The 55,701-nt window shown below is 63.6% G+C and carries 54 protein-coding genes (2 of these 54 cut by a window edge); 32 read left to right on the top strand and 22 right to left on the bottom strand.

The annotated features are described in order from the left end of the window. The 4 genes from AC0KW6_RS08140 to AC0KW6_RS08125 all read left to right on the top strand — a co-directional run. Positions 1–998, top strand: the 3' portion of a protein-coding gene (locus AC0KW6_RS08140; protein WP_323776247.1) for a TRAP transporter substrate-binding protein. Its footprint begins 37 nt before the window's first position; only the last 998 of its 1,035 coding nucleotides appear in the window; its start codon lies off the left edge, out of view; its stop codon occupies positions 996–998. Between the two features lie 116 nt (positions 999–1,114). Beyond that, positions 1,115–2,467 (top strand): glutamine synthetase family protein, encoded by a 1,353-nt coding sequence (locus AC0KW6_RS08135; protein WP_474034640.1) that lies wholly within the window; start codon positions 1,115–1,117, stop codon positions 2,465–2,467. Positions 2,468–2,552: 85 nt separating this feature from the next. Continuing rightward, a complete protein-coding gene (locus tag AC0KW6_RS08130; protein ID WP_474034639.1) occupies positions 2,553–3,935 on the top strand; it encodes an aldehyde dehydrogenase family protein in 1,383 nt (460 codons plus the stop codon). A gap of 63 nt (positions 3,936–3,998) precedes the next feature. Next, positions 3,999–5,144 (top strand): iron-containing alcohol dehydrogenase, encoded by a 1,146-nt coding sequence (locus AC0KW6_RS08125; RefSeq protein ID WP_323776253.1) that lies wholly within the window; start codon positions 3,999–4,001, stop codon positions 5,142–5,144. A 72-nt stretch (positions 5,145–5,216) separates the two neighbouring features. Here AC0KW6_RS08125 and AC0KW6_RS08120 read toward each other — a convergent pair whose 3' ends face one another. Next, on the bottom strand, positions 5,217–5,432 hold the full coding sequence (locus AC0KW6_RS08120; protein WP_323776255.1) for a hypothetical protein: 216 nt from the start codon (positions 5,430–5,432) through the stop codon (positions 5,217–5,219). Positions 5,433–5,565: 133 nt separating this feature from the next. Then, on the bottom strand, positions 5,566–6,570 hold the full coding sequence (locus AC0KW6_RS08115; protein ID WP_323776257.1) for a LacI family DNA-binding transcriptional regulator: 1,005 nt from the start codon (positions 6,568–6,570) through the stop codon (positions 5,566–5,568). A gap of 142 nt (positions 6,571–6,712) precedes the next feature. On the opposite strand from AC0KW6_RS08115, the gene gap reads away from it, so the two are divergent. Further along, positions 6,713–7,741: a type I glyceraldehyde-3-phosphate dehydrogenase gene (gene gap, locus AC0KW6_RS08110; protein WP_474034638.1), complete on the top strand. Its 1,029-nt coding sequence runs from the start codon at positions 6,713–6,715 to the stop codon at positions 7,739–7,741. A gap of 251 nt (positions 7,742–7,992) precedes the next feature. Further along, positions 7,993–9,066: an Mrp/NBP35 family ATP-binding protein gene (locus AC0KW6_RS08105; RefSeq protein WP_474034656.1), complete on the top strand. Its 1,074-nt coding sequence runs from the start codon at positions 7,993–7,995 to the stop codon at positions 9,064–9,066. 88 nt (positions 9,067–9,154) lie between these two features. Here AC0KW6_RS08105 and phnE (AC0KW6_RS08100) read toward each other — a convergent pair whose 3' ends face one another. From phnE (AC0KW6_RS08100) to phnC, 4 genes are all read right to left on the bottom strand, one after another. Continuing rightward, complete coding sequence (phnE, locus tag AC0KW6_RS08100; protein WP_474034637.1) at positions 9,155–10,471, bottom strand: phosphonate ABC transporter, permease protein PhnE; 1,317 nt, start codon at positions 10,469–10,471, stop codon at positions 9,155–9,157. Next, on the bottom strand, positions 10,468–11,337 hold the full coding sequence (gene phnE, locus AC0KW6_RS08095) for a phosphonate ABC transporter, permease protein PhnE (protein WP_474034636.1): 870 nt from the start codon (positions 11,335–11,337) through the stop codon (positions 10,468–10,470). Before phnE (AC0KW6_RS08095) ends, phnE (AC0KW6_RS08100) begins: the two co-directional genes overlap by 4 nt. 100 nt (positions 11,338–11,437) lie before the next feature. After that, positions 11,438–12,340, bottom strand: coding sequence for a phosphonate ABC transporter substrate-binding protein (gene phnD, locus AC0KW6_RS08090; RefSeq protein WP_323776267.1), 903 nt, complete (start codon positions 12,338–12,340; stop codon positions 11,438–11,440). Between the two features lie 68 nt (positions 12,341–12,408). Beyond that, positions 12,409–13,227 (bottom strand): phosphonate ABC transporter ATP-binding protein, encoded by an 819-nt coding sequence (phnC, locus tag AC0KW6_RS08085; protein WP_323776269.1) that lies wholly within the window; start codon positions 13,225–13,227, stop codon positions 12,409–12,411. A 215-nt stretch (positions 13,228–13,442) separates the two neighbouring features. On the opposite strand from phnC, the gene rpe reads away from it, so the two are divergent. Further along, positions 13,443–14,132 carry a ribulose-phosphate 3-epimerase gene (gene rpe, locus AC0KW6_RS08080; RefSeq protein ID WP_323776271.1) on the top strand — a complete coding sequence of 230 codons (690 nt, stop codon included), beginning with the start codon at positions 13,443–13,445 and terminating at the stop codon, positions 14,130–14,132. A gap of 173 nt (positions 14,133–14,305) precedes the next feature. Here the strand turns inward: rpe and AC0KW6_RS08075 are convergent, their stop codons facing one another. The 6 genes from AC0KW6_RS08075 to AC0KW6_RS08050 form a co-directional block, all read right to left on the bottom strand. Next, positions 14,306–16,396: a 3-hydroxyacyl-CoA dehydrogenase NAD-binding domain-containing protein gene (locus AC0KW6_RS08075; RefSeq protein ID WP_474034635.1), complete on the bottom strand. Its 2,091-nt coding sequence runs from the start codon at positions 16,394–16,396 to the stop codon at positions 14,306–14,308. A gap of 243 nt (positions 16,397–16,639) precedes the next feature. After that, on the bottom strand, positions 16,640–17,899 hold the full coding sequence (locus AC0KW6_RS08070) for a Tm-1-like ATP-binding domain-containing protein (protein ID WP_323776275.1): 1,260 nt from the start codon (positions 17,897–17,899) through the stop codon (positions 16,640–16,642). A gap of 92 nt (positions 17,900–17,991) precedes the next feature. Next, entirely contained in the window at positions 17,992–19,434 is a 1,443-nt protein-coding gene (locus AC0KW6_RS08065) for an aldehyde dehydrogenase family protein (protein WP_474034655.1), read from the bottom strand. Continuing rightward, positions 19,341–20,960, bottom strand: coding sequence for a tripartite tricarboxylate transporter permease (locus tag AC0KW6_RS08060; protein ID WP_474034634.1), 1,620 nt, complete (start codon positions 20,958–20,960; stop codon positions 19,341–19,343). The genes AC0KW6_RS08065 and AC0KW6_RS08060 overlap by 94 nt, the downstream gene beginning before the upstream one ends. A 9-nt stretch (positions 20,961–20,969) precedes the next feature. Continuing rightward, positions 20,970–21,500 carry a tripartite tricarboxylate transporter TctB family protein gene (locus AC0KW6_RS08055; protein WP_474034633.1) on the bottom strand — a complete coding sequence of 177 codons (531 nt, stop codon included), beginning with the start codon at positions 21,498–21,500 and terminating at the stop codon, positions 20,970–20,972. Positions 21,501–21,571: 71 nt separating this feature from the next. Continuing rightward, the gene (locus AC0KW6_RS08050; RefSeq protein WP_323778099.1) at positions 21,572–22,519 is read right to left on the bottom strand and encodes a tripartite tricarboxylate transporter substrate-binding protein; all 948 of its coding nucleotides are present in this window, start codon (positions 22,517–22,519) and stop codon (positions 21,572–21,574) included. A 174-nt stretch (positions 22,520–22,693) separates the two neighbouring features. Between AC0KW6_RS08050 and AC0KW6_RS08045 the strand changes: the two genes are divergently transcribed. Continuing rightward, positions 22,694–23,473, top strand: coding sequence for an IclR family transcriptional regulator (locus AC0KW6_RS08045; protein WP_474034632.1), 780 nt, complete (start codon positions 22,694–22,696; stop codon positions 23,471–23,473). Positions 23,474–23,521: 48 nt separating this feature from the next. Further along, positions 23,522–24,877, top strand: coding sequence for an aminotransferase class III-fold pyridoxal phosphate-dependent enzyme (locus tag AC0KW6_RS08040; RefSeq protein WP_474034631.1), 1,356 nt, complete (start codon positions 23,522–23,524; stop codon positions 24,875–24,877). A gap of 138 nt (positions 24,878–25,015) precedes the next feature. On the opposite strand, the gene AC0KW6_RS08035 is transcribed toward AC0KW6_RS08040, so the two are convergent. Together AC0KW6_RS08035 and AC0KW6_RS08030 are read right to left on the bottom strand one after the other, a co-directional pair. Then, complete coding sequence (locus AC0KW6_RS08035) at positions 25,016–26,305, bottom strand: glutamine synthetase family protein (RefSeq protein ID WP_323778095.1); 1,290 nt, start codon at positions 26,303–26,305, stop codon at positions 25,016–25,018. 110 nt (positions 26,306–26,415) lie between these two features. Beyond that, positions 26,416–27,675 (bottom strand): cytochrome P450, encoded by a 1,260-nt coding sequence (locus tag AC0KW6_RS08030; protein ID WP_474034630.1) that lies wholly within the window; start codon positions 27,673–27,675, stop codon positions 26,416–26,418. 81 nt (positions 27,676–27,756) lie between these two features. Between AC0KW6_RS08030 and AC0KW6_RS08025 the strand changes: the two genes are divergently transcribed. Beyond that, the gene (locus AC0KW6_RS08025) at positions 27,757–28,467 is read left to right on the top strand and encodes a type 1 glutamine amidotransferase (protein ID WP_474034629.1); all 711 of its coding nucleotides are present in this window, start codon (positions 27,757–27,759) and stop codon (positions 28,465–28,467) included. A 61-nt stretch (positions 28,468–28,528) separates the two neighbouring features. Here the strand turns inward: AC0KW6_RS08025 and AC0KW6_RS08020 are convergent, their stop codons facing one another. Together AC0KW6_RS08020 and AC0KW6_RS08015 are read right to left on the bottom strand one after the other, a co-directional pair. Then, positions 28,529–29,179: a GntR family transcriptional regulator gene (locus AC0KW6_RS08020; RefSeq protein WP_474034628.1), complete on the bottom strand. Its 651-nt coding sequence runs from the start codon at positions 29,177–29,179 to the stop codon at positions 28,529–28,531. 125 nt (positions 29,180–29,304) lie between these two features. Further along, positions 29,305–30,933 carry a sulfatase-like hydrolase/transferase gene (locus tag AC0KW6_RS08015; RefSeq protein WP_474034627.1) on the bottom strand — a complete coding sequence of 543 codons (1,629 nt, stop codon included), beginning with the start codon at positions 30,931–30,933 and terminating at the stop codon, positions 29,305–29,307. Positions 30,934–31,064: 131 nt separating this feature from the next. On the opposite strand from AC0KW6_RS08015, the gene AC0KW6_RS08010 reads away from it, so the two are divergent. From AC0KW6_RS08010 to AC0KW6_RS07905, 22 genes are all read left to right on the top strand, one after another. Beyond that, positions 31,065–31,637 (top strand): GNAT family N-acetyltransferase, encoded by a 573-nt coding sequence (locus tag AC0KW6_RS08010; protein ID WP_474034626.1) that lies wholly within the window; start codon positions 31,065–31,067, stop codon positions 31,635–31,637. A 102-nt stretch (positions 31,638–31,739) separates the two neighbouring features. Beyond that, entirely contained in the window at positions 31,740–32,942 is a 1,203-nt protein-coding gene (gene pcaF, locus AC0KW6_RS08005; protein ID WP_474034625.1) for a 3-oxoadipyl-CoA thiolase, read from the top strand. Between the two features lie 24 nt (positions 32,943–32,966). Then, positions 32,967–33,944 (top strand): 1,2-phenylacetyl-CoA epoxidase subunit PaaA, encoded by a 978-nt coding sequence (gene paaA / locus AC0KW6_RS08000; protein WP_323778083.1) that lies wholly within the window; start codon positions 32,967–32,969, stop codon positions 33,942–33,944. A 64-nt stretch (positions 33,945–34,008) separates the two neighbouring features. Further along, positions 34,009–34,293: a 1,2-phenylacetyl-CoA epoxidase subunit PaaB gene (gene paaB / locus AC0KW6_RS07995; RefSeq protein ID WP_024089017.1), complete on the top strand. Its 285-nt coding sequence runs from the start codon at positions 34,009–34,011 to the stop codon at positions 34,291–34,293. Next, positions 34,293–35,066: a 1,2-phenylacetyl-CoA epoxidase subunit PaaC gene (paaC, locus tag AC0KW6_RS07990; protein ID WP_474034624.1), complete on the top strand. Its 774-nt coding sequence runs from the start codon at positions 34,293–34,295 to the stop codon at positions 35,064–35,066. The genes paaB and paaC overlap by 1 nt, the downstream gene beginning before the upstream one ends. A 133-nt stretch (positions 35,067–35,199) precedes the next feature. Continuing rightward, positions 35,200–35,673: a 1,2-phenylacetyl-CoA epoxidase subunit PaaD gene (gene paaD / locus AC0KW6_RS07985; protein ID WP_323778079.1), complete on the top strand. Its 474-nt coding sequence runs from the start codon at positions 35,200–35,202 to the stop codon at positions 35,671–35,673. A gap of 10 nt (positions 35,674–35,683) precedes the next feature. Then, a complete protein-coding gene (gene paaE, locus AC0KW6_RS07980) occupies positions 35,684–36,757 on the top strand; it encodes a 1,2-phenylacetyl-CoA epoxidase subunit PaaE (protein WP_323778077.1) in 1,074 nt (357 codons plus the stop codon). Between the two features lie 24 nt (positions 36,758–36,781). Then, the gene (locus AC0KW6_RS07975) at positions 36,782–37,543 is read left to right on the top strand and encodes a Phenylacetic acid catabolic protein (RefSeq protein WP_323778075.1); all 762 of its coding nucleotides are present in this window, start codon (positions 36,782–36,784) and stop codon (positions 37,541–37,543) included. A gap of 354 nt (positions 37,544–37,897) precedes the next feature. Then, positions 37,898–38,761: a branched-chain amino acid aminotransferase gene (locus AC0KW6_RS07970; protein WP_323778073.1), complete on the top strand. Its 864-nt coding sequence runs from the start codon at positions 37,898–37,900 to the stop codon at positions 38,759–38,761. A 233-nt stretch (positions 38,762–38,994) separates the two neighbouring features. Next, positions 38,995–39,450 carry a universal stress protein gene (locus tag AC0KW6_RS07965; protein ID WP_323778071.1) on the top strand — a complete coding sequence of 152 codons (456 nt, stop codon included), beginning with the start codon at positions 38,995–38,997 and terminating at the stop codon, positions 39,448–39,450. Positions 39,451–39,469: 19 nt separating this feature from the next. Beyond that, positions 39,470–40,069: a 2-hydroxychromene-2-carboxylate isomerase gene (locus AC0KW6_RS07960; RefSeq protein ID WP_323778069.1), complete on the top strand. Its 600-nt coding sequence runs from the start codon at positions 39,470–39,472 to the stop codon at positions 40,067–40,069. A 69-nt stretch (positions 40,070–40,138) separates the two neighbouring features. Further along, on the top strand, positions 40,139–40,705 hold the full coding sequence (locus AC0KW6_RS07955; RefSeq protein ID WP_323778068.1) for a NifU family protein: 567 nt from the start codon (positions 40,139–40,141) through the stop codon (positions 40,703–40,705). Positions 40,706–40,726: 21 nt separating this feature from the next. Further along, complete coding sequence (gene tsaB, locus AC0KW6_RS07950) at positions 40,727–41,323, top strand: tRNA (adenosine(37)-N6)-threonylcarbamoyltransferase complex dimerization subunit type 1 TsaB (protein ID WP_474034623.1); 597 nt, start codon at positions 40,727–40,729, stop codon at positions 41,321–41,323. Next, positions 41,316–41,741, top strand: coding sequence for a GNAT family N-acetyltransferase (locus AC0KW6_RS07945; protein ID WP_474034622.1), 426 nt, complete (start codon positions 41,316–41,318; stop codon positions 41,739–41,741). Before tsaB ends, AC0KW6_RS07945 begins: the two co-directional genes overlap by 8 nt. 154 nt (positions 41,742–41,895) lie before the next feature. Further along, positions 41,896–42,891 (top strand): BMP family lipoprotein, encoded by a 996-nt coding sequence (locus tag AC0KW6_RS07940; RefSeq protein WP_323778100.1) that lies wholly within the window; start codon positions 41,896–41,898, stop codon positions 42,889–42,891. A gap of 17 nt (positions 42,892–42,908) precedes the next feature. Then, positions 42,909–43,262 (top strand): nuclear transport factor 2 family protein, encoded by a 354-nt coding sequence (locus tag AC0KW6_RS07935; protein ID WP_323778062.1) that lies wholly within the window; start codon positions 42,909–42,911, stop codon positions 43,260–43,262. Continuing rightward, positions 43,259–44,788, top strand: a complete 1,530-nt coding sequence (locus tag AC0KW6_RS07930; protein ID WP_323778061.1) for an ABC transporter ATP-binding protein — start codon at positions 43,259–43,261, stop codon at positions 44,786–44,788. The genes AC0KW6_RS07935 and AC0KW6_RS07930 overlap by 4 nt, the downstream gene beginning before the upstream one ends. After that, positions 44,788–45,882 carry an ABC transporter permease gene (locus AC0KW6_RS07925; RefSeq protein ID WP_474034621.1) on the top strand — a complete coding sequence of 365 codons (1,095 nt, stop codon included), beginning with the start codon at positions 44,788–44,790 and terminating at the stop codon, positions 45,880–45,882. Before AC0KW6_RS07930 ends, AC0KW6_RS07925 begins: the two co-directional genes overlap by 1 nt. Next, positions 45,882–46,847: an ABC transporter permease gene (locus AC0KW6_RS07920; protein WP_474034620.1), complete on the top strand. Its 966-nt coding sequence runs from the start codon at positions 45,882–45,884 to the stop codon at positions 46,845–46,847. Before AC0KW6_RS07925 ends, AC0KW6_RS07920 begins: the two co-directional genes overlap by 1 nt. Positions 46,848–47,014: 167 nt before the next feature. Continuing rightward, positions 47,015–47,974: a sulfite exporter TauE/SafE family protein gene (locus AC0KW6_RS07915; protein ID WP_474034619.1), complete on the top strand. Its 960-nt coding sequence runs from the start codon at positions 47,015–47,017 to the stop codon at positions 47,972–47,974. Between the two features lie 94 nt (positions 47,975–48,068). Then, complete coding sequence (locus tag AC0KW6_RS07910) at positions 48,069–48,992, top strand: sulfite exporter TauE/SafE family protein (protein ID WP_323784166.1); 924 nt, start codon at positions 48,069–48,071, stop codon at positions 48,990–48,992. 2 nt (positions 48,993–48,994) lie between these two features. Continuing rightward, positions 48,995–49,780 (top strand): TIGR02186 family protein, encoded by a 786-nt coding sequence (locus AC0KW6_RS07905; RefSeq protein WP_474034654.1) that lies wholly within the window; start codon positions 48,995–48,997, stop codon positions 49,778–49,780. Between the two features lie 179 nt (positions 49,781–49,959). Here the strand turns inward: AC0KW6_RS07905 and AC0KW6_RS07900 are convergent, their stop codons facing one another. The 6 genes from AC0KW6_RS07900 to AC0KW6_RS07875 form a co-directional block, all read right to left on the bottom strand. After that, positions 49,960–50,697 carry an SDR family oxidoreductase gene (locus AC0KW6_RS07900; protein ID WP_474034618.1) on the bottom strand — a complete coding sequence of 246 codons (738 nt, stop codon included), beginning with the start codon at positions 50,695–50,697 and terminating at the stop codon, positions 49,960–49,962. Then, positions 50,694–52,232: an ATP-dependent DNA helicase gene (locus AC0KW6_RS07895; protein ID WP_474034617.1), complete on the bottom strand. Its 1,539-nt coding sequence runs from the start codon at positions 52,230–52,232 to the stop codon at positions 50,694–50,696. Before AC0KW6_RS07895 ends, AC0KW6_RS07900 begins: the two co-directional genes overlap by 4 nt. 63 nt (positions 52,233–52,295) lie before the next feature. Continuing rightward, positions 52,296–52,937 carry an acyl-homoserine-lactone synthase gene (locus AC0KW6_RS07890; protein ID WP_474034616.1) on the bottom strand — a complete coding sequence of 214 codons (642 nt, stop codon included), beginning with the start codon at positions 52,935–52,937 and terminating at the stop codon, positions 52,296–52,298. Positions 52,938–53,029: 92 nt separating this feature from the next. Beyond that, entirely contained in the window at positions 53,030–53,749 is a 720-nt protein-coding gene (locus AC0KW6_RS07885; protein ID WP_323782836.1) for a helix-turn-helix transcriptional regulator, read from the bottom strand. A 341-nt stretch (positions 53,750–54,090) separates the two neighbouring features. Further along, positions 54,091–55,377 (bottom strand): crotonyl-CoA carboxylase/reductase, encoded by a 1,287-nt coding sequence (ccrA, locus tag AC0KW6_RS07880; protein ID WP_323782834.1) that lies wholly within the window; start codon positions 55,375–55,377, stop codon positions 54,091–54,093. 112 nt (positions 55,378–55,489) lie between these two features. Then, positions 55,490–55,701: the end of a 1-acyl-sn-glycerol-3-phosphate acyltransferase gene (locus AC0KW6_RS07875; protein ID WP_474034615.1), read on the bottom strand. It continues 1,219 nt past the right edge of the window; 212 of the gene's 1,431 nt are visible here — the last part of the coding sequence; the start codon falls outside the window, past its right edge — the gene reads right to left on this strand; its stop codon occupies positions 55,490–55,492.

The following is a 55,701-nucleotide window of genomic DNA, read 5'->3' as shown; positions in this document are numbered from 1 at the left end:
TTGGCGCCATGGCGGCACCGCTGGCCACCCCGGCGCTGGCCCAGTCCACCATCAAATGGCGGATGCAGACCTATGCCGGCGCCGCCCTGGGTGAACATGTGATCAAACCCGCCATCGACATGTTCAACAAGATCGCCGGCGACCGGATGCAGATTGAGCTGTACTATGCCGATCAGCTGGTCCCCACCGGCGAGCTGTTCCGCGCCATGCAGCGCGGCACCATCGATGCGGTGCAGTCGGATGACGACTCGATGGCGTCGCCCACCGAAGTCACTGTGTTCGGCGGCTACTTCCCCTTCGCCTCGCGCTATTCGCTGGACGTGCCGGTGCTGTTCAACCAGTACGGCCTGAACGAGATCTGGGACGCGGAATATTCCAAGGTCGGCGTCAAGCACATCTCGGCCGGCGCCTGGGATCCCTGCCACTTTGCCACCAAAGACCCGATCAATTCGCTGGCCGATCTGAAAGGCAAGCGGGTGTTCACCTTCCCGACTGCGGGCCGTTTCCTGACCCAGTTCGGCGTGGTGCCGGTCACCCTGCCCTGGGAAGACATCGAGGTCGCGGTGCAGACCGGCGAACTGGACGGCATCGCCTGGTCCGGCATCACCGAGGATTACACCGTCGGCTGGTCCAAGGTGACCGACTACTTCCTGACCAACAACATCTCCGGCGCCTGGGCCGGGTCGTTCTTTGCCAACCAGGGCCGCTGGGAAGAGCTGCCCGAAGACCTGCAGACCCTGTTCCGTGTCTGCTGCGACCAGTCGCACTACTACCGTCAGTGGTGGTATTGGGGCGGAGAGGCCGACCTGCGCGTCAACGGCAGCGACATGAAGCTGACCACCATCCCCGATGACGAATGGGCACAGGTCGAAGACGCCGCAGTGAAGTTCTGGGACGAGATCGCTGCAGAATCCGAAACCAAGGCAAAGGTTGTCGAGATCTTCAAGAAGTACAACGCCGACATGCAGAAGGCAGGCCGCCCCTACCGCTACGGCTAAGGGGCCGGTTAAGCCACGGAATTTGGCCTGCCGCGCAGCGGGCCAAATTCCTTACCCAAGGAATTTGTCGAAACTTTTGAGGAAAAGTTTTGGCCCAAGCATGCAAAGGGCTGCTCATGCTCTCCTTCGATGATTTGAAATCCCAGGTCTCTTCGGGTCTGGTTGACACGGTTCTGGTGTGCCTTGTGGACATGCAGGGGCGGCTGATGGGCAAACGCTTCCACGCCAAGCATTTTGTCGCCGGCGCCTGGGAAGAGACCCATTGCTGCAACTACCTGCTGGCAACGGATCTGGAGATGGCAACGCCGGATGGCTATGCCTCGACCAGCTGGGAAAACGGCTATGGCGATTACGTGATGAAGCCGGATCTGGCGACCCTGCGCCCGGTGCCGTGGCTGGAGGGCACCGTGATGGTGCTGTGCGACGTGCTCGACCACCATACCCAAGAGGAGGTTCCGCACTCCCCCCGCGCGATCCTGAAACGCCAGGTGAACCGGCTTAAGGAAATGGGCTATGATGCCATGTGCGCCACCGAGCTGGAGTTTTTCCTGTTCGAGAAAAGCTTTGATGAAATCCGCCGCGCAGGCTTCCGCGATCTGGCGCCGATCTCGGGCTACAACGAGGATTACAGCATCCTGCAGACCTCCCGCGAGGAGCATGTGATGCGCCCGATCCGCAATCATCTGTGGGACGCGGGGCTGCCGATCGAGAATTCCAAAGGCGAGGCGGAGACCGGCCAGGAAGAACTGAACATCAAATACGCCGCCGCGATGGACACCGCTGAGTACCACACCATCGCGAAACACGCGGTGAAGGAAATCGCCCAGCAGCAGGGCCATGCGGTGACTTTCCTGCCGAAATGGAGCCACGACAAGGTCGGCTCTTCCTCGCATGTGCATCAGTCGCTGTGGCAGGACGGCAAGCCCGCGTTCCATGACCCGTCGGATAAGCTGGGCATGTCGCCGCTGATGAAGGCCTATATGGCCGGCCTGCTGAAATACGCGCCCGACTACACCGCCTTCATGGCGCCCTATATCAACAGCTACAAGCGGTTCATGAAGGGCACCTTTGCGCCGACGCGGATCATCTGGTCGGTGGACAACCGCACCGCCGGCTACCGCCTGTGCGGTGACGGAACCAAGGCGATCCGGGTGGAGTGCCGGATTCCGGGCTCTGACATGAACCCCTATCTGGCAATGGCGGGCATGCTGGCGGCGGGCATTGCCGGGATCGAAGAAGGGCTGGAACTGCAGCCGCCGGCCAAAGGGGATGTCTACCAGGGCGACAGCGGCCTGATCCCGGGCACGCTGCGCGAGGCAGCGGCGGCGCTGAAGGGGTCGGGAATGCTGCGGTCCGCCCTTGGCGACGATGTGGTCGACCATTATGTGCGTGCCGCCGAAGTGGAGATCGAGGAGTTCGAACGCGTGGTCACCGACTATGAAATCGCGCGCGGCTTCGAGCGGGCCTGATCCGGCCCCGGCGGGCCGGGGGCCGGAGTATTTGTTGACCAGAAAGAAGCAGGGGCCCAGTGCCCCTTGGAATGGAGTTGTTGGCATGGGCCAGACACTGAAGTGCATCTCGCCGATCGACGGATCGGTTTTTGCCGAACGCGAAACCCTGTCGCGCGAGGCGGCTTTTGACGCGGTGGCGCGCGCCCGCGCGGCCCAGGCCGCCTGGGCCGCACGGCCCCTGCAGGAGCGGATCGGCCTGGTGATGGCAGGCGTCGCTGCCGTTGGCGCGATGAACGATGAAATCGTGCCCGAGCTCGCCCATATGATGGGCCGCCCGGTGCGCTATGGCGGTGAATTCGGCGGTTTCAACGAGCGTGCCTCGCATATGGCGAAGATCGCAGTGGAGTCGCTGGCCGATATCGAGGTTGGCGAGGACGCCGGCTTCAAACGTTATATCAAACGTGTCCCGCATGGGGTCGTGCTGGTCGTGGCGCCCTGGAACTACCCCTATATGACCGCAATCAACACTGTTGCCCCTGCGCTGATCGCAGGCAACGCGGTGGTGCTGAAACACGCCACACAGACCCTCCTCGTGGGTGAGCGCATGGCGCAGGCCTTTGCCTCTGCCGGGGTTCCCGCGGATGTGTTTCAGAATGTCTTTTTAGACCATGATACCACCTCGGCGCTGATTGCCGGCAAGGCCTTCGACTTCGTGAACTTCACCGGCTCGGTCGGCGGCGGCAAGGCGATGGAACGGGCGGCGGCCGGCACCTTTACCGGTGTTGGCACCGAGCTGGGCGGCAAGGATCCGGGCTATGTCATGGAAGACGCGGATCTGGATGCTGCCGTGGACACGCTGATCGACGGCGCCATGTTCAACTCCGGTCAATGCTGCTGCGGGATTGAGCGGATCTACGTGCATGAAAGCCTGTTCGACGCGTTCCTGGAGAAGGCGATTGCCATCATAAAAGGCTACAAGCTGGGAAATCCTCTGGATGCGGAAACCACCATCGGACCAATGGCCAATGTGCGCTTTGCCGGTGAGGTGCGCAGCCAGATCGCCGAAGCGGTCGAGGCCGGTGCCGTGGCCCACATCGAAGCCATGCCGGAGGATGACGGCGGCGCCTATCTGACGCCGCAGATCCTGACCAACGTGACCCACGACATGCGGGTGATGCGCGAGGAAAGCTTTGGTCCGGTGGTGGGCATCATGAAAGTCTCCTCCGACGCGGAAGCGATCGAACTGATGAACGACAGCGACTTCGGCCTGACCGCGTCGCTCTGGACCCGAGACCTGGAGCGGGCGCAGGCCGTCGGCGACCGGATCGAGACCGGCACCGTGTTCATGAACCGCGCCGATTACCTGGATCCGGGCCTGTGCTGGACCGGCTGCAAGGACACCGGCCGCGGCGGCGGACTGTCCGTCATCGGCTATCACAACCTGACCCGTCCGAAGTCCTACCACCTGAAGAAAGTGGCAGGCTGAGGACACCCCGCCCGCTCCGAAACCTCCTCCCGGAGCGGGCTGTTTGCATCAAAGGAAAACGACATGAGCCTCGTTGGAAACTGGTCCTACCCGACCGCAATCAAATTCGGCGCCGGCCGGATCAAGGAACTGGGCGATGCCTGCGCCGCCGCCGGTATCAAGAAACCCTTGCTGGTCACCGACAAGGGGCTGGCCGATCTGCCGGTCACCCGATCCACGCTCGACATCATGGAGGCCGCAGGCCTGGGGCGCGGCATGTTCTCGGATGTGGACCCCAACCCGAATGAAAAGAACCTCGAAGCGGGCGTGGAAGCCTACAAGGCAGGCGGCCATGATGGCGTGATTGCTTTTGGCGGCGGTTCCGGGCTGGATCTGGGCAAGATGGTAGCCTTCATGGCCGGCCAGACCCGGCCGGTCTGGGAATTTGAGGATATCGGCGACTGGTGGACCCGCGCGGATGCCGATGCCATCGCACCGATCATCGCGGTGCCGACCACCGCAGGCACCGGATCCGAGGTGGGCCGCGCATCCGTGATCACCGACAGTGTCAGCCATCAGAAGAAGATCATCTTCCACCCCAAGGTGCTGCCCGCGGTGGTGATCTGCGATCCCGAGCTGACGGTGGGCATGCCCAAGTTCATCACTGCAGGCACCGGCCTGGATGCCTTTGCCCATTGCGTCGAAGCGTTTTCCAGCCCGCATTACCACCCGATGTCCCAGGGGATCGCGCTGGAAGGCATGCGGCTGGTCAAAGACTTCCTGCCGCGGGCCTATGCCGATGGCACCGATATCGAGGCCCGCGCCCAGATGATGTCTGCCGCGGCGATGGGCGCCACCGCCTTCATGAAGGGCCTCGGCGCGATCCACGCCATGAGCCACCCGATCGGGGCGCATTTCAACACCCATCACGGCACCACCAATGCCGTCTGCATGCCTGCCGTGCTGGAGTTCAACGCGCCGGTGATTGCTGACCGTTTCAACATGGCGGCGGCCTATTTGGGAATCGAGGGCGGCTTTGACGGCTTCCGCGCCTTTGTGCAGGCGCTGAACGATTCCCTGGGCATCCCGCGCAAGCTGGCGGATCTGGGCGTCACCGAGGCTGCGATCCCCGATCTGGTCAAAGGCGCGATTATCGACCCCAGCTGCGGCGGCAACCCGGTTGAACTGACCGAGGCAAACCTGACCCAGCTGTTCAAGGCCGCGATCTAGCAACGGCTTTTATCAGTCAGAACTCAGCGCTCCCCGCCCGGCGGGGGGCGCTTTTGGAGGCTGAACGCCCCGTTAGCCGCTGAGATAGACCTTGTCTTTGGGGTGGTAGAAGATTTTCTGATTGTGCAGCCGTCCGAGAAGCTCGTGAATACGGCGCAACGTAATCTCGTCGCCACTGCCGGAAGCGGGCTTGGCTTCAGACAGCGCGTCCCTGGTGCGCTGCAAGGCTGTCTCGATCAGATCCATATCCTCTACGGACAGCGCAAACATCTCGTTGTACTGGGGCATCGGCATTCCTCCACCGGGTTGTGCTGAACTGGAACCATGGTTTCAGGGTGCACCGGCGCGCGCCGCAAAGCTACAAGAATCCGCTGCCTGCCCCCTGACCGGGCCTGCCGCTCTTTCAAGTTCATGGTGAAGGCTACAGTGTGTCGCCAAGGCTGATCGCCGGGCACAGCCGGTCGAAGACCAGGCTGTCCATGCCGCCGGCCTCGCGCGATTGCAGAATGACCCGTGCTGCACGCTCGCCAATCTCGCGGCGGCAGGCGTCCGTCGTGGCCAGCTGCTGCGGCATGCCCTGCAGGATCTGCAGATTGTTGAAGCCGGCAAGTGCAATGTCGCCCGGCACCGACAAGCCTGCGGCCAGGCAATGCATCAAGCCGCCAACACTCATCACGTCACTGGAATAGTAGATGCAATCAAGATCCGGATTGCGCGCCAGCATCTGCGCAGTCAGCTGGCGGCCGGTCTGGATCGCGCTTTCGCCGGCATAATGCTCAATGTCGCCAAGGGCGACACCCTGGGCAGCCAGACCGTCGGTGAAGCCGTCAAACCGTTTGCGGGCGCGGAAATCCTGCGGCATCTTGGTGCCGATAAAGCCGATCTTGCGGTAACCGCAGGCCAGAATTTGCTCTGCCATGTCGCGGCCTGCCTGCAGATGCGAAATACCGACGCAATGGCGGACGGGGTCACCGTCCACATCCATCACCTCAACCACCGGGCAGTCGGCCTGCTGCAGCATGCGCCGCGTCGTCCCGGTATGTTCCAGCCCTGCGACGATCAACCCGGAGGGGCGCCAGCTGAGCATTTCGCGGATAACCCCTTCTTCTTCCTCAAGATCATAACCCGACACCCCGACCACCGGCTTCAGCTGGCTGTCCTTCAGAACAGCGGAGATGCCCGAAAGCACCTCGGGAAAGACAAAGCTGTTCAGCGACGGTACCACCACCGCCACCAGATTAACCGATTGCGACGACAGCGAGCCGGCAATCCGATTGGGCACATAGCCATGGACGCGGGCGATTTCCTCGACCTTGGCCTTGGTTTTGGCGGACACGTCCGGGGCACCGCGCAGGGCGCGCGAAGCGGTCATCTCGCTGACGCCGGCCAGATGGGCCACGTCTTTCAGCAACAGTTTCTTGGTCATGCCCCATGCTCCAGCACTTTGCTGGCAGCCGCAAGGGCTGCTCTGCCGGCTCAGGGGTTGATTTTCGCTAACGTTAGCGATATCGGTATCGCAACCGTTATCGGTACCGGAATCATCCCGGTCCAGCAGCCAGAGGTGAGGCATGACACTGAAAATCGCAATCAACGGATTTGGACGGATTGGCCGCGGGGTGCTGCGGGCGCTTCTGGAAGGCGGCGGAAATGACATCGAAGTCGTTGCCATCAACGACCTGTCGCCGCCCGAGACCCTGGTGCATCTGCTGAAATACGACAGCGTGCATGGCCGCCTGAAGACGCCGGTGTTCCTGGCCGATGACCTGATCCGGGTGGGCCGCCACAGCATCCGGCTGAGCGCGATCCGCAATCCGGAAGAGCTGCCTTGGCAGGATGTGGATATCGCCTATGAATGCACCGGGCTGTTCACTGCCCGCGATGATGCAGCACGGCATCTTGAGAACGGCTCCAGGCGGGTGCTGATCTCCGCCCCTGGCAAGGATGCCGACCGCACCGTGGTATACGGTGTCAACCATATGGACCTGACGGCGGAGGACGTGATTGTCTCCAACGCCTCCTGCACCACCAACTGCCTGGCGCCGCTGGCGCAAGTGCTGGACGGCGCTTTTGGCATCAAGACCGGCTACATGACCACGGTCCACGCCTATACTGGCGACCAGCCGACCCATGACACCAGCCACAAGGATCTGTACCGCGCCCGTGCGGCCTCGCTGTCGATGATCCCCACCTCCACCGGGGCCGCACGGGCGATCTCCGAGGTGCTGCCGCATCTGAAAGGGCGGCTGGAAGGTTCGGCAATCCGGGTGCCCACCGCGAATGTGTCGGTGGTGGACCTCAGCTTTATGCCGGAACGCAGCACCACCGTGGAGGCCGTGAATGCCGCGGTGAAAGCAGCGGCCGAGAGCGGGCTGGCAGGCATTCTGTCCTACGAAGAAGACCCGCTGGTCTCGGTCGATTTCAACCATGACCCCCATTCCAGCTGTTTTGCTGCGGCGCAGACTGCTGTCACGGCCGAAGGCCTGGTGCGGGTGGTCAGCTGGTATGACAACGAATGGGGGTTTTCCAACCGCATGGTGGACACCGGCCGCCGCATCGGCGAGGTGATGAACTCCGTTCAGGTCGCCTTGGCAAGCTGACGGCGGCCTCCCGCCCGTCGTCCGGCACCCATGGGTGCCCTCCTCCCGTTGGGCCCGGCGCCGCGCTGACGCGCGGCGCTGCTGCGTTCTGCCGCCCGCCCGGTGCGCCGGCAGCCTGGCGAGGCCGGTCTGCACATAAGCTGACTCCAGGATGCGCCAAATCATCCTCCGGGCAGCGAACCGCTGGCATACCGTGCTGAATTGCGCCAGAACAGGCGCACGACATGACCAGCTACAGGAGCAAGACCGGCGTGACCATCTCCCGTGAAACCGTCCTTGAGGCGCTCAAATCCATCGCCGACCCCGTCAGCGGCAGTGATATCGTCAGCGCAGGCATCGCCCGCGCAGTGACCGTCGAGGGCAGCACCGTCCGTTTTGTGCTGGAGATCGACCCCGGCAAATCCGAGGCCTATGGCCCGGTTCGCGACAGGGCTGACGCTGCGGTGGCGGCGCTGCCGGGCGTGGAAAAGGTCTCGGCCATGCTGACCGCCCATTCGCAGAAGGCACCGCCGGATCTGAAGCCCAAGCAGCCCGCCCAGGCGCAACAGCAGGCAGCACCGCAGAAGGTTCCGGGTGTGGCGCGGATCCTCGCGGTGGCCTCCGGCAAGGGCGGGGTCGGAAAGTCCACCGTCTCGGCCAATATTGCCTGCGCGCTGGCGATGCAGGGGCGCAAAGTGGGGCTGCTGGATGCTGACGTCTACGGTCCCTCGCAGCCGAAAATGCTGGGGGTGAGCGGCCGGCCGGCCAGCCCGGATGGCAAGACCATCCTGCCGCTGCGCAACCATGGCGTCACCATGATGTCGATGGGCCTGATGACCGGCGAGGACCAGGCGGTGATCTGGCGCGGCCCGATGCTGATGGGCGCACTGCAGCAAATGCTGCTGCAGGTGCAATGGGGTGAGCTGGACGTGCTGATCGTCGACCTGCCGCCCGGCACCGGCGATGTGCAGATGACCCTGGCGCAGAAAACCCATGTGGACGGCTCCATCGTGGTCTCCACTCCGCAGGATGTGGCGCTGATCGATGCCCGCAAGGCTATCGACATGTTCCGCAAGATGAACGTGCCAGTGCTGGGCATGATCGAGAATATGTCGACCCACATCTGCTCGAACTGCGGCCACGAGGAGCATGTCTTCGGCCACGGCGGCGTGGCGCAGGAGGCGAAGAATCTGAATGTCCCGCTGCTGGGAGAGGTGCCGCTGCATCTGGATGTACGCCTGGCCGGCGACAACGGCACGCCGATTGTGGCAGCACAGCCCGACAGCGCCCAGGCCAGGGTTTTCCTGGATATCGCCACGCAGCTGGTGGACGCAGGCGCTGCCTAATCCTGCACCCCCCGGGTCAAGGGCCGCACAGCGGCGGCGCGCAGCGCCGTTTGCCCTTGAGGCCGGGGCGGCCCGCTGCCGCCTGTGATTACCTGCCGCCTGTGATCAGCTTCCGCCGCAGCCAGCCCGAGAACCAGTCCATCAGCATCACCATCAGTATGATCAGGCTAATGTAATAAGCCACCTCCTCCCAGTCCTTCTGGGTGATGATCGCCTGGGTCAGCAGCAGGCCGATGCCGCCGCCCGTGATTGCACCGATGATAGTGGCCGAGCGGGTGTTGGCTTCAAAGAAGTACAGCAACTGGCTCAGCAGCACCGGGGTGATCTGCGGGATCACTCCGAACCGGTAGCGCTGCAGCGGTGTTGCGCCGGTGGAGGCGACGCCCTCGATCTGCTTACGGTCGACATTTTCCAGCGCTTCCGAGAAGATCTTGCCGAATGTTCCGGTATCCGTCACCAGGATCGCCAGCGCACCGGTCAACGGACCGGGACCAAAAGCGCGGGCCAGAACCACGGTCCAGATCAGCGAGTCCACCCCGCGGAAGAAATCGAACAGACGGCGCATGGCAAAACGCAAGGCACGCAGGGGCATGAAATTGCGGGTGGCGGCAAAGGCCAGCGGCAGCGCGATGACAGCTGCGCCAATGGTGCCCAGAAACGCCATCAGCAGAGTTTCGGCAATCGCCCAGGCCACGTCCTGGTGGCGCCACATCTTGTTGGTCCAGAAATCCTGAAAGATCGCCCCGGCCTCGCCTGTGGCCGCGCGCTGCAGCAGCTCCCCTGCCGCCATGCCGGAATAGGGGCTGTCGAGGGTAAAAAAGAACAGCTCCCATCCCGCGAAATAGCGGAACACTTCAGCCCGGTTCCGGGTGACCGTCAGGCGCCCGGCCCCGGTTTCGACGGCCAGCCGGTTTTTGGAAACGCTGATCCACTCCGGCACATCGCCCGCCGGCAGTTCTGCCTGAACGCCTGCGCTGCGGCTGGGGGTGGCGCGGACGGTGCCATAGCCGGGGATCGCATATTCGATGGTTTCCGGGCCAAAGGTGACGGTATGGCCATCCTCCAAGTCAATCACAGTGGTCTTACCCAGGGCAACCCAATCCGGCGCTGTGCCATCGGGGTAGGTGCCCTTGCGTTCCCCTTCGATCGAAACCGAAACCGCGCCGTTGCGGTTGTCGCGGGTCACATGCGTCTTATAGCTGTAACTGTCGCTGACCAGGGTTCTGGCGTTCTCCAGATTCGCTTTCGCCCACAGCCCAGGGACGTCGAAGGCCAGAAAGACATAGGTCAGATAGGCCAGCACCGCGGCGGGCAGTGCGAACGCCAGCAACCGCTTCTTCAGAAACAGCCTTGAGATATCCAGCTTCAGCTCTGCCGGGGTGAGAGTGGTATCGAAAGTGGTCATGCTTTCGCTCCATGGGTCAGACGGTCGCGCACGATGCCGGACAGCTGGTCGACGGCAACAATGGAGACAAAGAGAAGGAGGAAAATCGCGGCAGCCTCGTCGTAACGCCCCTGCCCCCAGGACATCGCGTTTTTCAGCTCGTAGCCGATGCCGCCGGCACCGACAAAACCAAGGATGGCTGAGGCACGGATATTGATCTCAAACCGCAACAGCGCATAGCTGACGTAGTTCGGCCCGACCTGCGGGATCACCCCCAGCGTCATCCGCTGCGCCCAGGTGGCGCCGACCGATGTCAGGCCTTCCACAGGTTTCAGCGACGCATTTTCGTTCACCTCGGAAAACAGCTTGGCCAAGGCGCCGGCGGTGTGGATGGCGATGGCGATCATCGCAGGCACCGGGCCGCCGCCAAGAACAAAAATCAGCACCAGCGCGATGACAATCTCCGGAACCGCCCGGCAGATGTCACTGATGCGCCGGAACAACGGGATCAGCACAGGCCAGGGCGCCATGCCGCGGGTTGCCAGGAGTGACAGGAGGGTTCCGAACATCGCGCCGGCAAGGGTCGCTGCAGCGGCAATATTCAGCGTCTCAACCAGTGCTGGAAAAAAATATGCGATATGGCCCGGCAGCTGAGCTGCCTTTTCGGCGGCCTCGCCTAGCACCTCGGCTGGGTAGTCGAGGATCCGGGTGAACCCATCAGCGAAAGAGCCCGCATTGCGCGCATCCGCGGTGCGCAAACCTGCAGTCATCAGCGCCGCAAAAATGGCCAGCAGTATGCCGCCGTACAGCCGCTTGCGCTGGGTATGGGCGGTGTATTGCTGCCGGATGTCATCGATGCCCGGCCGGGCGGCTGTCAGATCTGCCATCTAGGGGTCCTGGACTTAAGGTGATCGCCGGTGCTGCGGCCATCAGGGAAATTGCGGGGCTTGGGGCAAGCCCGAAACCCCGCTGAGCACAGTATTGAAATTACTGGGATTTCAATTTGCGGGCTTCGATGATCAGCTCATAGGCGTCATGGGTGATCGGCATCAGCCCGTTCGACTCGCCGCCCAGCACATTGTACATGCAATCCGGATCGATTGAGTTCATCGAAGCCAGCAGGCCGGTCACCTTGACCTTCACGTCGGCCGGCAGTGCGGTGCGCAGTACAAACGGGCCTTCGGGGATCGGCGCCGATTTCCAGATCTCAACCATGTCGTTCATGTCGACAAGACCAGCGTCAACCGCACGGCGCAGCGCGCCCGACTGATAGCCGTCTTCCCATTCACCCAGACCATCAGCCCAGGTTACGCCGCCATCGACGTCGCCATTGGCAACCGCGACGATGGTCTGCTCGTGGCCGCCGGTGAATTTGACCTCGCCGAAGTAGTCACCGGATTTCATGGTGGCGCCGATCTTGGCCGGAATCTCGATCGAAGGGATCAGGTAGCCGGAGGTGGAGTTCGGATCACCGAAGCCGAAGATCTTGCCCTTCATCTCTTCCAGCGAGCCGATGCCGCTGTCCTTGCGGGCAAAGCCAACCGAGTAGTAGCCATAGCCGCCATCGGTGTTCACCTTGACCAGAACCGGCTCAACCGCATCCGGGTCGGACAGGTAGGTCTTGGCATAGCCCGATGCGCCCAACCAGGCCATGTCGATAGTGCCGCCCAAAAGGCCTTGTATTACAGCGTTATAATCAGCCGGGGCGAACAGCTTGGTTTCGACACCCAGCAGCGCTTCGGTTTGCTCGCGCAGGCATTCCTGCATGCTGAGACGGTCCTGAGCATTCTCGCCGCCCACGATGCCGATGCGGAACTCTTTGATGTCCTCTGCCGCAACTGGGGCGGTCAGCGCGGTGGTTGCCAGAACGGCAGCAATCAGTTTCTTCATTTCATGTCTCTCCGGTTGGTCAATCCCCAAGGACCGCGGCCCCAGGGAAGATGGAAAAAGGTCAGGGGTTATTCGGCCGGAATGGCAGCGCGCCGCGCATCCGTCTTTGCCAGCGTTTCGATCTCGGTTGAGGTGGCCGCCTCGGAGAATTCCTCCCCGGCGCCGTAAATCTCGCGGGCAACCCCGGTGGTCAGCTGTTCGGGCAGCCCGTCAAAGACGATGCGGCCGTCGCGCATGCCGACCACGCGGTCGCAATAGCGCCGTGCGGTGTCCAGCGTGTGCAGGTTGGCAATCACCGTGCGGCCGTCTTCCTCATGGATGCGGCGCAGCGCCTCCATCACGGTCTGGGCGTTCATCGGGTCCAGCGAGGCGATCGGTTCATCCGCCAGGATGATCTTCGGGTCCTGCATCAGCGCCCGGGCAATCGCCACCCGCTGCTGCTGGCCGCCCGACAGCGCCTCGGCCCGTTTGGCAGCATGTTCGGCAATGCCGAGGCGCTCAAGGATGCCGATCGCCTTGTGAATGTCCGCCATCGGGTACAGGTTGAACAGCGACGCCATCACGTTGCGCCGGTTCAGTGTGCCGTGCAGCACGTTGGAAACCACATCCATCCGCGGCACCAGATTGAACTGCTGAAAGATCATCGCGCAGTCCGATTGCCAGGCGCGCTTGTCCTTGCCTTTCAGGCCAGTGATTTCGCGGTCTCCAAACAGGATACGGCCTTCGCTGGCGTCTTCCAGCCGGTTCAGCATCCGCAATAGGGTGGATTTGCCCGCACCGGAACGGCCGATGATGCCGATCATGCAGGGTTTGTCGATGTCCAGCGTCGCGGTATCCACCGCAATCTTTCCGCTGAACCGTTTCGTCAGTTTGTCAATGCGCAGCACAGGGGCGCTCCCTCTTCGTTCGGGGCCTGCCTAGCCCGCCCGCTCAAACTTCATGTGTCACTGCCGTGAAAGTTTTGTAACGCCGCCGCGCGCAACCCGCGGGCGTGCGGCACAGGCTAACGGGCCTGCTGCGCATTCTGCCCCTGTCCACAGGGGCTGGGACGGTCTATACGGCCTTCGACTCCTCATTTCCCTCTGCAAAAGGAAGCTGCCAGATGTCCTTTGACCGCAAGATCAAGATCGCGCCCTCCATCCTCTCCGCCGATTTCGCCAACTTCGGCCAGGAGATCCGGGCCATCGAAGCCCAGGGCGCCGACTGGGTGCATGTGGATGTGATGGACGGGCATTTCGTGCCCAATCTCACCTTCGGCCCGCAGGCGGTGAAGGCGTTCCGCCCGCATGTGAAGACGGTGATGGACGTGCATCTGATGATCGCCCCGGTCGATCCCTATATCGACGCCTATGCCGATGCCGGCGCCGACGTGCTGACCGCCCATATCGAGGCCGGCCCGCACATCCACCGCACCCTGCAGGCGATCCGCGCGGCCGGCATGAAGGCAGGCGTGGCGTTGAACCCCGGCACCCCGGCGGAAGCGGTGGCGCACCTGCTGGACCTGACCGATCTGGTCTGCGTGATGACCGTGAATCCTGGCTTCGGAGGCCAGAAGTTCATCGACATGACCGCCAAGATCCGCAGCCTGCGTTCGATGATCGGCGACCGCCCGGTGCATATCGAAATCGACGGCGGCGTTGATCCCACCACCGCGCCGCTGGTGGCCGAGGCAGGCGCCGACGTGCTGGTTGCCGGGTCAGCCGTGTTCAAGGGCGGTTCGGTCAACGCCCCCGAAGTTTACGGTGAGAACATCCGCAAGATCCGTGCAGCCACCGAAGGCACCTGGACCTAAAGCGCGGGCAACTCCCGTCAATCGCCGGGCGCATGCAAGAATGCGCCGCTCTTGTTGGGCCAGGCGCCGCGCGTTCCGCGCGGCGCTTTTGCGTGTTACGGCCTGCGTTTGCGCGTCCAGCCCGGCCGCGCCCCGACGGCCCTCGACGGGCCGGAAGGGATCCCGCCCCCGATTCAGCCGCCTTTGTTCAGTTCATCGAAGGGTTTTCCATCCGCCACCAACTGTTCAAGCAACGGTGCCGGCTGCCAGAAGAAATCATCTTCTGCCGCATAGGCCCGGATGTCGGCCAGGATCCCGTCCAGCCCCTGCAGATCAGCCCATTTCAAAGGTCCGCCCCAGAACCGCGGAAAACCGTAGCCGAACAGCATCACCATATCGACGTCCAGCGGCCGCCGCGCGATGCCTTCGCCCACCACCTTGGCGGCCTCATTGACCATGGCGCACATGTAACGGCGCAGGACTTCCGCGTCACTGAACTCACGCGGGGTGACGCCCTGCTGCGCCTGATCTTTCGCAATCAGCCCGGCCACCTGCGGGTTCGGCACGCCGCCGCGCCGGCCTTGCTCGTAGATATAGAATCCCTTGCCGGTCTTCTGGCCGAAATCGCCGCCCTCGCACAGCATCTCGTAGAAGCGCGGCACCCGCTCGCGCGGGTCGCGGGTGGGCGCGCGGCGCTTGCGGGCGGCCCAATTGATATCCAGCCCCGCCAGATCCCCCATCGCAAACGGCCCCATCGGGAAGCCGAAACCGGTCACCGCCTGGTCCACCTGGTAAGGAGAGGCGCCGTCCAGCACCACATATTCCGCCGCCTTGCGGTAGGCATTCATGATCCGGTTGCCGATGAACCCGTCACAGATGCCAGACCGCACCGCGACCTTTTTCAGCCGCTTGCCCAGGGCAAAGCCGGTGGCCAGCACCTCCGGAGCAGTCTTTTCGGCGGCAACAACTTCCAACAGTTTCATCACATGCGCGGGTGAGAAGAAATGCAGCCCGATCACATCCTGCGGACGTGAGGTGGAGGCAGCAATCTCGTCCACATCCAGATAAGAGGTATTGGTCGCCAGCACCGCGCCCGGCTTGCAATGGGCATCCAGATTGCCGAAGACGTCGCGCTTGACACCCATGTCCTCGAACACCGCTTCGACCACCAGATCCGCTTGCGCCAGCGCAGTATAATCGGCCGCCACAGTCAGCGCCTCGTCAGTCAGCCGATCATACTGCGCCTGCGTGATCTTGCCGCGCTTCAGGGCACCTATCAGATTGCTCTCGATCCGGCCGCGGGCCGCAGCCGCGGCATCATCGGTCATTTCAATCAGCACCACCGGCAAATCCGCCAGCAGCGCTGCGGTGGCGATCCCCGCCCCCATGGTGCCGCCGCCAATCACCCCCATCGTGGCAACCTCGCGCGGTTCAGCACCCTGCAGCTCCGGCAGCTTGCTGACCGCGCGTTCGGCGAAGAATGCATGGATCAGCCCCTGCCGCTGGTCAGAGCCCATCAGCTCCTTGAACAGCGCGCGCTCACGTTTGAGCCCCGCCTCGAAACTCTCGGCCTCAACCGCTGCCTGCACCGCCCGCACGGCGGTGGCCGGCGACAGCTGGCCGCGCCCTTTTTTCAGCGTGGCCGCATAGGCCGCATCAAAATCCACCGCTTCCGGCGCCGGCATTTCGCCCACCGCCCGGCGCGGGGCGCCCTGCTCCAGAAGTTCCTGCACATAAGCCAGGCCGATCCCGCGCGGATCCCCCTCTTCGATCTTGTCGATAATGCCCTTTTCCAGCGCTTCCGCGGCGCCGAAGTGACGGCCGCTGGTGATCATCTCCAGCGCCGCTTCGGTTCCGGCCAATCGCGGCAGCCGCTGGGTGCCCCCTGCACCGGGCAGAATGCCCAGGTTGACCTCGGGCAGGCCCATTTTGGCCGACGGAACCGCAACCCGGTAATGCGAGGCCAATGCCACCTCCAGCCCGCCGCCCAACGCCGTGCCATGCATGGCGGAGACAACGATCAGCGGCGACGCCTCGATCCGGCTGCACAGGGCCGGCAGTTGCGGGTCCTGCGGCGGCCCGCCGAATTCGCGGATATCGGCGCCGGCAAAATAGGTCCGGCCCTCGCCGTAGATCAGCACCGCTTTGGCGCCATCCTGTTCCGCCCGTTCGATCCCCGCCAGCAACCCTTTGCGCATTGCAGCACCCAGTGCGTTCACTGGCGGATTCTGCGCTTTCAGAACAGCAACGTCTCCTGCGCGCTCATATGCTATGGCTTCACTCATCCGGTCATCCTCTTGTTCCCAGGGCGGCGGCAGCTGCGCCCGGCTCTCATCCGATTAGGCACGGCAGCCGAACCGGCGCCAAGCCCCAAAGGCGGCCAAAGGCCTGCAAAGCCCGCGCCAGAGACGCCCGGGCGCTGCAAATGGCGGCCATTCAAGTCATTACGTAACAGAAACACCGCAGCTTTGGAACTTATTGAAACGCATTATCAAGAGGCACAACCAAGAGATAAGGCGATTGGCTGTTCAGCCGGTCTTCACCACACCGCTGGCAATCCAGCCGTCCAGAATTTCCAGAGCCTTGCCGGCAAAGGCAGCATCATTGATATGGCAGTCCAGTTCATGCAGAACCGCATTCTCCGGGCAGAAGGCGCGTATTTCATCGCAAAAGGCCGCCAGCCCTTCGCCATCATGCAACGGGGCACCGGGACGGTCCCATTCGTTGCACCCCCCGGCGGGCAGCAGCACGGCCACCGGCGCCTTGGCAGCGGCCAGTTTGCCGCAAACCGCCTGCGCCACCTGCCGCCGCTCGTCAGCATTCAGCAGGGCAGAGGTGAGAAGACGGTTGTGGGCATGGGTTTCCCGTCCCCTCAATTGTGCGGGCGTGTCCTGCCAGCCGATGTAATCCACCAAATCGTAACAACCCGGCGCCACCAGCTGCGGTATGCCGGCGCGCCCGGCATTGGTCATCCGGTCCGCCCCGGCCGATAATCCGCCGAACAGGTGGTTCGACACTTCCTGCGGGGCAAAATCCATCACCGCAGCAAAGGCGCCCTCTGCGGCCAGGCTTTCAAACGCGCGCCCGCCCATGCCGGTGGCATGGAACACCGCCACCTCGAACCCGCGCGCCTCCAGCGCCGGTTTCAGCGCCACCATGTAGCGCAGCACAGTCTTGCCGAATGACGTCATGCCGATCAGCGGCCGGTCGCGTTCGGGCGGCTCCACCGCCCGGGCCGCGCCCAGCACCGCGCCAGCAGCCTGGCTGAGCGAGGCCTTGCAAATCGTATTCAGTCCATAAAGCCCCCCGGCCCAGAGGATCATCTGCACATCCGCCGGGATCCGCTCCGGCGGCATCAGCGGCGAGAAGGCCACAGTAGAGACGATGTATTTGGGCACGCCCACCGGTAATGCGGCACATATATCCAGCGCCAGATCGGTGCCCATGGTGCCGCCCAATACGATCACCCCGTCAATGCGCCCCTGCCGGTGCAACTCCAGCACCTTGGCCGCAGCGCCTGCGCCCATGATCTGCATGGCGGTGTTTTCATCGCCCGAGTCTATCGCCGCCCGGATTGAGCTGCCGCCGGCTTCTGCCACATCATGTTTGCTGACATCCGCGGGCTGGCTCGGATCTCCCAGAACGCTGACGTCCATCGTCAGGACACAACCGCCCTGCCCGCGGATCACCGCCGCCAGATAGCCCAACTCATCGTCTTTGGTGTCATAGGTTCCGGCAACCAGTATGGTCTTGTTTGACACAGGCTTAGTCTCCCGTCTGATCAGCATCGCGAGGGCGGCAACCGGCGCGCCCGCCGCGCTTCAACTTTCTCAAGATACTCCCGCCGGAGGCAGCAGGTTTTGCGCCGGCAAAACCTGCTTCACAGCTGGATCCAAGCTGTTTTCAGGTCGGTGTATTTGTCCAGCGCATGCAGCGACTTGTCATGGCCGTTGCCGGACTGGCCGACGCCGCCCAAAGGCACTGTGTTATCAGACCCGCCATAGGTGTTCACATGCACCACGCCGGCGCGGATGCCCGCCACCATCCTGTGTGCGCGGGACAGGTTTGCGGTCCAAACACCTGCCGCCAGGCCAAAGTCGGTGGCATTGGCAAGGCTCAGCGCCTCTGCCTCGGTCTCGAACCTGGTAACCGCCAGCACCGGCCCGAAGACCTCGCGCTGGAACAGCGCGTGATCCTGCGCCACATGGGTGACAATTGCCGGCGACATATAGGTGCCGCCGGTGTCTTCCAGAATCCGCTGCCCGCCGGTGATGACCTGCCCGCCCTCTGCCCGCGCCATATCCATAAAGGAGAGGTTGCGGCGCAGCTGCTCCTCGGAATTGACCGCGCCGATATGCGTTTTCAGGTCCAGCGGATCGCCCACCCGCAGCGCCTCGGCCTCGGCCTGCAGCAGTTCGGCAAACTCATCATGAACCGACGCCTCGACCAGCAGGCGGGAACCGGCAATACAGACCTGCCCGGAATTGCGGAAAATGCCCGCGGCAGAGATCTTGGCCGCCTTGGCCAGATCCGGCGCATCGGCAAAGACAATGTTGGGGGATTTGCCGCCCAGCTCCAGATAGCAACGCTTGAGGTTGGACCGCGCCGAGGCCTCCAGCAGCTTGCGCCCCGTCGCGCCGGAGCCGGTGAACGCCAGCACATCCACGCCGTTGGACGCCGCCAGCGCGGCACCCGCCTCGGCGCCGGAGCCGGTCACCACATTCAGCACCCCGTCCGGCAGGCCGCATTCGGAGCAGATTTCCGCCAGCCGCAGCAGCGTCAGCGAGGCAGTTTCCGCCGGTTTCAGCACCACCGAATTGCCCATCGCAAGCGCCGGCGCCAGCTTCCAGGCGCCGATCATCAGCGGGAAGTTCCACGGCACGATGGCGCCTACCACTCCCACCGGCATCCGCTGCACCAGCCCCAGCACATCCGGCGCGGTCGGCGCGACCTCCCCGGCAACCTTGTCCAACGCCTCGGCGTAGTAGCGGAATGTGCCCGCCGCCGATCCCGGCTCGGCCTTCAGCGCCATGTTGAACTCGGTGCCGTTGTCGCGCACACCCAGCACTGCCAGTTCAATTGCCTCTGCATCGATCCGGTCCGCAATCCTGTGCAGCACCTGCTTCCTTGCGGCAGGGCTCTGTCCCGCCCAGCGGCGGTCCTCAAAGGCCCGCCGTGCCGAGGCGACGGCGATTTCGACGTCCGCGGCAGAGGCGCCCTGCAGGGTGGTCAGAACAGATCCGTCAACCGGCGAAGCAACTTCGAGTGTCTGGCCCGAACCTTCCTGCCATGATCCTTCAAGAAAGAGTTTCTGCGGCGCCACATCAAGCTTGCGAAGCTTGTCGATGAGGATTTGGTCTGCCATTCGGCCTCCTTCAGTTCCTTCTGGTCCTTCAGCACCCGCAGGATGTGGACCGCCAGAACAATGATGATGAGTAGAAACAGGATGAACGCCACCGGGCGGTCAATGAAATCAAAGGGTTCCTTCACCCTTGCCATGGCCGCGCGCAGCTTCACCTCCATGATGCCGCCCAGAACCATGCCCAGGATGATCGGCACCGCGGGCAGCGACAGGCGTTTCAGCACATAGCCAAGGACACCAAACGCCGCCGCCATCACACAGTCGGTGACGGAATTGCGCAAACTGTAGACGCCGACAAAGCTGAGCGTCAGGATGCAGACCCCCAGGAACCGGTTGGGGATGCGCACCACCTGGATCAGCGACCGGGTGGCAAACAGCAGGAACAGCAGCACCAGCACGTTCAGGATCAGCAGCGCGAGATACAACGCCACCACGAAATCCATGTCGTTCTGGAACAGCCCCGGCCCCGGCACCACGTTGTGCACATAAAAGACCGACAGCATCATCGCCGTCAGCGCCTCGCCCGGGATGCCCAGCGCCAAGAGCGGCACCATGGCCGCCGCTGGCACGGCGTTATTGGCGGTCTCCGCCGCGATCAGCCCTTCCGAGGAGCCATGACCGAAATCCTGCGGCCGTTTCGAGGTTTTTTGCGCATAGGTGTAGGACATGAATTGCGCAGTGAATTCCCCCACACCGGGCACCATGCCCATCAGCACGCCAAAGGTAGCGGAGACACCAGCCACCCGCGGATGGCGGGCCAGCTCGCGCAGGCCCTGGAACATGCCGCCGCGCAGGCGGGTCATGCGGACCTTCTCGTCCTCATCCGTCAGCAGCACAAAGGCCTGGGAAATGGCAAACAGCCCCAGCACAACAACGATCAGATTGATGCCGCCGCCGAGGAAATCCTGCCCGAAAGTGTAGCGCTGGGTGTATTTCACCGGCTCCAGCCCGATGGTCTGCAGGAATATCCCGAAACAGGCCAGCGCCCCCGCAATCAGCGCCTGGCCGCGGTGGGCGACCACCACCAGGATCAGGCCCAAAAGTGCGGCCATGAAAATCTCGCGCGAGCCGAACATCGGCGCGATCTTTGCCAGCACCGGGGCAAACAGGATCAAACAGATGACCGAGAAGATGCCGCCGAAAAAGCTGGCGGAATAGGCCAGGCTTAACGCCCTTCGCGGCTCCCCCCGCGCGGTCATCGGATAGCCGTCATAGGTGGTCAGCGCATTGACCGCGGTGCCGGGCGTATTGATCAGGATCGCCGGAATGGCGCCGCCGTACATGGAAGAGCCGTAGATCCCCAGCAGCACCGTCAGGCCCACAATCGGATCCATCGAAAACGTCGCGGGCAACAGGATGGCAATCGCCACCGCCGGACCGACTCCGGGGATCGCGCCGATAAGCACGCCGCCGACCGATCCCGCCAGCAGCGCCAGCGCCACGTCCCAGCGCATCAGGATTTCTATGGCAGACAGGATAAGGTCCATGGCGGGCACTCAGAGATAAAGAATGAAAAAGCTGCGCAGCGGCCCCGGCAGATATTCGTACAGCATCGCGCCCGGGATCTTGACCGACAGGACGGCCTTGAACAGCACCACCACTGCCACCGCAAAGGCAAGGCTGATGCCCAGCATGAAGCGGCTGCGATAGCCCATCCGCCAGCTGAGCAGCGGCATGAAGGCCAGTGTCACCGGCAGATAGCCGATGACCGGCACCAAAAGGACATACCCCATGAACCAGCCGGCAAATTCGAAAACCTGCGCCCAGCGCCTGAGCTCCCGCAGGTCGTAACGGCTGACCCGCCGCCACGGCAGTTTATACAGATGCAGCCCCCCCAGCAGCACCATGCCGCCAATGGCGACAGCGGGCCAGAACCGCGGCTGGGCAAACAGCCTGGTCTTCTGGACCCAGGCGGTCTGCTCGGTGATCAGAACCAGCAGCAGCAGCGCCGCGCCCACCAGGAAGAGGGCAAAAACCAGCTGTCCGCGCCGCGGTCCGGCAAAGCGGTGTTCACGTTCCGAAGCCATGTGTGAAATTCTTTGTCCGCGCGAGTGAAACGGCACCGGGACCAATCAGACCCCGATGCCGCGGGGGAGGATTACTCCGACAGCAGGCCGCTGATACGGGCCATGGTGCCGATGTCATTGGCAACCCGGGCGGCGCTGTCCCCTGCGTTTTGCCAGTAAACCAGGGCGCCGGTTTCCTTGGCAACGTTCTGCGCGCGTTCGCTCATCACCGTCTTTTCGGCCACGGCGATGATCTTGTCGCGCACATCCTGCGGGGTGTCCTTGGTGACAAACAGCCCGTTCCACAGGGCGATGTCCAGGCTCTTGTCCAGCTCGCCGATGGTCGGCGCATCGGGTGCCAGCGGGATACGCTCGTCGGTGATCGAGACCAGCACCTTGATGTCATCAAGGCAGGGCAGCACCAGCTGCAGTGTGGTGTTGATCACATCCGCATCTCCCGAGGCCAGTGTGTTGCAATCCAGTGCATCAAAGGCCGCGTCCGAGCCCCATTCGAAACCGGCATTCTTGGCATAGGCCTTGGTCACCTGGGTCGGCGTCAGCACATCGCCGAAATGGCCCAGCGCCACGTCGTTTTCCTTGGCATAGGCCGCCAGCTCTTCCATCGAGCTGTAGGGCGCATTGCCCGAGGTCGCGATGACAAAGGGATAGGTCAGGAAGATCCCCAGCGGGTCGAATTTCTCGGGTGTCAGCGGCGGGATGTCGATCTGGTGGCCCATCACCGGCACGCCGATCACAAAGGAGCCGACGGTGTAGCCATCGCTCGGCGCGTTGGCGACTTCAATGGCGCCGGGGAACGGACCGCCGCCGCCGCCCGGCTTGTTCACGACAGCTGCCGCAACACCGTATTCGTTCTGAAAATCCTCTGCGATCATCCGCGTCAGCACATCCTCCAGATCACCCGGCGGCCACGGCACGATGAAATTCACCGGCTTCTCCGGATAGTCGGCCTGCGCCGCAACCGCGCTCAGCCCCAGCGCCGCCGCAGCGGCGGCCCCTTTCATGAGGGTTTTAAGTTTCATGACTTTCCTCCCAGTTTTCATTTCGGCCTTTTGCCGATGGTTCATTATTCGAACCCTTGGTTTGAATTTAGATTGACAGCCCGCCCCGTTATCTGTCAAGAAAATTGCATCCAAGGTGCGTCTTTTTCCGAAGTCGCCACCTGCCAAGATCAAACAGGGAGAATGAACAGGCGCATGGGAACGGTATCCAAAGCCTTGTCATTACTGACATATTTTAACCACGGCCGGACCGGGATCGGGCTCAGCGACCTTTCCCGCCTGTCCGGCATGAACAAGGCAACGGTCTACCGGATGATGAGCGAGCTGCAGGTCGCAGGCTTTGTCGAACAGACAGACGGCGACCGCATGTACAGGCTCGGCCCGCAGGTTCTGCGTCTGGCTGCCCTGCGCGAGGCGGCGGTTCCGATTCTCTCCGTGTCCCGCCGGGTGCTGCGCGATCTGAGCGACGAAACCGGTGAAACAACCCACCTCTCGCTCCTGCAGGGCAGCCAGCTGAACTCGCTGTCGCACGCCTATTCGCCGCGCCATGCCACCAAGGTGATGATGGAGGACGCCGAGGTGCTGACCTTTCACGGCACCAGTTCCGGCATGGCGGTGCTGGCCTATGCCGACCCCGGCTTTGTTGACGCGGCGCTGGCGCAGCCATTGCAGGCCCACACATCTGAAACGCTTACCGATCCGCAGGAAATCCGCGCCCAGCTGGCAGATGTCCGCAGCGCCGGCATGGCGCAATCCATCGGCGGCTTTGAGGCGGATGTGCATTCCCACGCTGTGCCGGTCTTCGGCCCCGACCGCCAGGTGATCGGGGCGCTCGCCGTGGCCGCGCCGGTTTCCCGCATGACCCCGGAACAAACACATGGAATCCCCGCTGCCCTGCGCCGCGCGGGTGCCGCCCTCACCCATCGCATCGGCGGCTCGGCGCCTGCAGACTATCCGCAGGACAGCGCCGCCTGACTTCCCCATCTCAGGTCCCGCTCGGGGCCGCATCCAGGAGCTGACCCCATGAAAGACTCCAACTTCCTGAAAGAACACAACGCCAAATCGCTCTGGCACCCGATGGCGCATCCCGGCGACAGCCTCGCCAACCCGCCCGCGATCATCACCTCGGCGCAAGGCGTGAAGATCACCGATGTCGACGGGCACGAAGTGGTCGATGCGGTCGGCGGCCTGTGGAACGTGAACCTCGGCTTTTCCTGCCAGCCGGTGAAGGACGCGATTGCCGCGCAGCTGGATGTGCTGCCCTACTACTCCACCTTCCGCGGCACCACCAACGACCAGGTGATCCAGCTGGCCGAGGAGCTGCGCAAATTCTTTGCACCCGACGGGCTCACCCGCGCGTTTTTCACCTCCGGCGGCTCGGATTCGGTGGAAACCGCCCTGCGGCTGGCCCGCCAGTACCACAAGATCCGCGGCGAGGCCGGCCGCACCAAATTCCTGAGCCTGAAAAAGGGCTATCACGGCACCCACATGGGCGGCGCCTCAGTCAACGGCAATGCCAATTTCCGCACCCAGTACGAACCGCTGCTGCCCGGCTGCTATCACATCCCGGCGCCCTATACCTACCGCAACCCGTTCAACGAGACCGACCCGGAGCGCCTCGCCCAGTTCTGCCTGCAGGCACTGGAGGATGAAATTGCCTTCCAGGGCGCAGGCACGATCGCCGCCTTCATCATGGAGCCGATCCTGGGTGCGGGCGGGGTGATCCCGCCGCATTCCAGCTTCATGCCCGGCGTGCGCGAGATCTGCACGAAACATGGCATCCTGCTGATCGCCGATGAGGTGATCACCGCCTTCGGGCGGACCGGCTCCTGGACCGGTTCGCGCCACTGGGGCGTGCAGCCGGACATGATGTGCACCGCAAAAGCGATCACAAACGGCTACTTCCCCTTCGGGGCGGTGATGATCGCAGATCGCATGACCGAGGTCTTCGAGAAGGACACCACCGGCAAGGCCGCCATCGGCCATGGCTACACCTACTCCGGCCATCCGGTCGGGGCGGCTGCCGCTCTGGCCTGCCTGGAAGAGACCCTGCGCCTGAACGTGCCCGAAAATGCCGCCGCCCGCGGCACCCAGATCCATGAGGGCCTGCTGGCGCTGCAACAAAAATACGAGCTGATCGGCGATGTCCGCGGCGGCCACGGCCTGATGAGCGCAGTGGAACTGGTGTCCGACCGCACCACCAAGACGGCGGCGGACAAGGCGTCCACCGGCAGGCTGCAGGAAGCGGCCTATAAGGCCGGCGCGATGGTGCGGGTCTCCGGCCCCAATATCATCCTGTCACCGCCGCTGGTGCTGAGCGAGGCCGAAGCCGCGACCATCCTGTCCGCCCTGGACGCAGGCCTGGCGGCAGCGGGCTGACACCCGCGCCAGACGCCGCCCGCGCCCGGGCCGCAAGGTCCGGGCACCGCGAAATGCCATGGCGGACCTGAAGCAAATGCTTCGGGCCCGCGCCTTCGGCGGCGCCGCTGGCGCGGCGCGGTTGCGGCATATAGAAACTCAGATGAAATGCACGTAGAAATCGCGCATCCCGTCGCCCTCCAGATCACGGGTCTTGCGCACTTCCTTGCGCTTCATGAAGACGTGACTGGCAACCAGCTCCGGCCCCACGGCCTCTGCCAGCACAGTATCCCGCTCCAGATCGCCAACCGCGCCCTTCAGATCCACTGCGGTGCCCTCGCGCGCATCGGTGCGGTCAAAGCCGTCGCCGGTCTCCATCGGCGGCAGCTGGTGGCCGTTCTCCACCCCCAGCCGCGCCGCCTGCAGCACCGCCGCCACTGCCGTGTAGGGATTGGCCGAGGCATCCGCCATCCGGTGCTCCAGCCGCGCCTTGGCGCCGCCCTCGGAACTGATCCGCGTGGTCACATTGCGATGATCGCCGCCCCAGTTCTGCCAATACCCCGACAGCGACCCCGGCTGCAGCCGCATGTAACTGTTGGCGCTGGGTGCAATCAGCCCCGCCAGCCCCTTGTGGTGATGCAGCAGGCCCGCCAGACAGCCGCGCGCCAGATCGTTCATATGCTCTGGCCCGCCCCGCGGCCCCGCGGACAGCGCATTGCCGCCCGCCTCATCCGCAAAGGAAAAGTTGATATGCATGCCCGAACCGCCGGCCTCGGCCACCGGTTTCGGCATGAAGGTCAGGACAATGCCGTATTCCAGCGCCACCTCGCGCGCCATCAGGCGGAACAGCACGATGTCATCTACTGCCTTCACCGCGTCGTCAAAGGTCAGCGTGTATTCAAACTGCGGGCTGTCGAATTCCGCCGTGATCATGTCGAGACTGAACCCCATGTCATCCGCCATCGCCCAGATCCGGTCATTGAATCGCAGGGGATCAGCAAAGGGGCCGGTGCCGTAAACCACGCCGCCCGGCGCGTCATAGGGCATCAGCCGCCCGCGATCATCCGCCTGCAGCGCAAAGGCTTCCAGCTCAATCCCGACTTTCGGCGTCAGCCCGTGTTTCCGCCAGTCTGCCACCGCCCGCTTCAGCGTGCCGCGCGGGCACAGCGGCAGCGGCGCCCCCGCATCGTCGTACAGATCCCCCAGCACCACCTTGGTCGAAGCATGCCAGCTGTCGCGGATATCGTCATGCAGCCACTTCAGCTCCATATCCGGCAGGCCCTGCTTGACCATCGCACCCGGCGCATCCAGCAGGTCCCTGTCATAGTGGGTGCCAAAGACCGAGCGGCAGAACCGGGTCGAGTCATCACCGATCTTGGAATTGGGCAGATACTTCCCCCGCATGATGCTGAGGTGATCGCAAAACATCGCGCGCAGGCGGGTCTTCATGGAACAAGGTCCTTCCCTGTTGGACTGTCTTCGGCATCGTTTCCCGTGCCTTGTTGCTTAACATATATATCGGTTTTTTGCAGAATCTTCCCTTTGGAAGGGGCTGAGGTTCACGCAGCTTCCACCCGCACCGGCAGCGCCTTGATCCCGCCCACAAAGTTTGAGCGCAGAAACTTGTGCGGCCCGGCGGGTTCGATATGCCGGATGCGCCGGGCCAGTTCCTGAAACAGCACCGTCACCTCCAGCCGCGCCAGCCACATGCCCAGGCAGACATGCGGGCCGAACTGGCCGAACGACAGATGCCGGTTCGGGCTGCGGTGCAGATTCACGTGAAATGGATCTTCAAAGTACCGATCATCCCGGTTGGCCGAGGCAAACCAGTACAGCACCTTGTCGCCTGCCCGGATGGTCTTGCCATGCATCTCCACATCCCGCGTCGCGGTGCGGCGGAAATACAGCGCCGGTGTGGCCCAGCGGATGATCTCATCCGCCGCCGTCTCCCAGACCGCGCCGCCCGCCTGCATCTGTTCCAGCAGCTCCGGCTGATGGCACATCGCCTGAATGCCCGCGGCAATCGAATATCGCGTGGTGTCATTGCCCGCCGCCACCAGCAGGCAAAAGAAATTACGGAACTCGTCCCCGGTAATCACCGAGCCATCCTTGGCCGGTTCCAGGATCAGGTTCAGCACCCCCGCAGTATCGCCCGTCTTCGCCTTCGCCTCCATCAGCTCCCTGGCATAGACATACAGCTCCGCCCCGGCGGGGGAGTTGAAGGGCATCATCCGGAACTCATCCGTCTGCATCTTGTCCAGCACATGGGAGGTGAAATCCGGGTCGGTATTGGCAATCAGCGCATCGCCTTTTTCAACCAGCCAGGGCAGGTCCGCCTCCGGCAGGCCCACCACCCGGCCCAGCATCCGCATCGGCAGCTGCCGGGCGATTTCCTTGGTGGCGTCAAACTCCCCCTTGGCCAGCGCCTGATCCAGAATATCCGCGCACAAATCCCGAATATCCTTCTCATACTGCGCCATTGTGGTTTTTGAGAACGCTTTCAGCAGCTTCATACGCACCTTGGAATGCTCCGGCGGGTCGGTTTCCTGAAAGGTCCGCCGCGCCAGGTATTCCTCGTAAGACTGATCCTCCATCCGGATCCCGCGGGCCGAGGAAAACACCTCGGTATTTTTGTTCATCGCCGTGATGTCGTCATAGCGGGTGACCGACCAAAAGTTTTCACCGCCCGCATATTCGGTCCAATGCAGCGGATCCTCGCGGCGCAGCCGGGCAAAGGTGTTGTGCGGCGCACCCTGGGCAAAGGCATCATGGCTGCTCAGATCCGCATGGCCGTCATCCGTGGGGCTCCAGACTGTCATTGCGGGCTTCCCTGACTTGCTTGCTCAATGTATATTAATGGACATCATAAGTATGTAAATGAAAACCTTGCGAGTATCCTGATGCATCTGGCCATCCTGATGACCAACACCGACGAAAGCACGTTTGCCCAGGCCCGCCCGAAGGACGGCGAGAAATTTACCGGCCTCATACAGATGGCGCGGCCGGATTGGCGCACCTCTGAGTTCTCCGTGAAAGACGGCGCATTCCCGCAGGACCTGTTTGCCTTTGACGGCGCAATGATCACCGGCAGCCCGGCCTCGGTCCGCTCCGGCGCGCCCTGGATCACGCAGCTGCTAAAGCTGATCCGCACGGCCCACAGCCGCCGCTTTCCGCTGTTCGGCGCCTGTTTCGGCCATCAGGCCATCGCCCTGGCGCTTGGCGGCACGCTTGATCACAACCCGGACGGCTGGGTGCACGGGCTGACCCGCAACCAGCTGCTGAACCGCCCCGGCTGGGCCGGCGGCCTGCCGGATGAGGTAAATCTCTACGGCGCGCACTGTGAATGCGTTGCCACCCTGCCCGAAGGGGCCAGCCCCTTCAGCACCTCTGGCGGCATCAACAGCGGCTTCACCCTTGGGTGCCATATCTTCACCACCCAGCACCACCCGGAGATGAGCCACGATTTCATCACCGCCCTGACCGAAGAGCTGCGCGAAACCCTTGGTTCCAATGTCTACGCCCGCGCGCTGGACAGCCTTGCCGGACGCGCCGACCAGAAAATCTTTGCCGAATGCCTCGCGCGTTTCTTCGAACAGGCCCGGCAGAGCTGATTCACCGCTTCTTTCTGGTTAAAAATACTCCCGCCGAAGGCACCGAGCCGCAAGGCTCCGTTCAGCCCAAAGCGGCGAGCAAGTCCATCACCGTCACCTGATCGAACTGAACATGGGAGATCATCGCCGCCTCCGCCCCCTCACCGTCATGAGCTAAGATCAGCGCGGCAATCTCCCGGTGTTCCCTGGCCGACTGCGCAATGGCGCCGGGATAGCGGTAGCGCGCCCGGTAATAGGCCATCAGCTTGCGGGCGTTGGTTTTGATCATCTCGACCAGAAACGGATTGCCCGACCCTTCGGCCACACAGGCATGAAACCTCAGGTTCAGCTGGTAATAGCCCGCCGGATCACCATCGCCCTGCTCCGCTGCATGCCGCTCGCAGGCGGCAACTGCCGCGTCCAGCTCGCTGGCCTGTGCTGGTGACAGCCGCCGCGCCGCCAGTGCCGCGGCCTGCCCTTCCAGCCGGGCATGCACTTCCAGAATCGCCAGGAATTCCTCCAGCGTCGGCTTGAACAGCACCGCGCCTTTGCGCGGCAGCCGCTTGATCAGCCCGATTGCCTCCAGCTGGATAAAGGCCTCGCGCACCGGCGTGCGGGACACCCCGTGGCGGTCCACCAGATCGCCCTCCTCCAGCGGCGCGCCTGGCACCAGCCGGCCGGCCTCGATGTCCTGGAGAATTGCGTTCAGAACCTGTTCCGTCTGCCCTGCCATATCGCACCCTTGCTGCATTTGCGCCAATTTAGGCCCGCTGTGATCGGCTGGCAACGCGGATCGGGGGCGCTGCCCCCGCCCTGCGGGCTCCCCCGGAGTATTTTTGGCAAGATGAAAGAGCGGTGTCAGCCGCGCGGCACCGGCCCACGGTATTTCTCTGTCAGCTCCGGGGCCAGCTCGCCGGCCTCATAGACCCCCAGCAGGATACCCTTGCGGCCGGATGTGCCGCGCCGCGCCTTGATCTGCGCATCCGACAGGGTGATCCGCTGCGACATCCTGAGGCCCCACGTCAGCAGCCGGTCATACATCAGATCGATGACCTCCTGATGAGCTGCTCCTTTGACCAGATCCACCAGTTCGTCCGGGTCGTTCTCCATGTCGAACAGCATCGGACGCAGCCCGCCCTCGGCGTGCATGAACTTCCAGCGTTTGTCCGCCACCATGAACAGCCGCGCATCCTTGGGCTCAAGTCCCAGCTTTTCGCACAGCGGCATGGTGGAATAGTCGAACTCGGCAATGGCATAGTCCCGCCATTCCGGGCTTTCCCCGCGCAGGAACGGCATCAGCGAGCGCCCCTCCAGGATATGCGGTGCCGGATCGCCGCCCGCCGCGTCCAGGAAGGTCGGCAACAGGTCGATCGCCTCGACCAGTTCATCGCAGGTTGTTCCACGTGCAGCATCCGCATCCGCGCGCGGATCGTAAATGATCAGCGGCACTTTGATGGAGGGGTCATGGAACAGGTTCTTCTCCCCCAGCCAGTGATCGCCCAGATAATCACCGTGATCCGAAGTCACCACAATCATCGTGTCCTGCATCCGGCCGGTGTCCTCCAGCCAGCCGAACAGGCGGCCCATCTGGTCGTCGGCCTGTTTGATCAGCCCCATATAGGCGGGGATCACCTTGCCGCGCACCTCGTCCCGGCTGAAGGTTTTGCCGATCTGGTTGTTCATCATGCCCTGAAACACCGGATGCGCGTCCTCGCGCTCAGCATCTGAGCGCACCGCCGGCAGCACATGCTCCGGCCCGTACATGCCGTGATAAGGCGCGGGCACGATATAGGGCCAATGCGGTTTGATATAGCTGAGATGCGCGCACCACGGTTCTTCCGCCTGTGCGATGAAGTCCATCGCCTGAGTGGTCAGCCAGGGGGTTTCGCTGTCCTCCTCGGCAATATTGGCGGGCTTGTCCGCATTGACCATGAACCAGCCCGACGCCACATCCCCGCCCTCAACCGCGGCATTGGCAAAATCGTTCCAGGGGTTGCCGCCGGGATAGCCCTTGCCCTTCAGGTACTCATTGTAGGGGCTGCGCTTTGCGTCATAGAACCCGTCCGGCCCTTCCGCCCACAGCCCGTCATCGCGCACATAGGGGTCAAAGCCGCATTCCGACTGCCGCACGCCGATCTCGCTGTCCGGCGCCAGCCCCAGCCGCTGCATCCCTTCGGCATCGGCCACCATATGGGTCTTGCCGATCAGGTGGCAGCCCATCCCCGCCTTGCGCAGATGGTCACCCATGGTCCACTCCCCCACCCGCAAGGGATAGCTGTTGAACTGCACTCCGTGGCTGGAGGGGTAACGCCCGGTATAGCTCGACATCCGCGACGAGCCGCAGGTGGGCGACTGCACATAGGCGCGGGTGAAGCGCACGCCCCTGGCCGCCAGCGCGTCGATATGCGGCGTCTGCAGATGCGGATGGCCCGCGCAGCTGAGGTAATCGAACCGCAGCTGATCGAACATGATGTAGAGAATGTTCATCGGCGCCTCCCCTATCGATGCAGGTACAATATTAAACAGGTGAAGCATTCTTGACGAGCAAAGTTTCTTGACCGGCCCGCAGGACTGACTGAACCATTGCGCATTTCACTCCAATATTCAGAGGCCTCCCCATGCATTCAGCCCAGCCCCCGATCCGCCCCGCGGCGGCGCATGACTGCTCCAGCCTGGCTGCCCTGTCGATTGAGGTCTGGCTGGGCACCTACCTGCGCCACGGCGTTTCCGCACAGTTTTCCGATTACGTCCTGGACCACTTTACCCCGGCGCATTTCGAGGCCGCGCTGGCGGACCCGCAGGAGCGGTTTCTGGTCTCGCAGAACCAGCAGGGCATCGTCGGCTATATCCGGCTGAGCCACGGCCGCCCCTGCCCGGTTGGCGGTCCCTCCTGCACAGAGATTTCGACGCTCTATGTTCAGCCACGCCACCATGGCAGCGGCACCGGCCGCTGCCTGCTGGCGGCAGGGCTGGAGTTGTGCCGCGGGCTGGGCTGGGATGCGCCCTGGCTAACCACCAATTCCGAAAACCGTCCCGCCATCGGCTTTTACCTGCGGCACGGGTTCAGCCGCACCGGCATGACCCATTTTCAGATCGGTGGAGAAAAATACCCCAACGACGTCTTTCAGTTTGCGCAGAGCGGTCAGCCGCACGGCGCACGGGTTAATGCGTTACAGGATTTCACAGAGTAGAAGAAGTGCGTTACATTTAACTTGCCGCGAATCATCTTCCGGCGTATCACCGACCCAACGGTCGGCTTATCCCTGCCGCCGCCACAGGAGACGCGAACACCCATGGATGCTTTCATCTGCGATGCCACCCGCACCCCGATCGGCCGCTATGGCGGCGCCCTCAGCCAGCTGCGCACCGATGACCTGGCCGCCCTGCCGATTGCCGCCCTGGCCGCGCGCAACCCGGATGCGGACTGGGGCAGCCTGGATGACGTGATCCTGGGCGACGCCAATCAGGCCGGTGAAAGCAACCGCAACGTCGCCCGCATGGCGGCGCTGCTGGCGGGCCTGCCCGCCACCGTTCCCGGCACCACCATCAACCGGCTTTGCGCGTCCGGCATGGACGCGGTCGGCATGGCATCGCGCGGCATCAAGGCGGGCGATTATGATATGGCCATCGCCGGCGGCGTCGAAAGCATGAGCCGCGCGCCTTTTGTGATGCCCAAGGCAACCGCCGCCTTCACCCGCGCCAATGCGGTCTATGACACCACCATCGGCTGGCGGTTTGTGAACCCCAAGATGGAGAAGATGTACGGCACCGACTCGATGCCGCAGACCGCCGACAACGTCGCTGCGGATTACGGCGTCTCCCGCGAGGATCAGGACGCCTTTGCCGCCCGCAGCCAGGCCCGCTGGGCCGCAGCGCAAGCGGCCGGTATTTTCAAAGACGAGATCACCCCGGTGACGATCCCCCAGCGCAAGGGCGATCCGCTGGTGGTGGACACCGACGAACACCCCCGCCCCGGCACCTCGGCTGAAAAGCTGGCCGGGCTCAAGGGCGTCAACGGCCCGGACAAGACGGTGACCGCGGGCAATGCCTCCGGCGTCAATGACGGTGCTGCTGCGATCCTGATGGCCAACGAGGCTGCGGCCGCCAGAAGCGGTTTGAAACCGATGGCCCGCATCGTCGGCATGGCCGCTGCCGGGGTTGAGCCGCGCATCATGGGCATCGGCCCGGTGCCCGCCACCCGCAAGGTGCTGGACCGCACCGGCCTGACCATCGGGCAGATGGACGTGATCGAGTTGAACGAGGCCTTTGCCAGCCAGGGCCTTGCCACGCTGCGCGAACTTGGCATCGCGGACGATGCGCCCCATGTTAACCCTAATGGCGGCGCCATTGCGCTGGGCCACCCGCTCGGCATGTCCGGCGCACGGCTGGTGCTGACCGCCGCCTATCAATTGCAGCGCAGCGGTGGCCGTTATGCGCTGTGTACCATGTGCGTTGGTGTCGGACAGGGGACAGCCCTGATCCTGGAACGCGTGTAACCTAACCCGCAGGAGGTCCCAGACATGTATGCTCAGATGGTCAAATCCGAGGCGACCCAGGACGATCCCGAACAGCTGGCCGCCTTTCAGGCGCGCATCGACGCGGGTGAGAAGATCGAACCCAAGGACTGGATGCCCGAAGGCTACCGCAAGACGCTGATCCGCCAGATCGGCCAGCACGCCCATTCCGAAATCGTCGGTCAGCTGCCCGAGGGCAACTGGATCACCCGCGCGCCGACGCTGGAGCGCAAGGCGATCCTGCTGGCCAAGGTGCAGGATGAGGCCGGTCACGGCCTGTATCTTTACTGTGCGGCGGAAACGCTGGGCGTGTCCCGCGACGAGATGACGGAAATGCTGCTGGACGGGCGCATGAAGTATTCGTCGATCTTCAACTACCCGACGCTGAACTGGGCCGACATCGGCGCGGTCGGCTGGCTGGTCGATGGCGCCGCGATCATGAACCAGGTGCCGCTGCAGCGGACCTCCTTCGGCCCCTACTCCCGCGCCATGATCCGGGTCTGCAAAGAGGAAAGCTTTCACCAGCGCCAGGGCTATGACGCCATCCGCAAGATGGCCGAGGGCACACCCGAGCAAAAGAAGATGGCCCAGGATGCGCTGAACCGCCTTTGGTATCCGTCGCTGATGATGTTCGGCCCCTCCGACAAGGATTCGGTCCATTCGGCGCAGTCGATGGCCTGGAAGATCAAGATGAACACCAATGACGAGCTGCGCCAGAAGTTCGTCGACCAGACCGTGCCGCAGGCCGAGTTCCTTGGCCTGACTGTCCCCGACCCGGATCTGAAATGGAACGAGGAACGCGGCCATTACGATTACACCGACCCGGACTGGTCCGAGTTCTTTGAGGTGATCCAGGGCAACGGCCCGTGCAACGTGGACCGGCTCGCCGCCCGCAACAAGGCCTGGGACGACGGCGCCTGGGTGCGCGACGGAATGCTGGCCCATGCCAGAAAGAAAGCCGCGCAAAAGCACGCCGCCGAATAACCCCAAGCATTCCGGCGCTCCGGCCTGCCGTGCGGCGCCCCCCTCAGCCAGGAGGATTAGAGATATGAAAAACGAATGGCCCCTCTGGGAAGTCTTCATCCGCGGCCAGCACGGGATGAGCCACCGCCACGTCGGCTCCCTGCATGCGCCGGACGCCGAAATGGCGATCAAGAACGCCCGCGACGTCTATACCCGCCGCAATGAAGGCGTGTCGATCTGGGTGGTCGAGGCCAACCGCATCGCGGCCTCCTCTCCCAGCGACAAAGGCCCGCTTTATGAACCGGCCGAGTCCAAAGTCTACCGCCACCCGACCTTCTTTGACATTCCCGAAGACGTGGGGGCGATGTGATGGCCGCGCCGCTTTCCAAGGATGAGGCCTTTCTGCAGTTCCTGCTGCGGATGGGCGACAACACCCTGATCCTGGGCCACCGGACCAGCGAATGGTGCGGCCGCGCGCCGGCGCTGGAGGAAGACATCGCGCTGGCCAACACCGCGCTGGACATGATCGGCCAGACCCAGATGTGGCTTGGCCTCGCCGCTGAAGTGCAAGGCCAAGGAAAATCCGCCGACGACCTCGCCTTTCTGCGCGACGCCTGGGATTTCCGCAATGTTCTGCTGGCAGAGGTGCCGAACCACGATTTCGGCCGCACCCTGATGCGCCAGTTCCTGTTTGACGCCTGGCACTCGATCCAGCTGGGCCGGCTGATGAAATCCTCCGACGAACGGGTCGCGGCGATTGCCGAGAAGGCTTCGAAAGAAGTCGCCTATCACCTGGAGCGCTCCGCCGATACCGTGGTGAGCCTGGGCGACGGCACCGAGGAAAGCCACCGCCGGATGCAAGAGGCGCTGGACTATCTGTGGCCCTACGCGGGTGAGATGTTCCAGTCTGATGACGTGGACGCCGCGATGGTCAAGGCTGGCATCGCCCCCGATCCGGCGGCCCTGCGCGAGGAATACGACGCGCTGGTCACCCGCATCCTGAGCGACGCGACGCTGACCGTCCCGGAGAGCCGCTTTGCCCATAAGGGCGGGCGGAACGGTGCGATGCACACCGAGCACCTGGGCCATCTGCTGACCCAGATGCAATGGCTGCAGCGCGCCTACCCGGGCGCCAAGTGGTAACGGGATTGATGACGAATTGAGGGCAGCGCCTGTCCCCGTAGGGCGGGCTTTGAACGCCTGCCTCCCGTGGGGGGGGCGGAACGGGCGCTGCCCGGCGTTTCCGCCGGGCGGGACAGCCAAAAGGGATAACCGCATGAGCCAAGTGACAACTCAGCCAAGCACCGCCCGGATCTGGGAGTGGCTTGACGCCGTGCCGGACCCGGAAATTCCGGTGATCTCGCTGGTGGATCTCGGCATTATCCGTGATGTGGCCTGGGAGGGCGGAACCCTGGTTGTCAGCGTCACCCCGACCTATTCCGGCTGCCCGGCAACTGCGGTGATCGCCTTGGATATCGAAACCGCGCTCCGCGACCGCGGCATTACCGATCTGAAACTGCAAACCCGGATCTCCCCCGCCTGGACCACCGACTGGCTGTCGGAAAAAGGCCGCGCCAAGCTGGAGGCTTACGGTATCGCCCCGCCCCAGGCTGCCGGCGGCCCGGAAAAATGCCCGAACTGCGGCAGCAAACATGTCACCAAGGTCAGCCAATTCGGCTCGACCCCCTGCAAGGCCCACTGGCGCTGCCAGGACTGCCTCGAACCCTTTGATTATTTCAAGTGCATCTGAGGAGACCCTGATGGCGCGCTTTCACGACCTTGAAGTCACCGACGTCCGCAAGACCATCCGCGATGCGGTGGTTGTCACCCTGAAGCCCGCGGACGGCGCGGCTGAAGAGTTCAATTTCACCCAAGGCCAGTATCTGACCTTCCGCCGCGACTTTGACGGCGAGGAGCTGCGCCGCAGCTATTCGATCTGTGCAGGCCGCGATGAGGGCATCCTGCAGGTCGGCATCAAACGTGTCGACGGCGGCGCCTTTTCGACCTGGGCCAATACCGAACTGAAGGCGGGCGACACCCTCCAGGCTATGCCGCCGATGGGGAGCTTCTTCACCCCGCTCGACGCAGGCGCCGAAAAGCACTACCTGGGTTTTGCAGGCGGTTCCGGCGTCACTCCGGTGCTGTCGATCCTCAAGACCACACTGGCGGCCGAGCCAAACGCCTCCTTCACGCTGGTCTACGCCAACAAGGGCGTGAACACGATCATGTTCCGCGAGGAGCTGGAGGATCTGAAGAACCTCTACATGGGCCGCTTCAACGTGATCCATGTGCTGGAAACGGATGCGCAGGAAATCGACCTTTTCACCGGCCTGGTGACCGAAGACAAATGCGCCCAGTTGTTCGAGCATTGGATCGACATCAAATCGGTCGACACCGCCTTCATCTGCGGTCCGGAACCGATGATGCTGGGCATCGCCGCGGCGCTGCGCACCGCAGGGCTGGACGACAGCCAGATCAAGTTCGAACTGTTCGCCTCTGCCCAGCCGGGCCGCGCCAAACGCAAGGTTCAGTCAGCGGATGCAGGGACCGGCGCCAATCAGACCAAGGCCGCCATCACGCTGGACGGCGCCACCCAGACCATCGAGATGGGCAAGGACATGACCCTGCTCGATGCCGCGCTGGAAAACGCTATGGACGCGCCATACGCCTGCAAGGCCGGCGTCTGCTCCACCTGCCGCTGCAAGGTGCTGGAGGGCGAGGTCGAAATGGTCGCCAATCACGCGCTGGAGGATTACGAGGTCGAAAAGGGCTATGTGCTGTCCTGCCAGGCCTATCCGGTGACGGACAATGTCGTGGTCGACTACGACCAGTAACGGCAACAGCGAGGGAGCAAGACCATGACAGAAGAGATGAGCATCGAAAGCTATCTGGCCCAGGGCGGCGTGTTGAGCAACCCGTCCAACGTGCCGCCGCGCTACCGCGCCGAGCTGCTGAAGATAATGGCGACCTTTGTCGACAGCGAGCTGGCGGGCGCCGCCGGCTTTGCCGACATCATCAACGAAGGCCCCGGCATCAAGGCCCGCATTGCCGCCGCCCGCATCGTGCTGGAAAAGACCGACCATGCCGACAAGGTGCTGCGTATCATGGGGGAATTCGGCGCCGACACCGAGCGCTATGCCGACCACCACCCCTGGACCGCCCGGCTGGAGCGCGATGCCGATATCGGCCAGAGCCGGACCAAGCACGACATGCGGCTGGCGGTGTTCAACTACCCGCTGGAAGGCTGGGCGGATGCGGTGATGATGAACCTTCTGATGGGCCGTGCTGTGACGCTGCAGCTGGAGGAGCTGTCGCATGTCTCCTACCAGCCGCTGGCCGAAGCGTTCCGCGCTATTCTGCCGGTCGAGGCGCACCATGCGGAACTGGCCGAAGAAGGCTTGATGCAGCTGGTTGAGGCGCAAGGCGCGCCCGCGCTGCAAGAGCTGGCGGATTACTGGTGGCCGCGGGTTGCGGCAAGCTTCGGCCAGGAAGCTTCGGAAAAGTTCGAAGGGCTGAAGGCCATCGGCCTGCGCCGCACCCCGAATGCCGGCTTGAAAGCCCGATGGCAGCAGGACGCCGGGGCGGTTCTGGGCAAGAGCGGACTGAAACCGGCTGCGTAAGCAAGCGGGACCGGACACTCCTGCCCGGGCCTGCGCGCCTCAGGATGCGCGGCCCCGGTTGGGCCGGGCGCGCCTTCCGGCGCGCCGGACCCTGGCGCCACAACACGCATAGGTTGAATAAGTCAGCAATTCTGTCCGAATGTTTCGCGCGCGAAACAAATGGGCAGCAATGCTGACCTATAAGACGCCGCGTCACTTCCTGCCGTTCGCGACCGTTAAGCCGATGAAAAATCAATAAAAAAGATGCAGAATAAGCGCATCGAGACAGCTATTCCATCCGCCTGTCAAGCAAGCATGTCTGGACGGTCGTGCCGACTCTGCCTAGTTTCCGCATCGTAAAACGAGGGCAGTACAATGGCAGCAGGCAGCAGCATCCGGACCTATTTCGACGGCAAATGGCATGACGGCAACCTGGCGGTGATGCGGGCCGCGGATCATGCAATGTGGCTGGGATCCTCGGTCTTCGACGGCGCGCGGTTCTTTGACGGGATGATCCCGGATCTGGACCTGCACTGCGCCCGCACCAATGCCTCGGCCGAGGCGCTGATGATGACGCCTGCGCTGCCGGCAGAACAGATGGCGGAGCTGGTCCGCGAGGGGCTGGAGGGGTTTGCACCCGGTGCTGCGGTCTATATCCGCCCGATGTACTGGGCCACCGACGGCGATGAGACCCTGATCGCCCCCAGGGCTGACAGCACGTGCTTTGCGGTCAGCCTGGAGGAAATCCCGATGGCGCCGGCAACCGCCGCTGCTACGCTCACCCGCACCCGCTTCCGCCGGCCGGTGCTGGAAAACGCGGTGGTGAACGCCAAGGCCGGCTGCCTGTATCCCAACAATGCCCGGATGCTGCGGGAGGCCCGCAGCAAGGGGTTCTCCAATGCGCTGGTGCTGGATGCGATGGGCAATGTGGCGGAGACCGCGACGTCCAATGTCTTCATGGTGCGCGGCGGCGAGGTGTTCACTCCGATCCCCAACGGCACCTTCCTGGCCGGCATCACCCGCGCCCGCCACATCGCCAACATGCGGGCCGATGGCCTCACCGTGAACGAATGCGTGCTGGGCTATCAGGACTTTGAAGAGGCCGACGAGATCTTCCTTTCCGGCAATATGAGCAAGGTGACCCCGGTCACTGCGTTTGACGATTGCAAGTACCAGGCGGGTCCGGTCGCCAAGCGGGTGCGCGAGATGTACTGGGATTGGGCCTCCGGCCGGCGGTGACGCACAGCGCGCATCTGCGCGGTACCGCGCCTCGCGGACGCGCGGCGCCCGGCCCAATGCCGCCGATGGGTTTCCGGCACAGCCGGAGAGCCCTGCGGCAGCGGGAGCATTCACTGGCCGCGGACCGCCGCCGGCCTAGAGCCAGATTAATACAGCGGCTTGGCAGCTGTGGCTCTATTGCCTGATGCGCCTGCTTGCGCCATGATCCGCGGTGGAACAACGAGAGAGCGAAGATGCGCAAATTCCTAGTGGTCCTGGATGACAGCCGCGAATGCCTGAACGCGATGCGCTTTGCCGCGATGCGGGCGGCGCACACCGGTGCGGGCGTGACAATTCTGTCGGTCATCCCGCCGGACGAATTCAACCACTGGATCGGTGTCGGCGAAGTGATGCGGGAGGAAGCGCGCGAGCGGATCCACTCCCATTTCGAAGTCTTCGCCAAATGGATGCGCGACCGCCAGAACGTCGATCCGGAACTGGTGATCCGCGAAGGCGAACCGGTGCCGGAAATCCTGCAATATATCGAAGACGACGCGGAAATCGGCGTGCTGGTGCTGGGTGCAGGCACCGGGCGCAAGGGGCCGGGACCGCTGGTCACCCAGCTGACCAAGAATTCCGGCACCCTGCCGGTTCCGATCACCATCGTGCCGGGCGACCTGTCGAAAGAAAAGCTGGAAACCATTACCTGACCGGCAGGAGGCAGAGGCAATGGGGCGCAGTGTCACCTTCTGGTTCGAGTTTGCCTCCACCTACTCCTATCTCAGCGCGATGCGGATCAGCAGCGCCGCCCAGGCACGGGGCGTCGCTGTTGCCTGGAAACCGTTTCTGCTGGGGCCCATCTTTACCGCCCAGGGCTGGGACACCTCCCCCTTCAACATCTATCCGGCCAAGGGCCGCTACATGTGGCGCGACATGCAGCGGATCTGCGCGGCGCGCGGGTTGCGGTTCCGCCGACCCGATCCGTTCCCCCAAAACGGGCTGAAGGCCGCACGGCTGGCGCTGGCCGCAGCGGAGCAGGACCGCATCGAAATCTTTGCGCAGGCCGTGTTCCGGGCCCAGTTCGGCGACGGCGCGGATATCTCCGCTGAACCCGTTCTGCTGGATTGCCTGCACAAGGCTGGGCTTGATGCAGCCCTGATCGAGCGCGCGCAATCGCCCGGCATCAAATCGGCACTGCGTGTGCAGACGGATGCGGCCCGCGCCGCAGGTATTTTCGGCGCGCCCAGCTTTACGATCGGGACAGAGTTGTTCTGGGGCGACGACCGGCTGGAGCAGGCTTTGGACCACGCCGCTGCCCGCACAATTTAGAACAGTTCCAAATCTTGACTTAAAGCCGCGCAGAGCGCATATCGGGGGCACGCATAACGGAGACCCGACATGTTCATTCAGACTGAATCCACGCCCAACCCGGCGACGCTGAAATTCCTGCCGGGCCAGACCGTTCTGGAAGCAGGCACCGCCGACTTTCCCAGCGCCGATGCCGCGGGCAATTCGCCGCTGGCTTCCCGCATCTTTGCGGTTGAGGGCGTGACCGGCGTGTTCTTTGGCAATGACTTTGTGACCGTCACCAAGGCGGACAGCGTTGACTGGGACCACATCAAACCCGCCATTCTGGGCGCGGTGATGGAGCATTACCAGTCCGGCCAGCCGGTGATGGCGGACGGCTCAGCCGATCCGGCCTCGGGCCATGCCGAACATTCCGGCGAGGACGCCGAGATCGTCAACCAGATCAAGGAACTGCTGGACAGCCGCGTGCGCCCGGCGGTGGCGCAGGATGGCGGCGACATCACCTTCCACGGCTTTGACCGCGGTGTGGTCTATCTGCATATGCAGGGCGCCTGTGCGGGCTGCCCGTCCTCGACCCTGACACTGAAGATGGGCATCGAGAACCTGCTGCGCCATTACATCCCGGAAGTCACCGAGGTGCGCCCGGTTGCCGTCTGAGCGGTTGCGAAAGGACATCTGATGACTGCTGAACCGCTGGTTCTGGGTTTTGACACATCGGCCGCGCATTGCGCGGCCGCTTTGCTGCGCGGGGACCGGCTGCTGGTGTCCCGGCTGGAGGACATGACCCGCGGCCAGGCCGAGCGGCTGATGGTTCTGCTGGAGGAGGTGCTGTCCGAGGGCGGGGCCGCCTGGCAGGATCTGGATGCGATTGGCGTTGGCATCGGTCCCGGTAATTTCACCGGCATCCGCATCGCCGTCTCCGCCGCCCGCGGACTGGCACTGGGGCTGGAGGTTCCGGCTGTGGGGGTTGACGGCTTTGAGGCCCGCGCCGCCGATGGCACCCTGCCCGCGGTGCCGGCGCCGCGCGATCAGGTCTATGCTGCCTTGCCCGGCGAAGCACCGCGTCTGATGCCGCGCCAGGAGGCTGAGGACGCCGCCCGCGGTGCCGGGCTGGCCTTTGCCCCCGAGGCGAGCCCGGCAGGGATTGCCGAGGCCATTGCGCGCCATGCCGCGGCCCGGTTCCGCAGCGTGGCCGAGCCGCCTGCGCCGTTGTATCTGCGCGCAGCTGATGCGGCGCCTTCCAGTGACGTTCCGCCCGCGCTGATTGATGAGTGACCCGCTGACACCCGAGAAGATGGCCGCGACCCATGCCGCGGCCTTTACCCGATCCCGCCCCTGGACCGCCGCGGAGTTTGCCTCCCTGCTGGACAGCCCGCTGGTTTTTACCGCCGGTGATTCACGCTGTTTTGCCCTGGGACGGGTGATCGCGGATGAGGCGGAGCTGCTGACCATTGCCACCCATCCTGCGCATCAGCGCCAGGGATTGGCACAGGACTGCATGGCGGGCTGGGAAACAGCCGTCCGGGACCGCGGGGCGGCAGAGGTCTTCCTGGAAGTGGCCGCGGACAACGCCCCGGCGCAGGCATTGTACCAGGCCCGCGGATTCGCGGAATGCGGGCGCCGGGCCGGCTATTACCGCCGGGATGGCGCAGAAGCCGCAGATGCGCTGCTGATGAGAAAAGCCTTACGCTAGGCCAGTTGCGCGGATTTCGCACCAAATGGTCAAAAAGCAGTTGACCCCCCGCCTGCCGAGCAGGCTAAATTGCCGCACCCTTTTAGGCCTGAACGGGGCCGGGCAGCGGAAAATCCCGCTGCACCCAACAATAATGACAGTGGGAGTTGACCTGATGACCCTGATGAAATCGCTGATGGGCGCGGCCGCGTCGCTGGCCCTGACCGCAGGCGCCGCGCTGGCCGAACCCGCGCTGATCTTCGACCTGGGCGGCAAATTCGACAAGAGCTTCAACGAGGCAGCGCATGGCGGCGCCCAGCGCTGGGCCGAAGAGACCGGCGAAAGCTACCGCGAGATCGAGTTGCAATCCGAAGCCCAGCGAGAGCAGGCGCTGCGCCGCTTTGCCGAGGCCGGCGCCAACCCCATTGTGATGGTCGGCTTTGCCTTTGCCGATGCCCTGGGCCAGGTGGCTGCCGATTACCCGGACACAAAATTCACCATCATCGACATGGTGGTTGAAGGCGACAACGTGCGCTCGGTTGTGTTCAACGAGCACGAAGGCTCCTATCTGGTTGGCATGATGGCGGCGATGGCGTCGAAATCGAACACTGTCGGCTTTATCGGCGGTATGGACATCCCGCTGATCCGCAAGTTTGCCTGCGGCTATGCCGAGGGCGTGAAGGCCGCCAACCCGGACGCCAAGGTGATTTCCAACATGACCGGCACCACTCCGGCGGCCTGGAACGACCCGGTGAAAGGGTCTGAGCTGACCAAGGCGCAGATCAGCCAGGGCGCTGACGTGGTTTACGCCGCGGCCGGCGGCACTGGTGTCGGGGTGCTGCAGACCGCCGCCGACGAAGGCATTCTGTCGATCGGTGTCGACAGCAACCAGAACCACCTGCATCCGGGCAAGGTATTGACCTCGATGACCAAAAAGGTCGGCAACGCGGTTTTCGAGGCGTTCTCCGATGGCGCTGACATGGAAACCGGCTTCTCGGTCATGGGACTGGCCAATGGCGGTGTCGGCTATGCCATGGACGAGCACAACGCACCGCTGGTGTCCGCTGAGATGCAGGCCGCGGTGGACGATGCCGCGGCCAAGATCGCCTCTGGCGAGATCAAGGTGCATGACTACATGTCGGATGACAGCTGCCCGGCGATGAGCTTCTGAACAGAAAGCCCCAGGCCATGACAGGTTCCCTTCACACTCTGTTTGCGGCCTGGGGCGGCCCATCGCCCGAAACCCGCGCCGCAAAAACGGATGCGGCCATCGGGCCACGTTTCTACTACTCCGATCCCAACTGCCCCGCCCCGATCGAAAGCCGCGGCGCCTATCTGGAGTATGTCGCACAGTTCAGCGCGATGATGCCCGGAGCCGCGGCCACGGTGGTTGCCGTCTCGGCGCACCGTGGCCATGCCCGTGCCACGGTGGATTTTGAGAAAGACGGCAAGCGGATGATGCGCGGCCAGTATTTTGCCGATCTTGAAGACGGCAAGGTGGTGCGGCTGATCGGCTTTACAGGCATGGGAGAGCCCGATTGACCGCCCCCGCCATTGAACTCAAAGGCATTTCCAAGGCTTTTGGCCCGGTCCAGGCAAACAAGGACATTTCCATCAGCGTCGCCCCCGGCACCATTCACGGGATCATCGGGGAAAACGGTGCCGGCAAGTCGACGCTGATGTCGATCCTCTACGGCTTTTACAAGGCCGACAGGGGCGAGGTCTGGATCAAGGGCAAACGGACCGCGATCCCCGACAGCCAGGCAGCGATTGCCGCGGGCATCGGCATGGTGTTCCAGCATTTCAAGCTGGTGGAGAATTTCACCGTGCTGGAGAACATCGTGCTGGGGGCGGAGGACAGCGGTCTGCTGATGCCCTCGCTGCGCCGTGCCCGCAAGGAGCTGAAGGCGCTGGAGGCGGAATACGAGCTGTTCGTCGACCCCGACAAGCGTATCGACGAGATCGGCGTCGGCGCGCAGCAGCGGGTTGAAATCCTGAAGGCGCTCTACCGCAAGGCCGAGATCCTGATCCTGGACGAGCCGACCGGCGTGCTGACGCCGTCCGAGGCCGACCAGCTGTTCCGCATTCTCGACCGGTTGCGGGCCGAGGGAAAGACCATCATCCTGATCACCCACAAGCTGCGGGAGATCATGGAGTATACCGATACGGTTTCTGTTATGCGGCGCGGTGAGATGACCGCCACCGTCCAGACTGCGGAAACCAGCCCCGAACACCTGGCCGAACTGATGGTGGGCCGCAAAGTGCTGTTGCGGGTGGACAAGGTGCCGGCCCGGCCTGGCGCGCCGATCCTTGAGATTGAAAACCTGCGGGTGGTGGATGAAGCCGGCGTTGAACGCATCAAAGGCATCGACCTGACGGTGCGCGCGGGCGAGATTGTCGGCATCGCAGGCGTGGCCGGCAACGGCCAGTCAGAGCTGCTGGAAGTTCTGGGCGGCATGCGCGCAGGCAGCGGCAGCATCAAACTGCATGGCACCCCCCTGCCCCTGCGCGGTCCGGGATCGGACGCCAGTGCGCGGCGGCATGCCCGTATCGGCCATGTGCCGGAGGACCGCCAGCGCGAGGGCCTTATCATGGACTTCCACGCCTGGGAGAATGTGGCCTTCGGCTATCACCGCGATCCGGCCTATCAGAGCGGCCTCTTGATGGATAATGCCGCCCTGCGGGCCGATACCGAAGCCAAGATGGAGAAGTTCGACGTGCGCCCGCCCGATCCCTGGCTGGCCGCCAAAAGCTTTTCCGGCGGCAACCAGCAGAAGATCGTGGTGGCCCGTGAAATTGAGCGCAACCCGGAGCTTTTGCTGATCGGCCAGCCGACCCGCGGTGTCGATATCGGCGCCATCGAATTTATTCACAAACAGATCGTGGCCTTGCGCGACCAGGGCAAGGCGATCCTGCTGGTCTCGGTCGAGCTGGAGGAAATCCTGTCTCTGGCGGACCGCGTTGCGGTGATGTTTGACGGCATGATCATGGGCGAGCGCCCGGCGGATCAGACCGACGAGAAAGAGCTTGGCCTGCTGATGGCCGGTGTCGCGGGGGAGGCCGCGTAATGGACAAGATGCCGAAATGGGCCGATGTGGTCCTGATCCCGCTGATCAGCCTGGCTCTGGCCGCCCTGCTGTCGGCGCTGGTGATCCTCGGGATCGGCGAAGACCCGGTGGCCGCGGTCAAACTGATGGTCGATGGCGCCCTGGGTTCGACCTATGGCTGGGGCTACACGCTCTATTACGCCACCAACTTCATGTTCACCGGCCTTGCGGTGGCGGTTGCTGCCCATGCGGGCCTGTTCAACATCGGCGGCGAAGGCCAGGCGATGCTGGGCGGCCTGGGCGTGGCGCTGGTTTGCCTGCTGATCCCCTGGCCGCACTGGTCGCTGGCGCTGGTCTTTGCCGCGCTCGGCGCCGGGGTTTTCGGCGCTGCCTGGGCCGCGATTCCTGCCTATCTGCAGGCCAGGCGCGGCAGCCATATCGTGATCACCACCATCATGTTCAACTTCATCGCCGCGGCGGTGCTGAATTATGTGCTGGTCAACGTGCTGCGCCCCGAAGGCTCGATGGATCCGGCCACCGCGCGCTTCCCCGGAGCGGTGCATCTGCCGTCCCTGCATGAGCTTCTGGCCCCGATCGGCATCAGCTTTTCCAAGTCCGCCCCTGCCAATGTCAGTCTGCTGGTTGCCGTCGGCGCCTGCCTGTTTGTCTGGCTGCTGATCTGGCGCACGCCGCTGGGTTATGAAATCCGCTCGCTTGGCAAATCAGAGCCCGGCGCGCGCTATGCCGGGATTTCCCCGGTTCGGACCGTCATGATCGCGATGCTGATTTCCGGCGCACTGGCAGGCATGATGGCGGTCAACAACGTCATGGGCGAGGCCGAGCGGCTGGTGCTGAACGCTACCGAAGGCGCCGGCTTCATCGGCATTGCGGTGGCGCTGATGGGCCGCAATCACCCGTTCGGCGTGTTTCTGGCGGCGATCCTGTTCGGGTTCCTCTATCAGGGCGGCGCCGAACTGGCGCTCTGGACCTCAATCCCGCGCGAGCTGATCGTGGTGATCCAGGCCTTGGTGATCCTGTTCACCGGCGCGCTGGACAACATGGTGCGGATGCCGCTTGAAAAGATCTTCCTCGCGGTGCGGAAGGGGCCGAACTGATGGATTTCCTGACGATCATCCAGCTTTTGGATTCCACCGTCCGCCTGGCGACGCCCCTGCTGCTGGCCTGCCTCGCAGGCCTCTACTCCGAGCGCGCGGGCATCTTCGACATCGGCCTGGAAGGCAAGATGCTGATGGCCGCCTTCTTTTCGGCTGCCGTGGCGGCGGTTACCGGCAATGTCTGGCTGGGTCTTCTGGCGGGTATCGGCTCTTCGCTAATGCTGGCCGGCCTGCACGGGGTGGCGTCGATCACCTTCCGCGGCAATCAGCTGATTTCCGGCGTGGCCATCAACTTTTTGGCCGCAGGCATGACCGTGCTGATCGCCCAGGACTGGTTCCAGCAGGGCGGCCGCACCCCGTCGCTGTTCAGCGGCGGGCGGTTCGGGCCGATCACCCTGCCCTTTGCCGACAGCCTGGCCGGAGTGCCGGTGCTGGGTCCGATCTATGCCGGGCTGCTGTCAGGCCATTCGATCCTGGTCTACATCGCCTTCCTGGCGGTGCCTGCCACCTGGTGGATCCTGTCCCGCACCCGGTTCGGCCTGCGCCTGCGCGCAGTGGGCGAAAACCCGGCGGCGGTGGATACGGCCGGCGTCTCGGTTGTCGGCCTGCGCTACGCGGCGGTGATGATCTGCGGCCTGCTGTGCGGCATTGCCGGCGCCTATCTGGCCACCGCGCTGCAGGCAGGCTTTGTCAAGGACATGACCGCAGGCCGCGGCTTCATCGCCCTGGCGGCGCTGATCTTTGCCAAGTGGCGGCCCTGGCACGCGATGGGCGCCTGCCTGTTGTTCGGCCTGCTGCAGGCCGTCGCGCTGCGGTTCCAGAACATCGAGCTGGGCGGCATCACCATTCCGGTGCAGGCCATGGACGCGCTGCCCTATGTGCTGACGGTGGTGATTCTGGCCGGCTTCGTCGGCAAGGCGATCCCGCCGCGGGCCGGCGGGCAGCCTTACGTCAAGGAGCGCTGAGCGCTGCACCAGCCCTTCCCGAACGCCTTGCCCTGCGCCGGGCGTTCCCGTTGCCGCCGCCTGTCTTGGCCGGGACCAGCCATCTTCTGCGGCCGCGCGCCGGTCCTGCTGCCCGCAAAGCCGCTTGCAAGGTTGACCCCGCAGGCCGGGCTTGCAGTATAGCCGCCATGTATGTCTTCCTTCCCATTGCCGAAGTCTCGGTCAACTTTCTGGTGCTGCTGGGCATCGGCGGCGCCGTCGGGGTGCTGTCCGGCATGTTCGGCGTCGGCGGCGGTTTCCTGATCACGCCGCTGCTGTTCCTGATCGGCATACCGCCTTCGGTGGCAGTTGCCACCTCAGCCAATCAGGTGGTTGCCTCTTCCGTTTCCGGCCTGATGGCGCATCTGCGGCGGCGGACCGTTGATCTGAAGATGGGCTACGTGCTGCTCGGCGGCGGGCTGATCGGCGCCGCGATCGGCATGGTGATCTTCAACTTCCTCAAGCAGCTTGGCCAGGTCGATCTGGCCGTGCAGCTTTGCTACGTGCTGTTCCTGGGGGTGATCGGCGGGCTGATGCTGGTCGAAAGCGTGAACGCGATCCGCAAGGCGCGTCTGGCCGGCCCGGCGCCCGCCTGCAAGCGCCGCCAGCGCTCGTGGGTGCAGACCATGCCTTACAAGATGCGGTTCCGCGCCTCCGGCCTCTATATCTCGGTCATCCCGCCGGCGCTGGTCGGCTTCGGGGTCGGCATGCTGTCGGCCATCATGGGAGTTGGCGGCGGATTCATCATGGTGCCCGCGATGATCTACATCCTGGGGATGCCGACCAAAGTGGTGATCGGAACATCGCTGTTTCAAATCATCTTTGTCGCCGGTTTCACCACGCTGATGCATGCCACCACAAATTACACCGTTGATGTGATGCTGGCGCTGCTGCTGCTGGCGGGCGGAGTGGCCGGGGCCCAGGTGGGCACCCGCATCGGCGCCCGTCTGAAAGCAGAGCAGCTGCGGGTGCTGCTTGCCCTGCTGGTGCTGTCTGTCTCGGTCAAGATCGGATTCGAGCTGCTGCTGGAACCCGCCGACCTGTTTTCGCTGACAGAACTGAGCGGCGGCGGATCAGCGAAAACGGCGGCGGCAGATGCTGCGCCGTGATGATAAGTCCAGTTTTCCGCGTCACGTCAGTCCTGCACGCTGCAGAGCGGCATAGATCATTGATTTTTGAACGAACTGCGGTTTAACAAGGACCATGCAGATATACCTTCCCATAGCTGAGGTCTCGGTCAATGCCTTCCTTCTCCTGGGCCTCGGGGGAATGGTCGGGGTTCTCTCGGGCATGTTCGGAGTCGGCGGCGGCTTCCTGATGACGCCGCTATTGTTTTTCATCGGCATCCCGCCCGCCGTGGCTGTCGCCACGGAAGCGAACCAGATTGTCGCCTCTTCCTTTTCCGGCGTGCTGGCGCATTTCCGAAGGCGCACTGTCGACATCAAGATGGGGCTTGTGCTGCAGGCCGGAGGCCTGATGGGGGCCGCGCTTGGGGTGGTGGTGTTCAACTACCTCAAGGCGCTCGGCCAGGTCGATCTGCTGGTCAAGCTCTGCTATGTCGTTTTCCTTGGCGTGGTTGGCGCGCTGATGTTCATCGAAAGCCTGAACGCCATCCGCAAATCCAAGAAAGCAGGCGGCACGGCCCCGGCGGCACGGCGCCAGCGCAGCTGGGTGCATGCGCTGCCGTTCAAGATGCGGTTCCGCACCTCGGGCCTTTATATCTCGGTGATCCCGCCGGTCCTGGTCGGCATCTGCGTCGGCATTCTGGCCGCCATCATGGGGGTCGGCGGCGGCTTTATCATGGTGCCGGCGATGATTTACATCCTTGGCATGCCGACCAAAGTGGTTGTCGGCACCTCGCTGTTCCAGATCATCCTGGTCACCGCCTTCACCACCATGCTGCATGCCACCACCAATTACACCGTGGACATTGTTCTGGCAGTGCTGCTGCTGGTCGGCGGCGTGATCGGCGCCCAGATCGGCACCCGCATCGGTGTCTATCTGAAAGCCGAACAGCTGCGGATCCTGCTGGCGCTGATGGTGATCATCGTCTGCGTCAAGCTGGGGCTTGAGCTGCTGCTGCAACCGGCCGAACTGTTTTCACTCGGCGATGCGGGAGGCCACTGATGATGCGCAAGCTGCTTGTTTCCGTCCTGACAGCCGCCGCCCTGGTGCTGCTGCCGCATTCAGCGGCCCAAGCGGCCAAGGAAGAGGTCGTTCTGGGCCTCAGCCAGGACCGGGTTGCAATCACCGCCACTTTCGACGGTTCCGAGATCCTGGTTTTCGGGGCGGTAAAGCGGGAAAGCCCGATCCCGTCTGGCGAGCCGCTGGAAGTGATTGTCACCGTTTCCGGCCCGGCCCCGGCCGTTATGGTCCGCCGCAAGGAAAAGAAACTCGGCATCTGGGTCAATGTGGACAGCGTGCTGGTCGACTCGGCACCTGCCTTTTACGCAGTGGCCACCAGCGCACCGTTTGCCCAGGTGCTGACCGATACCGAGGACCTGCGCTTCCGGGTCTCGATTGCCCGCGCGATCCGCTCTGTCGGCGCGGCAATGCATATCCGCGGCGCCCAGGCATTTGCCGACGCGGTGGTGCGCATCCGGGAAGGCAACGGACTGTATTCGCTGCGTGAAAACACCGTGGCGGTGGATGAACAGACCCTGTTCCGCACGGCCATCGACATGCCCGCCGATCTGACCGAAGGCGAATACCAGACCCGCATCTTCCTGACCCGCGGCGGCGAGGTTGTCTCCAACTACGAGACCACGATCCACGTGCGCAAAGTGGGTCTGGAACGGTTTCTGTATTCCATGTCCCGCGAACAGCCGTTTTTGTATGGCCTGATGGCGCTGGTGATTGCAATTGCCTCCGGCTGGGGCGCCTCTGCCGCCTTCAGCCTGCTTAGGAACCGGTAAAGAGGGGCGCTGCCCCTTTTGGCCTCGCGGCCAATTCACCCCGGAGTATTCGGGAAAGATGAAAGCCCCTGTTTCCGCTTTGTGAAAATACTCCCGCCGGAGGCGCGCTGCGCGTCAGAGCAGCGCCAGGCCCAACGGGAGCGGCGCATCTTTGAGGCGCCGGCGACGGGCGGGAGAGATCAGCCCCGGCCGATATAGGGCATCTTGGTGGCCATCACTGTCATGAACTGCACATTCGCTTCCAGCGGCAAACCGGCCATGTGCAGCACTGAACTGGCAGCGTCTTCCACCGCAAATGTATGCATCGGCTCGGCACCGGGGCTGGCGTCGGCGTGGCGCTGGCTCAGGTCTTCGACCATCGGCGTGCGGGTGTTGCCGATGTCGATCTGGCCGCAGGCGATATCAAAGGGCCGTCCGTCCAGTGACAGGCTTTTGGTGAGACCGGTGATGGCCGCCTTGGTCGCCGCGTAAGGCGCCGACTGCGGACGCGGCACATGCGCGGCGATGGAGCCGTTGTTGATGATCCGCCCGCCCTGGGGCGTCTGCTGACGCATCTGCCGGAAGGCGGCGCGGGCGGACAGATACATGCCGGTGAGGTTCACGTTGACGGATGCAAACCAGTCTTCCAGCGGGATTTCATCAATGGTGCCGGGCGGTGTAAAGATGCCTGCGTTGTTGAACAGCACGTCCAGCCGCCCCGCGGCCATGGCAAAACTGTTCACTGCGTGATCCACCGCTGCCGGGTCGGTCACATCCGCGGGCAGCACATGCGCGTTGGCGTGGCCCTGCGCCGTCTCGGCCAGCCTGTCCGCACGGCGGGCCAGCAGCCCGACCTGCCAGCCTTCGGCCAGGAATACCTTTGCCGCAGCGCGGCCGATGCCGGAGCTGGCGCCGGTGATCAGAATGGATTTGCTCATGCCGGGGTCTCCTCTTGCGCTTCCAGTGTCAATGCCGCGGCAGGCACGGCCTTCAGGTCATCGACCTGCAGCGGGCCTGAGGGCTTGGCCAGGCGGTTGCGCACCACCCAGATCAGCCGCTCCTGCGCCCGGGTGATCGCCACATAGGCCAGGCGCTTCCACAGCGGCTGGCCTGCTTCGACCCGGCCCATGCGGGCGGCGGCGTAAATATCAGGGGCGAACACCTGGGTGGTGTCCCATTGCGAGCCTTGCGCCTTGTGTATGGTCACCGCCGCACCGTGCAGGAAGGTGGCACCCATGCGGGCGGCGTAGGGGATGAAGGGCTCCTCCTCATCCGGTTTCTCGATCTTGACGATGGAGGCGGCAGAGACCTGCGGGTCTTCCGCCCCCATCACATGCAAACGGGAGAATCCGGGTTTGCGGCCGGAGCCGAGAAAGATCACCTGGGCGCCCTTGATCAGCCCGCGGGCCTCGAGATCCAGGCGTTTCTTGCGGTGTTTCATCGGCAGTTCGATACCGTCGCAGATCAGCGGCTCGCCGGCGATCAGCTCATCCTCCGGCGCGCCATGCACGGCGCGGAAGGCGTTGATCAGCCGGATCCGTGTATTGTTGCGCCAGACAAGCACCGGCGAACGTGCCATCAGATCGACCTCCACCCGCTGGCCCCAGACTACGCGGTCGTCGCGCCGTGCGGTGTCTTCGACCATCCGCTCGAAATCCTCGAACCCCAGCTGCGGATCGGCCAGAGCATGGGCGAGATCCAGGATCGGGTTGCCGGCCTCCTGCCGGTGAATGCGGTTCAGGATCAGGCGCTGCGGCTCCGGCAGGGTGTCGAACACCATAGACCCCGACTGGTTGACCGGGGCCAGCTGCGCCGGGTCGCCAAACAGCACCAGATTTGGAAAGATCTCTTTCAGGTCTTCGAACTGGCGGTCGTCCAGCATCGAGGCTTCATCGACAAAACCGATATCCAGCGGCTCCTCCCGCCGTTTCCAGCCGGTGATGAAGTCAGAGCCGCGCAGGCCTGCCGCGGCCAGGGCGCCGGGGATCGACTTGTTTTTCTCGTAGAACGCAGCCGCGCGGGCCAGGGCGTCTTCGGTCAGCCCTTCGATTGCGGGTTTGTCGCCCTGCCCTGCCAGCCATTCGGCGATGCGTTCGTATTCCGGGTCATAGACCGGCGTGTAAAGAATGCGGTGGATGGTGGTTGCAGGCACGCCGCGCAGGCGCAGGACGCTGGCCGCCTTGTTGGTCGGCGCCAGGATCGCCAGGGTGCGGCGGTCGTCGCCTTTCTTGCGGCTTTCATAATCGCCCGAGACGACCTCAACCCCGGCCTGCTCCAGCGCCTTGTAAAGCTCGGCCAGCAGCAGCGTCTTGCCTGATCCGGCCTTGCCGATCACGGCCATCACCCCGGCGTCGCCGCGGGGCGGCTGCAACAGCCCGTCATCAAGATCCACCCCCGCCTTGCGCAGGAGTTCGGTCACGCTGTCAAAAGCGGTGGCCTGGTCGTCGGAAAACTGTACGGGCAGAGCTGTCATTGCGCGACCCTACAGCCGCGGGACCGGGTCCGCCAGAGGATCCGGCCCCGGATTCCGCTTCAATCAGCCCGTGAGTGCCATGGGGGCTGCCGCCCCCGCGGCCCCGAAGGAAAGGTCAAACCAGATCTGCGACAATTCGGGGGCGATTCCGGCCTTGGAGGCAACGGCCTGATAAACCCCGGGCGTGTATTCCCACAGGCCAAGGCAGACCCGTTCACGGCCTTCGCCCCGGGTGCCGATGATCTCCGGGCTGAAGCCGAGGCTGCAGTAGATCCGCACCATGCGCCGGTCGAAGACACCGGCGAAATGGGCGATGGAAAAATTGCGCATGATCTCGACCCCGCCCAGGGTCAGCGCCCCCGCCGCATTGCCGCCCGCGTTGCGTGACAGGCAGAAACGGGTGCATTCCCAGATCAGCGGGCTGCAGATCGGCACCCCGCCGGCCAGGTCAAGAAAGACGTCATTGACCATCACCGGACCAGTTGTCGGAAGAAACCGCATGGAGCCGCCATGGCTGCCATCCGGCATTTCCCAGATCACATAAAGCGGATCCAGCTGATCATACTGGTCGCGCTCCTCCCCCTTGCAGTCCACGTGCACCTCCCAGCCCAGCCGGGCCCGGAATTGATCCGCCCGGTCGCGGAACATCGAGTGCGCGAGGCCGGCGTGGTTGTGAAGATCATGGCCGTAGATATAACGAAGCATTGAATAGTCCCCTTTTGGTTAAAAGTGGGGACAGGTTACGCTTGAGTTATTCAATTTTAGAGTGTGCTTACCGCAGCGATCACACTCTAACGTTAAACTACGATAAATCCGAGTGTCATGGCCCGGGTTATGGCGTGCGTCGTATTGATCGCCCCAAGCTTGAACCGGGCGCTTTCAATATAGACACGCAGAGTATGCTCGGAGATTGCCAGGGTCTTGGCCACCTGCGCACGGCTGTAGCCGATGGCCAGCAATGTCAGCGCATCCACTTCACGCGGCGACAGCGGCTGAGCCTGCTCAGGGCTGCGGCTGGGTTCAAACTCTAGCGCCTTGCGGTTGAAATAATGCGCCATCAGGATCATATCGCGGCTGTAGCGCTGCGTCAGTTTCTCCCAGGCCTCGTCGTCGCAATTGTGGCTGACGGTAAACACCGCAAATTGCCCGTTCGGCCCGCGGATCGGAATGGAATAGCCTTGGTTGCCGACCCCATGCTCCAGCGCGTCTTTCAGGAACTCGCGCGCCGGTTTCGGCGACCAGTCCAGCCGCTTCCAGTCAACCGGGTGGAAACGCTGATAACAGCCGGCCACCACCGGATCGACCCGCACATAGGCCATTTCCTGGTAGCGTTCGATCCAGGCCGGCGGATAGGTGCCGAAATAGTAGTGGTCGCCGGCGCTGTCGACCCAGTGATACATGGCATGATCGACCCCGAACACATCGCACACCTGATCAATGATCGATTGCAGCCCATCAAGGGTTTCGGTGGCGTCGAGCGCCTCCAGAATCCGGTCCAGTCCTGCCTTTTGTGCCATTGCCGCATACCAATTCAGAGCCTGCCCGATCCGGCGTTTCGCAACCAGCAAGGTTGTATCAGGCTTCGTTTAAAACAAATACCGCTCTTTTGCAGCGCGGGACGCTGCGCGGTCAATGGCAACCTCCGGGAGACAGCCAATTTCCTGCGGCCCGGCACCCGATTGCGCAGATGTTGCGCCGGAAGCGGAGCAGCAACAGCCTGATTGCGCGGCCTCCGAACCGCCCCCCCCGGAAACAGAAAAGTTCAGCGGGCAACCTGCTGAAATAAAGTAACAAAAAACCGCGAATCACCTATGTGATTCGCGGCGCGCCTTAAGTCCGGTTTAGATCAGACAGAGGATCAGCTTTTGGCCTCGAGCACATCCTGAAGGGTGCGCAGGCCGGTCTTCGGCGCCTGCACCAGCACCGACATATTGCCGGGAAGGTGCTCGTTGCGCAGCATTTTCATATGCGCCTCAGGCAGGTCGTTCCAGGTAAAGACCTCGGACATGCAGGGGTCCAGGCGGCGCTCGACCATCAGCTTGTTCGCCGCGGCGGCCTGTTTCAGATGCGCAAAGTGCGAGCCCTGCAGACGCTTCTGGTGCATCCACATATAGCGCACGTCGAAGGTCAGGTTATAGCCGGTGGTGCCGGCGCAGATCACAACCATGCCGCCTTTTTTCACCACGAAGGTGGAGACCGGAAAGGTGCTTTCGCCGGGGTGTTCGAACACCATGTCGACATTCACGCCTTTGCCGGTGATGTCCCAGATCGCCTTGCCGAACTTGCGGGCTTCCTTGAACCAATTGGCATATTCGGGCGTGTTCACCGTGGGCAGCTGGCCCCAGCAGTTGAAGTCCTTGCGGTTCAGAACGCCCTTGGCGCCCAGTCCCATGACAAAGTCGCGTTTGCTTTCATCCGAGATCACGCCGATGGCGTTGGCGCCGGCGGTGTTGATCAGCTGGATCGCATAAGACCCCAGGCCGCCCGAAGCGCCCCAGACCAGCACGTTCTGGCCCGGCTTCAGGTCATGCGGCTCGTGGCCGAACAGCATCCGGTAGGCGGTGGCCAGCGTCAGCGTGTAGCAGGCGCTTTCTTCCCAGGTCAGATGCTTGGGACGCGGCATCAGCTGCTGGGCCTGCACATTGGTGAACTGGGCAAACGACCCATCCGGGGTTTCGTAGCCCCAGATCCGCTGGCTGGGCGAATACATCGGGTCGCCGCCGTTGCATTCCTCGTCGTCGCCGTCGTCCTGGTTGCAGTGGATCACCACCTCGTCGCCGACTTTCCAGCGGGTGACCTTGGAGCCTACCGCCCAGACGATGCCGGCAGCATCGGAACCGGCAATGTGATAGGGGGCCTTGTGGCCGTCAAAGGGCGAGATCGGCGTGCCAAGGGAGGCCCAGACGCCATTGTAGTTGACGCCCGCGGCCATCACCAGAACCAGCACCTCATTGCTGTCCAGCTCCGGCACGTCGACCACTTCCTGCTCCATCGCAGTGTTCGGCTCGCCGTGGCGCTCTTTGCGGATCGCCCATGCGTACATCTTTTTGGGCACATAGCCCATCGGGGGCATTTCGCCCATCTCATAAAGATCTTTCTCGGGCGCCTCGTACGACATGACGTCAGTCTGGGTATCCAATGCCATGATGGCCTCCTTTGCATCCTATCAATTGCCGCGGTGCAGAATCGCAGCGGTTACATGAGGGATAGGATCGGTAGGGTAATAATGCAACCCCTTTTGCCAGGTATGGGTAATTTTATAACCCTGCAGATGCAGCATTGCCCTTGGCATCTGCAGAAAAACCATCCCCGCCATCCGGATGCGCACCATTCCTTGGCAACAGGTGGCGGATGGAATTGGCATAGAAGGCCAGCAGGTCGCGCCGCGCCGCAACCGGGCTGAACCGGCCGTTGTCCTCGGTGATGAGCCCGCGCCGCGCCAGTTGCCGCAGCCCTGCGTCCGCGGCAT

It is taken from the genome of Leisingera sp. SA215 (genome assembly GCF_055902035.1).
The sequence above is the reverse complement of the archived record's forward strand: the minus strand, read 5'-3'. Positions and strand labels throughout refer to the sequence as shown.

What these genes read in the sequence shown, in the direction of transcription:
- AC0KW6_RS08135 (WP_474034640.1), top strand. Translation starts at nt 1,115, where the DNA reads ATGCTCTCCTTCGATGATTTGAAATCCCAGGTCTCTTCGGGTCTGGTT.
- AC0KW6_RS08130 (WP_474034639.1), top strand. Translation starts at nt 2,553, where the DNA reads ATGGGCCAGACACTGAAGTGCATCTCGCCGATCGACGGATCGGTTTTT.
- AC0KW6_RS08125 (WP_323776253.1), top strand. Translation starts at nt 3,999, where the DNA reads ATGAGCCTCGTTGGAAACTGGTCCTACCCGACCGCAATCAAATTCGGC.
- AC0KW6_RS08120 (WP_323776255.1), bottom strand. Translation starts at nt 5,432, where the DNA reads ATGCCCCAGTACAACGAGATGTTTGCGCTGTCCGTAGAGGATATGGAT.
- AC0KW6_RS08115 (WP_323776257.1), bottom strand. Translation starts at nt 6,570, where the DNA reads ATGACCAAGAAACTGTTGCTGAAAGACGTGGCCCATCTGGCCGGCGTC.
- gap (WP_474034638.1), top strand. Translation starts at nt 6,713, where the DNA reads ATGACACTGAAAATCGCAATCAACGGATTTGGACGGATTGGCCGCGGG.
- phnE (WP_474034637.1), bottom strand. Translation starts at nt 10,471, where the DNA reads ATGACCACTTTCGATACCACTCTCACCCCGGCAGAGCTGAAGCTGGAT.
- phnE (WP_474034636.1), bottom strand. Translation starts at nt 11,337, where the DNA reads ATGGCAGATCTGACAGCCGCCCGGCCGGGCATCGATGACATCCGGCAG.
- phnD (WP_323776267.1), bottom strand. Translation starts at nt 12,340, where the DNA reads ATGAAGAAACTGATTGCTGCCGTTCTGGCAACCACCGCGCTGACCGCC.
- rpe (WP_323776271.1), top strand. Translation starts at nt 13,443, where the DNA reads ATGTCCTTTGACCGCAAGATCAAGATCGCGCCCTCCATCCTCTCCGCC.
- AC0KW6_RS08075 (WP_474034635.1), bottom strand. Translation starts at nt 16,396, where the DNA reads ATGAGTGAAGCCATAGCATATGAGCGCGCAGGAGACGTTGCTGTTCTG.
- AC0KW6_RS08070 (WP_323776275.1), bottom strand. Translation starts at nt 17,899, where the DNA reads ATGCTGATCAGACGGGAGACTAAGCCTGTGTCAAACAAGACCATACTG.
- AC0KW6_RS08060 (WP_474034634.1), bottom strand. Translation starts at nt 20,960, where the DNA reads ATGGACCTTATCCTGTCTGCCATAGAAATCCTGATGCGCTGGGACGTG.
- AC0KW6_RS08055 (WP_474034633.1), bottom strand. Translation starts at nt 21,500, where the DNA reads ATGGCTTCGGAACGTGAACACCGCTTTGCCGGACCGCGGCGCGGACAG.
- AC0KW6_RS08050 (WP_323778099.1), bottom strand. Translation starts at nt 22,519, where the DNA reads ATGAAACTTAAAACCCTCATGAAAGGGGCCGCCGCTGCGGCGGCGCTG.
- AC0KW6_RS08045 (WP_474034632.1), top strand. Translation starts at nt 22,694, where the DNA reads ATGGGAACGGTATCCAAAGCCTTGTCATTACTGACATATTTTAACCAC.
- AC0KW6_RS08040 (WP_474034631.1), top strand. Translation starts at nt 23,522, where the DNA reads ATGAAAGACTCCAACTTCCTGAAAGAACACAACGCCAAATCGCTCTGG.
- AC0KW6_RS08035 (WP_323778095.1), bottom strand. Translation starts at nt 26,305, where the DNA reads ATGAAGACCCGCCTGCGCGCGATGTTTTGCGATCACCTCAGCATCATG.
- AC0KW6_RS08030 (WP_474034630.1), bottom strand. Translation starts at nt 27,675, where the DNA reads ATGACAGTCTGGAGCCCCACGGATGACGGCCATGCGGATCTGAGCAGC.
- AC0KW6_RS08025 (WP_474034629.1), top strand. Translation starts at nt 27,757, where the DNA reads ATGCATCTGGCCATCCTGATGACCAACACCGACGAAAGCACGTTTGCC.
- AC0KW6_RS08020 (WP_474034628.1), bottom strand. Translation starts at nt 29,179, where the DNA reads ATGGCAGGGCAGACGGAACAGGTTCTGAACGCAATTCTCCAGGACATC.
- AC0KW6_RS08015 (WP_474034627.1), bottom strand. Translation starts at nt 30,933, where the DNA reads ATGAACATTCTCTACATCATGTTCGATCAGCTGCGGTTCGATTACCTC.
- AC0KW6_RS08010 (WP_474034626.1), top strand. Translation starts at nt 31,065, where the DNA reads ATGCATTCAGCCCAGCCCCCGATCCGCCCCGCGGCGGCGCATGACTGC.
- pcaF (WP_474034625.1), top strand. Translation starts at nt 31,740, where the DNA reads ATGGATGCTTTCATCTGCGATGCCACCCGCACCCCGATCGGCCGCTAT.
- paaA (WP_323778083.1), top strand. Translation starts at nt 32,967, where the DNA reads ATGTATGCTCAGATGGTCAAATCCGAGGCGACCCAGGACGATCCCGAA.
- paaB (WP_024089017.1), top strand. Translation starts at nt 34,009, where the DNA reads ATGAAAAACGAATGGCCCCTCTGGGAAGTCTTCATCCGCGGCCAGCAC.
- paaC (WP_474034624.1), top strand. Translation starts at nt 34,293, where the DNA reads ATGGCCGCGCCGCTTTCCAAGGATGAGGCCTTTCTGCAGTTCCTGCTG.
- paaD (WP_323778079.1), top strand. Translation starts at nt 35,200, where the DNA reads ATGAGCCAAGTGACAACTCAGCCAAGCACCGCCCGGATCTGGGAGTGG.
- paaE (WP_323778077.1), top strand. Translation starts at nt 35,684, where the DNA reads ATGGCGCGCTTTCACGACCTTGAAGTCACCGACGTCCGCAAGACCATC.
- AC0KW6_RS07975 (WP_323778075.1), top strand. Translation starts at nt 36,782, where the DNA reads ATGACAGAAGAGATGAGCATCGAAAGCTATCTGGCCCAGGGCGGCGTG.
- AC0KW6_RS07970 (WP_323778073.1), top strand. Translation starts at nt 37,898, where the DNA reads ATGGCAGCAGGCAGCAGCATCCGGACCTATTTCGACGGCAAATGGCAT.
- AC0KW6_RS07965 (WP_323778071.1), top strand. Translation starts at nt 38,995, where the DNA reads ATGCGCAAATTCCTAGTGGTCCTGGATGACAGCCGCGAATGCCTGAAC.
- AC0KW6_RS07960 (WP_323778069.1), top strand. Translation starts at nt 39,470, where the DNA reads ATGGGGCGCAGTGTCACCTTCTGGTTCGAGTTTGCCTCCACCTACTCC.
- AC0KW6_RS07955 (WP_323778068.1), top strand. Translation starts at nt 40,139, where the DNA reads ATGTTCATTCAGACTGAATCCACGCCCAACCCGGCGACGCTGAAATTC.
- tsaB (WP_474034623.1), top strand. Translation starts at nt 40,727, where the DNA reads ATGACTGCTGAACCGCTGGTTCTGGGTTTTGACACATCGGCCGCGCAT.
- AC0KW6_RS07945 (WP_474034622.1), top strand. Translation starts at nt 41,316, where the DNA reads ATGAGTGACCCGCTGACACCCGAGAAGATGGCCGCGACCCATGCCGCG.
- AC0KW6_RS07940 (WP_323778100.1), top strand. Translation starts at nt 41,896, where the DNA reads ATGACCCTGATGAAATCGCTGATGGGCGCGGCCGCGTCGCTGGCCCTG.
- AC0KW6_RS07935 (WP_323778062.1), top strand. Translation starts at nt 42,909, where the DNA reads ATGACAGGTTCCCTTCACACTCTGTTTGCGGCCTGGGGCGGCCCATCG.
- AC0KW6_RS07925 (WP_474034621.1), top strand. Translation starts at nt 44,788, where the DNA reads ATGGACAAGATGCCGAAATGGGCCGATGTGGTCCTGATCCCGCTGATC.
- AC0KW6_RS07920 (WP_474034620.1), top strand. Translation starts at nt 45,882, where the DNA reads ATGGATTTCCTGACGATCATCCAGCTTTTGGATTCCACCGTCCGCCTG.
- AC0KW6_RS07915 (WP_474034619.1), top strand. Translation starts at nt 47,015, where the DNA reads ATGTATGTCTTCCTTCCCATTGCCGAAGTCTCGGTCAACTTTCTGGTG.
- AC0KW6_RS07910 (WP_323784166.1), top strand. Translation starts at nt 48,069, where the DNA reads ATGCAGATATACCTTCCCATAGCTGAGGTCTCGGTCAATGCCTTCCTT.
- AC0KW6_RS07905 (WP_474034654.1), top strand. Translation starts at nt 48,995, where the DNA reads ATGCGCAAGCTGCTTGTTTCCGTCCTGACAGCCGCCGCCCTGGTGCTG.
- AC0KW6_RS07900 (WP_474034618.1), bottom strand. Translation starts at nt 50,697, where the DNA reads ATGAGCAAATCCATTCTGATCACCGGCGCCAGCTCCGGCATCGGCCGC.
- AC0KW6_RS07895 (WP_474034617.1), bottom strand. Translation starts at nt 52,232, where the DNA reads ATGACAGCTCTGCCCGTACAGTTTTCCGACGACCAGGCCACCGCTTTT.
- AC0KW6_RS07890 (WP_474034616.1), bottom strand. Translation starts at nt 52,937, where the DNA reads ATGCTTCGTTATATCTACGGCCATGATCTTCACAACCACGCCGGCCTC.
- AC0KW6_RS07885 (WP_323782836.1), bottom strand. Translation starts at nt 53,749, where the DNA reads ATGGCACAAAAGGCAGGACTGGACCGGATTCTGGAGGCGCTCGACGCC.
- ccrA (WP_323782834.1), bottom strand. Translation starts at nt 55,377, where the DNA reads ATGGCATTGGATACCCAGACTGACGTCATGTCGTACGAGGCGCCCGAG.